The sequence below is a fragment of the Streptococcus infantis genome, from assembly GCF_000963255.1.
Taxonomy (GTDB): Bacteria; Bacillota; Bacilli; order Lactobacillales; family Streptococcaceae; genus Streptococcus; species Streptococcus nidrosiense.
This window is the reverse complement of record NZ_JYOV01000017.1, coordinates 1-57,671: the sequence shown is the minus strand read 5'-3', so window position 1 is coordinate 57,671 and position 57,671 is coordinate 1. Positions and strand designations below refer to the sequence as shown.

Genomic DNA, 57,671 nt, shown 5'->3' with positions numbered 1-57,671 from the left:
TACAATGATCTAGAAATTGCCATCATGCTTGAGGACATCGCTCTAACTGCTCAAGCAGGAAGCCAAGGCGTTGTCTTTGGTGCATTGACTGCTGATAAGAAGTTGGACAAGGCCAATCTTGAAAAATTGATTGCTGCATCTAAAGGTATGGAAATTGTTTTCCATATGGCATTTGATGAATTGAGCGACCAAGACCAGTTTGATGCTATTGATTGGCTCAGCCAAGCTGGAGTGACACGCATCCTGACTCGTGCTGGTGTATCTGGCGACTCGTTAGAGAAACGCTTTGCTCACTATCATAGAATTCTAGAACATGCTGCAGGAAAGATTGAAATTTTACCTGGTGGAGGGATTGACATGGACAACCGTCAAACCTTTATTGACCAACTGGGTGTGACACAATTACATGGAACTAAGGTCGTCTTTTAAAAAATAGAAAGGAACTGCTAGCTTTTGGTAGCAGTTTTCGCTTATGTTTGAAATTTTTAAAGCTTATCAGTTTAATAGTAAAAAGGCTAAAGGGTATGGATTTGTAGAAAATCAAGGCGTATGGAACCATAGTTCGACTATCTTGCACGGAGATTTTCTCATGATAGTTACAGTTGAGGATGGAGACTTAAGTTTTCAAGTTTATGACCAAGAAACTGGCGATCTTTATCCTCAAGTTCATATGGCAAGTATGAAAGGTACTTTTGTTGGAACTGTTCGAGAGGCTTGTTTAGAAGTTCTTTATGAAATCCGAAAGTCTTGTTTTGATGTGCAGGATTTTATTTGTCCTCAGACCAAGAGAATCATGGCACTCGTTCAAGAAAAGTATGGAAATCAATTGGAATATCTATGGGAGAAATCCCCTGATACAGCTGTTTTGCGCCATGAGGGCAATCAAAAGTGGTATGCTGTTTTGATGAAAATCTCTTGGGATAAGCTTGAAAAGGGGAGAGAAGGACTAGTGGAAGCAGTCAATCTCAAACATGATCAAGTATCTGATTTGTTGGTAAAAAAAGGGATTTATCCAGCCTTTCATATGAACAAGCGCTATTGGATAAGTGTGCCACTTGATGACAGTTTATCAGATGAAGAGGTGCTTGAATTGATCGAAAAAAGTTGGAACTTGACCTTGAAAAAGTAATTAGATTTACTTGATTTTTCAAATACTTTCAATTAGCAAAATATTCTTTACTGAAGAAATTTTCAGAAAATATTGGATTTTTTCTTGACATGTGTTTTTTCCTATGCTAAAATACTAAACAAGATATCAAACGAAGGAGAAAGTCAAACATGAAAACAGCTAAGTTTAATCAATTTGCTTTGTTGTTGAGGTACTCGGGCTAGTGCAAAAGCATTAGTCCTGTTTGGCTTACCAAGCGGGAGTAAATCAACATCTCGCTTGGAACTCCGAGCGAGATGTTTTTTTAAAACCGAATTTAGAAAAGGGGAAATCTTATGAGAACAGTTGAATTTCTAGATACTAGCCTTCGAGATGGTGAGCAGACACCAGGTGTTAATTTTTCGATCAAGGAAAAGATTGCCATTGCAAGACAACTGGAAAAATGGGGAATTTCGGCAATTGAAGCTGGTTTTCCAGCAGCTAGTCCAGACTCGTTTACTGCAGTTCAGGAAATCGCAAAAGTCTTGAAGAAAACAGCGGTGACTGGTTTAGCTCGCTCTGTTAAATCAGACATTGACGCTTGTTATGAAGCACTTAAGGATGCTAAGTATCCACAAATCCATGTTTTTATCGCTACTAGTCCTATTCATCGTGAATTTAAGTTGAATAAAAGCAAAGAGGAAATATTGGAAGCTATTAAAGAGCATGTTTCCTATGCACGGAGTAAATTTGAAGTGGTAGAATTCTCTCCTGAAGATGCGACTAGAACTGAGCTGGATTTCCTCTTACAAGTCGTTCAAACAGCGGTAGACGCAGGTGCGACTTATATCAATATTCCTGATACAGTTGGTTTTACCACACCAGAGGAATATGGGAATATCTTCAAGTATCTGATTGACAATGTTAAAACTGACCGTCAGATTATCTATTCGCCTCACTGTCACGATGACCTTGGAATGGCAGTTGCCAATAGCCTTGCTGCTGTTAAGAATGGTGCGGGGCGTGTTGAAGGAACCATTAACGGTATTGGAGAACGAGCTGGGAATGCTGCTTTAGAAGAAATAGCTGTGGCTCTCAATATTCGCCAAGATTACTACCAAGCAGAGACAAGTATCGTCCTAAACGAAACGATTAATACATCCGAAATGGTTTCTCGCTTCTCAGGGATTCCAGTTCCAAAAAATAAGGCGGTTGTTGGAGGAAATGCCTTCTCTCATGAATCAGGTATTCACCAAGACGGTGTTCTTAAAAATCCTCTCACTTATGAAATCATTACACCTGAATTGGTTGGTGTCAAGAGTAATAGTCTTCCGCTCGGTAAATTGTCTGGTCGTCATGCCTTTGTTGAGAAACTAAGAGATTTGGCTCTAGACTTTACAGACGAAGATATCAAGCCACTCTTTGCTAAGTTCAAGGCCTTGGCAGACAAGAAGCACGAAATCACAGATGCTGATATTCGAGCTCTGGTAGCTGGCACCATGGTTGAAAATCCAGAAGGCTTCCACTTTGATGACTTGCAACTTCAAACCCATTCTGAAAATGACATTGAAGCAACAGTTAGATTAGCTAATTTTGATGGTGAGAAAGTTGAATTTAATGCAGCAGGTCAAGGTTCTGTTGAAGCTATCTTCAATGCTATTGATAAATTCTTTAATCAATCTGTTCGCTTGGTATCCTATACGATTGATGCGGTAACTGATGGGATTGATGCTCAAGCACGTGTATTGGTAACTGTTGAAAACAGAGATACAGAGACTATCTTTAACGCAGCTGGACTTGATTTCGATGTGTTGAAGGCTTCGGCTATCGCTTATATCAATGCTAATACCTTTGTTCAAAAAGAGAATGCTGGTGAGATGGGAACAACAGTTTCCTATCGTGACATGCCTAGCGTGTAAAGGAGAAAGCTATGACAAAGAAAATAGTGGCCCTAACAGGTGATGGTATAGGCCCAGAAATCATGGAATCTGGTTTAGAAGTTTTGGAGGCTCTAGCTGAAAAAACAGGTTTTGACTATGAGATTGACAGACGACCTTTTGGAGGGGCGGGTATTGATGCTGCAGGACATCCCTTGCCAGACGAAACGCTCAAGGCTTCTAGAGAAGCGGATGCTATTCTACTCGCTGCAATCGGTAGTCCTCAGTATGATGATGCTCCAGTTCGACCTGAACAAGGGCTTCTGGCTCTCCGAAAGGAACTTAATCTCAATGCTAATATTCGTCCGGTTAAAATCTTTGAGAGTCTAAAGCATTTGTCACCACTCAAGCCAGAACTAATAACTGGTGTTGACTTTGTAGTAGTGCGTGAGTTGACAGGTGGGATTTACTTTGGAGATCATATCCTTGAAGAGAAATCGGCACGTGATATCAATGAATACAGCTATGAAGAAGTAGAGAGGATTATACGCAAGGCCTTTGAAATTGCAAGAAGTCGGAGAAAAGTTGTTACCAGTATCGATAAGCAAAATGTTTTGGCAACATCAAAACTATGGCGGAGAGTTGCTGATGAAGTCGCAAAAGATTTTCCAGATGTAACTTTGAAACACCAGTTGGTCGACTCAGCTGCCATGCTCATGATTACAAATCCAGCTAAGTTCGATGTTATCGTGACTGAGAATCTTTTCGGAGATATTTTATCTGATGAATCAAGCGTTTTATCTGGTACACTCGGGGTTATGCCATCAGCCAGCCACTCTGAAGATGGTCCGAGTCTCTATGAACCGATTCACGGTTCGGCACCTGATATTGCTGGACAAGGAATTGCAAATCCTATTTCCATGATTTTGTCAGTTGCCATGATGCTGAGAGACAGCTTTGGACGTTATGAGGATGCGCAGCGTATCGAACGTGCTGTTGAAGCTAGTTTAGCGGCTGGCATTTTAACAAGAGATATAGGAGGACAGGCTTCGACTAAAGAAATGACAGAAGCCATTATCGCAAGACTATGAAACTAAACGAAGGAATAACTTTTGCCCTCCTGATTTGGAATCTTATCATTTTCTCGATCTATGGCATTGACAAATTCAAGGCAAGAAGAGGTGCTTGGCGAATACCTGAAAAATATTTACTATCATTTGCATTCTTTTGTGGTGGTTTTGGGGCCTGGTTGGCAGGAATCACTTTTCATCACAAGACTAGAAAATGGTACTTTAAAACAGTTTGGTTCCTAGGAATAGTAACTACACTAGTGGCTTTGTATTTTGTATGGAGGTAATGAATGGCAGGAAAATCGATTTTTGATAAATTATGGGACCTCCATGTAATCACAGGAGAAGAGGGACAACCGCAACTCATGTATGTGGATCAACACTATATCCACGAAGTGACCAGTCCTCAGGCATTTCAAGGATTACGAGACACAGGACGCAGATTGAGACGACCAGACTTGACATTTGGTACCTTTGACCACAATGTTCCAACGGTTAATATTTACGATATTCGAGATGTAATCTCCAAAGCACAGATTGATAAGTTGGCAGAAAATGTTGAGGAATTTGGGATTGAATATGCGGCCCACGGTTCTGAAAAACAAGGCATCGTTCACATGGTTGGTCCAGAAACAGGACGAACACAACCAGGAAAATTCATCGTCTGTGGTGATAGCCATACAGCAACCCATGGGGCTTTTGGAGCGATTGCATTTGGAATTGGAACTAGTGAGGTTGAACATGTCTTTGCAACTCAAACCATTTGGCAGGTTAAACCCAAGAAAATGTTGGTAGAATTCACAGGAGTTCCTCAAAAAGGAGTCTATTCCAAGGACTTCATTTTAGCCTTGATTGCCAAGTACGGTGTTGCTTGTGGTGTTGGATACGTAGTGGAATATCGTGGCCAAGCGGTTGATGCACTTAGTATGGAAGAGCGAATGACCATCTGCAATATGTCCATCGAGTTTGGATCCAAGATGGGAATCATGAATCCAGATCAGACCACCTATGACTATCTTGAGGGACGTGAGTGTGTTCCCAAGGATTTTGATGCAGCAGTAGCTGATTGGAAAAGACTGGTTAGTGATGACGATGCCGTTTATGACAAGGTTATCCGTATGGATGTTTCAGAATTGGCTCCTATGGTGACTTGGGGAACCAATCCAGCTATGGGTGTTGATTTTGATAGTAGCTTCCCAGAAATAAAGGATATGAATGATGAACGGGCCTATCATTACATGGATTTACAACCAGGTCAGTCACCAGCAGATATCCAACTAGGCTATGTCTTTATCGGTTCTTGTACCAATGCTCGACTTAGCGATTTGCAACTGGCTGCTCGATTTGTCGAAGGGAAGAAAATTGCTCCCAACCTGACAGCAATCGTGGTACCTGGTTCTCGACCAGTCAAGCGAGCTGCTGAAAAGTTGGGATTGGATAAGATTTTCCAAGATGCTGGCTTTGAGTGGAGAGACCCAGGTTGCTCTATGTGTCTAGGGATGAATCCTGACAAGGTACCAGATGGTGTTCACTGCGCCTCAACTAGTAATCGTAACTTTGAAGATAGACAGGGATTTGGAGCGAAGACCCATCTTTGTAGTCCAGCAATGGCAGCTGCGGCAGCTATCGCAGGGCGTTTCGTAGATGTTCGGCAAATGCCAGAGGCCCAGTAAGGAGAGGATATGGAAAAATTTACAGTTTATACAGGAACAACGGTTCCTCTTATGAATGATAATATTGATACCGACCAAATCCTACCCAAGCAGTTTCTAAAGTTAGTTGATAAAAAAGGCTTTGGTAAGTACCTCATGTATGCTTGGCGTTATGTTGATGATCAGTATACTGAGGATCCAGACTTTGTCTTTAACCGACCTGAATATCGCAAAGCCAGTATTCTCATCACAGGAGATAATTTTGGCGCTGGTTCTTCGAGGGAACACGCCGCTTGGGCACTAGCAGATTACGGTTTTAAGGTCGTGATTGCAGGCTCTTTTGGAGATATTCATTACAATAATGAACTCAATAATGGTATGTTGCCTATTGTACAGCCTAGGGAGGTTAGAGAAAAGCTAGCCCAACTTAAACCGACCGACCAGGTAACTGTGGACTTGAAACAACAAACAATCATCACACCAGTCGGAGAATTCTCCTTTGAAATCGATAGCGAATGGAAACACAAGCTTTTAAATGGTTTGGATGATATCGGTATTACTTTGCAGTATGAAGACTTGATTGCTGCTTATGAAAAACAACGACCAGCCTACTGGCAGGATTAGAAAAAATAGAAAAGGAAATAGAACTATGACAAAACACATTCAATGGAACGGAACACTTTCACAAGAAGGCTATGATATTTTAAAAGGTGAGGGCGGATGTATTGTTTGCCCTACAAAAGTTGGTTACATTATCATGACTAGCGACAAGGCAGGACTTGAGCGCAAGTTTGAAGCCAAAGAACGTAATCGTAATAAACCAGGAGTAGTCCTCTGTGGTAGCATGGACGAGCTTCGCGCTTTAGCACAACTCAACCCAGAAATTGAAGCATTCTATCAAAAACATTGGGATGAAGACATTCTTCTTGGTTGTATCCTTCCATGGAAACCAGAAGCTTTTGAAAAATTGAAAGCATACGGTGATGGTCGTGAAGAACTTATGACCGATGTGCGTGGAACGAGCTGTTTCGTTATCAAGTTTGGGAAAGCTGGTGAACAATTAGCTGCCAAACTTTGGGAAGAAGGCAAGATGGTCTACGCTTCATCTGCAAACCCATCTGGAAAAGGAAATCGTGGTAAGGTTGAAGGTATCGGTGAACGTATCGAAGGAGCAGTGGACCTTGTCATTGAGGCAGACGACTACGTTGCTTCAATCCAGCCAGACAAAACAGTTGAAACACGCTACGAACAGGGCGTGATGGTGTCTATGGTCGATAAAGATGGCAAGCTTATCCCAGAACAAGGAGGAGCACGCTCAACTTCACCAGCGCCAGTTGTGATTCGTAAAGGGCTTGACATTGATAAGATTATGATGCACCTGTCAGATACCTTTAACTCATGGGATTACCGTCAGGGCGAGTATTATTAAGATTGAAAAGAAGTCTAGTGTTAAGAGCAGTTGAAGCTCCTAACGCTGGGCTTTTTCTTTAGAAATTCTTTTCATTTTTTATAGGATATGATATGCTAGATGCAGAATATATATTAATAGAATGTGGTTTTTTTCAAAGTAAAATATCTTACTTCGAACGAAACAAATATAATTTACGTCTAACAATAAATTTTTAATAAGTAAGGAAAACACAATGGTTTCAAAACAAACTTTCATTGACAGGATAAAAAAAGAATTCCCAGATGCAATTGAAAATCAAACAAAAAGTTATATTTCTTTTCAGGTTAAAAATAGGAAAGGAAAGTTACAAAATTTTATAGAGATTAATTTTCAGAATAAAGGAATAAAGATTGCTATTCTCTCCAAAAGTCTTCGTGATTCAGATTTTTTTATTTTTAATAAGAAGCCTGATTCATTTGGTTGGACACTTGATGCTGAGTATTTTATTAAGGACGAAAATTCATTAAATGAGATTTTACCTTTTATAAATAAATCTTATGAGTTTGTAAAAAGTGGAATTAACTCAGAGTGTTATAAAATTTTCAGAGAATTTTTGTCTAAATTTGTGAATCAAGCAAATATCTATAATTCGAAAGATATAGAAATGAAACGTTCTCAAAAATTAGATGGAGCTGAACATATTTATCCTGCTCTAACTATTGAAGGTATTCCATACAAAGTTGAAATGCTTAACACAGGTCATTTTGGTCCAAGGAGTGGTAATGGATATATAAAATCACCTTATTTTGGTTATCGGTTGAGTGTCATTGATAACTCATGGATAAATATAAGGTGTGGTTTTCATAGATTTAAAGTCACAGAATTTAAAATAGTAAAATGGTATAGTAATAATCAAGATGAAGATTTAGGGTACAAATACCTTGTCAAAGATTTAGAGCTAGAATCAACTGCTGAACCTAATGAAATTTTAATAGAGTTTTATGACAATTTTACTAGTTTTTATAGAGAAGCAGAAAAGGAAGATATAAACATGTCAGAAAATATCAACAAGTATAAAAATATTTTATTACAATCCCAAAACCTCATTCTCCGTGGTGCACCAGGTACTGGGAAAACTTACCTTGCTAAAGAAATTGCCTTAGAATTAACAAGTGGCAATGAAGATCAAATCGGTTTTGTACAGTTTCACCCTTCTTATGACTATACGGATTTTGTAGAGGGATTGAGACCGGTTTCAAATGGGGACGGAGCTATTAACTTTAAATTACAAGATGGTATTTTTAAGCAGTTTTGTCAGAAAGCTAAAGAAGCCCAGAAGACTGGAGGACAAGATAATTTTGAAGAAACGTGGACTAAGCTAACTAATGCTATCAATGAAAAACAGGGGCACTATATGTTCCCTCGTAGTTCTGTTCCAGCTAGCTTAAACAGTCAAGGAAATGTGAAATTTGATTCTCCTGTTGCTACTAAAGAGAAAGTTTATCTTTTATACAAGGGTGAAGAGACTAATCTAAAGTACGAAACTTATCAAAACATTGTTTTGGATCACATGAAAGAAAGTTACGGATTATGTGATTATGTTTCCCCAACAGATATTGACACAGATAAGAACTTCGTCTTCATCATCGATGAGATTAATCGTGGTGAGATTTCTAAGATTTTTGGCGAACTATTTTTCTCTATCGATCCTGGTTATCGTGGTGAGAAGGGGAGTGTTTCTACCCAGTATGCTAATTTACATGAGACTAATGACAAATTTTATATTCCTGAGAATGTTTACATCATTGGAACTATGAATGATATCGACCGTTCGGTGGACACCTTTGATTTTGCAATGCGCCGTCGTTTCCGTTTTGTTGAAGTTACTGCTGAAAGCCAATTAGGAATGCTGGATGATGTTCTTGGCGATAAAGCGGAAGAAGCTAAAATCCGCCTAAGAAATTTGAATACTGCCATCGAAAAGGTTCCGGAGCTAAACAGTCATTATCATATCGGACCAAGTTATTTTCTTAAGTTAGAGGAAGTGGATTATAATTATGAATTACTCTGGTCAGATTATCTGAAGCCACTCTTGGAAGATTACTTGTGGGGTTCTTACGAGGAAGCTGAAACTCTTGAAACATTGAAAAAAGCATTCGATCTGACAAAGAATGAACAAAAAGATCAGGCAGTAGCTGACGACAATGAAGGCGATAAAAATAATGATGCGGATAACTGATAATCAGCATGAAATTGCGAAAGAAGACTTTGTCGCAGAATTTCCCAAACTAAGCCAACTTCTCTTAGATAGAACATTAGGAAATCTTTCTCAAGAAGACAATATCTTTATTTTTCCAAATGACTTGCAGTATTCTCCTGACTTAGATAAGGATCAAAAAATCTTAGAAACTGTTAATCGGGAAATAAAGACAGGAAATGTCATTGGATTTCTTGTCTACGGTCAGGAGAGATTAACCATTTCTTCTCGTTTTTCAAACGAAAGTAATGACTATTTTTTACATTATCTATTGCAAAAGGTTCTTCATATCAATCTGACTAGTTTAGATGTTGCTTTATCGCGTGAAGATAAGCTCTATCAACTTTTGATGTATCTCTTTCCCAAGTATTTGCAAGCAGCTCTCCGAAAAGGTCTTTATAAGGAATACCAGAGATTTTCTCATAATGACAGCAATGTCAAGGGAGTGATTGATTTCGGAAATCATCTCAAGAAAAATCTTTCTTTCACGGGAAATATTGCCTACACAACTAGAGAGTTTACCTATGATAATCCTCTTATGCAGCTGATCCGTCATACAATTGAATACATGAAGAATCAGAAAAGTCTTGAGAGAGGAGTTCTTGATAATTTATTAACAAGTCGTGAAAATGTCTCTGAAATTATTCGTGTAACCCCATCTTATAAAATAGCTGATCGTGCTAAGATTATCCGACTAAATCAAACCAAGCCTCTTCGTCATGCATACTTTCGAGAGTATAGAAAATTGCAAGAGCTTTGTCTGATGATATTAAACAGAGAAAAGCACGGTTTAGGATACCAAGAGCAAAAAATCCATGGTATTCTTTTTGATGTTGCCTGGCTTTGGGAAGAGTATGTTAATACCGTGTTGCCAAAAGATTTCATCCACCCACGAAATAAGGATAAGACGGACGGTATTTCGGTATTTTCTGATCGTAAACGAAAAGTTTTCCCAGATTTTTATAATAGAGAACTAAGAACAGTTTTAGATGCTAAATATAAAAAACTAGAATTTACTGAAAAAGGAATTAACCATGAGGATTTGTTCCAGCTGATTTCTTATTCTTATATTTTAGAAGCTGAGCAGGCTGGTCTTGTTTTTCCGAGCGAGGACAAGGTTGTTGATAATGAGATAGGAAAGCTAGCAGGTTATGGAGCCCAGTTGAAAAAATGGTCTATCCAAATTCCTGGACAAGCCGAAAGTTATCAAGATTTTGTCAGGAGGATTGAGTCCTCTGAAAAAGTCTTTATCGAAAATCTAGGTAAGTGTTTGAAAGGTAAGACAAATACAGGGTGAATGTCTACTTATTATCTAAATCAAGAATTATAAACACGAACATTATTTGTTTTCGGTCATTACAATTGACAAAAAACGGACATTATTGTAAACTTGTTAGAGTAATTGTCTGGAAAAGACGCGGCTATTCCTAACTTTAGGAAGGTCTAAACAAGAGAAATGAGAGAAATATGTTAAACGAATTTCCGATCTTTGACTATGAAGATATTCAGCTAATCCCTAACAAGTGTGTTCTTAAAAGTCGTGCAGAGGCTGACACGCAGGTAACTTTAGGGAAGCATACCTTTAAATTACCAGTTGTTCCTTCCAATATGCAAACAATCCTAGATGAAAATGTTGCTGAACAACTTGCTAAGGGTGGATATTTCTATATTATGCATCGTTTTGATGAAGAAGGACGCATTCCTTTTGTTAAACGTATGCACGATCAGGGCTTGATTGCTTCAATCTCAGTAGGTGTTAAAGACTACGAGTATGATTTTGTGAGTCAATTAAAGGCTGATGCACCAGAGTACATCACCATTGATATTGCTCATGGTCATGCAGACAGCGTGATTTCAATGATTCAGCACATCAAGAAAGAATTACCTGATACTTTTGTTATCGCTGGTAATGTTGGCACTCCAGAAGCTGTGCGTGAACTTGAAAATGCTGGTGCAGATGCTACTAAGGTCGGAATCGGTCCAGGTAAAGTATGTATTACTAAGGTTAAAACTGGTTTTGGTACTGGTGGTTGGCAGTTAGCAGCCCTTCGCTGGTGTGCGAAAGCTGCGCGTAAACCAATTATTGCCGATGGTGGTATCCGTACACATGGTGATATCGCAAAGTCAATCCGTTTCGGTGCGAGCATGGTCATGATTGGTTCACTGTTCGCAGGGCATATCGAAAGTCCTGGTAAAACAGTTGAAGTGGACGGTAAACAATTCAAAGAATACTATGGTTCAGCTTCAGAATACCAAAAAGGTGCTTATAAGAATGTCGAAGGTAAGAAAATCCTTCTTCCTGCTAAAGGACATTTGCAAGATACCTTGACTGAGATGGAACAGGATTTGCAAAGTTCGATTTCTTATGCTGGAGGTCGTAAAGTAGCTGATCTTAGACATGTGGATTATGTGATTGTGAAGAACTCTATCTGGAATGGAGATGCTCACTAAAAAATATCATTACTTATTTATGCCACGAATTGGCGTGGCGTTTCTACAAGGTACCGTAAATACCTAACAATGAGTAAGCTGCAGAGATATAAGGATAGGTGTTAAATCTATTTCTTTGTTTCCTAGAGGCTTACTTGGTAAGTCTCTTTTTATTATGTGATTATTAGTCCGTCTCGCTCCGTGAGGTGCGAGACAAATAAACCACCCGTTAGACGGGTGGTTATGATTTCGGAGGTTATTGTGAAATTATTAGAAGAACGAATTTTAAAGGACGGAAACGTTCTTGGTGAGAATATTCTTAAGGTGGATTCCTTCTTGACCCACCAAGTTGATTATTCCTTGATGCGCGAGGTTGGTCGTACCTTTGCAGAGCATTTTAAAAATGCTGGTATTACCAAAGTCGTGACCATTGAAGCGTCAGGAATTGCCCCAGCCCTTTATGTGGCTGAACAGTTAGATGTTCCCATGATTTTTGCAAAAAAGGCAAAAAACATTACCATGAATGAAGGAATTTTAACTGCTGAGGTTTATTCTTTCACGAAACAAGTAACAAGTACCGTATCCATTGCAGGGAAGTTCTTATCTCCTCAAGATAAAGTATTGATTATTGATGATTTCTTGGCAAATGGTCAAGCAGCTAAAGGTTTGATTCAGATTATCGAGCAAGCTGGAGCTACAGTTGAAGCCATCGGAATTGTGATTGAAAAATCCTTCCAAGATGGCCGTCAACTGTTAGAAAAATCAGGTCATCAAGTTGTATCACTAGCGCGTTTAGAGCGTTTTGAAAATGGAAAAGTTATCTTCAAGGAGGCAGACATCTAATGAAACAACAAGAAAAACACTCACAGGCAGCCGTTCTTGGTTTGCAACACTTGCTAGCCATGTACTCAGGTTCAATCCTGGTACCAATCATGATTGCAAGTGCTTTGGGGTATTCAGCGCAACAGTTGACCTACCTTATCTCAACTGATATCTTTATGTGTGGGGTTGCAACTCTCTTACAATTGCAACTCAATAAACACTTCGGTGTTGGATTGCCAATCGTTCTTGGTGTAGCCTTCCAGTCTGTTGCTCCTCTTATCATGATTGGTCAGAGTCATGGTAGCGGTGCTATGTTCGGAGCTTTGATTGCTTCAGGGATTTATGTCATCCTGATTTCAGGTATCTTTTCTAAGGTTGCCAATCTTTTCCCTGCTATCGTAACTGGTTCTGTTATCACAACTATCGGATTGACCTTGATTCCAGTTGCCATCGGAAATATGGGAAATAACGTAGAAAAACCAACTGGTCAAAGTTTAGCCTTGGCAATGATTACAGTTCTCATTATTCTTTTAGTTAATATCTTTACAAAAGGATTTATCAAATCTATTTCCATTTTGATCGGTTTGATTGCCGGTACGATTATCGCTGCAACTATGGGCTTGGTTGACTTCTCTCCAGTAGCAGAAGCTCCACTCGTTCATATCCCAACTCCATTCTACTTCGGTGCTCCACAATTTGAGATTTCTTCTATTGTAATGATGTGTATCATCGCTACTGTATCTATGGTAGAATCAACTGGTGTGTATCTTGCCCTTTCTGATATTACTAAAGATCCAATCGATAGCACTCGTCTTCGTAATGGTTATCGCGCTGAAGGTCTTGCTGTCTTACTTGGTGGACTTTTCAATACCTTCCCTTATACAGGATTTTCACAAAACGTAGGTTTGGTGAAACTTTCAGGTATTCGTACTCGTTTACCAATCTACTACGCAGCTGGTTTCCTTATCTTGCTCGGTCTTTTGCCTAAGTTCGGTGCCTTGGCACAGATTATTCCTAGTCCTGTTCTAGGTGGAGCTATGCTCGTCATGTTCGGTTTCGTGTCTCTCCAAGGGATGCAAATCTTGGCGCGTGTAGACTTCGAACACAATGAACACAACTTCCTCATTGCAGCAGTTTCTATTTCTGCTGGGGTGGGATTAAACGGAAGCAATCTCTTCAATACTTTACCGACTGAATTACAAATGTTCTTCTCAAATGGTATTGTCATTGCAAGTACAGTAGCCATCGTCTTGAACGCTATTTTGAATCGTAAAAAATAACTAAAAGTGAGAAGCGATAGAAATATCCTTCTCATTTTCTTTTTTAGAGCTTGAGTATTGTTTATAGAGCCCTTTTTATGGTAAAATGGTTCTATGAATGAAAGAATGAAAGAGCTCGTTGAACTGCTTAATCGCTATGCGGCAGAGTATTATACAAGTGATAATCCATCTGTATCTGATAGTGAGTATGACCGTCTTTATCGTGAATTGGTAGAGTTAGAAAAAGCTCATCCTGACCAAGTTTTACCAGAAAGTCCGACACATCGTGTTGGTGGAAAGATTCTTGATGGGTTTGAGAAATATAGTCATCAGTATCCTCTTTATAGTTTGCAGGATGCTTTTTCACGTGAAGAACTCGACGCCTTTGATGCGCGTGTTCGTAAAGAATTGGATGATGTCACTTATATTTGTGAGTTGAAGATTGATGGTTTATCGATTTCCTTGACTTATGAGCAGGGAATTTTTGTTACTGGGGCAACTCGCGGTGATGGCTCCATCGGTGAAAACATCACTGAAAATCTTAAACGAGTGAAAGACATTCCTTTATCATTACCAGAAAAATTAGATATTACTGTTCGTGGTGAATGTTATATGCCGAGAGCTTCTTTTGAACAGGTCAATCAATCTCGTCAAGAAAATGGTGAGCCAGAATTTGCCAACCCAAGAAATGCGGCTGCAGGAACACTTCGTCAGTTAGATACAGCAGTAGTAGCCAAACGTAATCTTGCAACCTTCCTTTATCAGGAAGCTAGTCCTTCAACTCGGGATAGTCAAGAGAAGGTTTTGAAACATTTAGAGCAGTTAGGCTTTGTGGTTAATCAAAGACGTCTATTAGCTCATAGTATGGATGAGGTTTGGGCGTTTATTCAAGAAATTGGTCAAGAAAGAGATCAGTTGCCTTATGATATCGATGGAGTTGTGATTAAGGTCAATGATCTAGCTGGTCAGGAGCAACTAGGATTTACAGTCAAAGCACCTAAATGGGCAGTAGCATATAAATTCCCAGCAGAAGAAAAAGAAGCGAAACTTCTTTCTGTTGACTGGACTGTTGGCCGTACAGGAGTTGTGACTCCGACTGCTAATCTTACTCCAGTACAACTTGCAGGTACAACTGTAAGTCGTGCAACCCTTCATAATGTTGACTATATTGCTGAAAAGGATATCCGTAAGGATGACACCGTCATTGTCTATAAGGCAGGTGATATCATTCCAGCTGTTCTACGAGTGGTAGAATCCAAGCGAGTGTCAGAGGAAAGACTAGATATTCCAACAAACTGTCCAAGTTGTGACAGTAAGCTTTTGCATTTTGAAGATGAGGTTGCCCTTCGTTGTATCAATCCACGTTGTCCAGCTCAGATCAAGGAAGGCTTGACGCACTTCGCATCGCGTGATGCTATGAATATTTCTGGCCTTGGTCCATCTATCGTTGAGAAACTATTTGCTGCCAATTTGGTTAAGGATGTTGCAGATATTTATCGTTTGACTGTGGAAGATTTGCTCTTGCTGGATGGCGTCAAGGAAAAATCTGCTCAAAAGCTCTACCAGGCTGTTCAAGCATCCAAAGAAAATTCTGCTGAAAAACTCTTGTTTGGTTTGGGGATTCGTCATGTAGGAAGTAAGGCAAGTCAGTTGCTTTTACAAAACTTCCACTCAATCGAATCACTAGCACAAGCCAATCCTGAAGAAATTGCAAGTATCGAAAGTTTGGGAAGTGTCATTGCCCAAAGCCTACAAACCTATTTTGCTACAGAGGGTTCTGAAATCCTTTTAAGGGAATTGAAAGAATCAGGTGTTAATCTAGACTACAAAGGACAGACAGTTGCAGCAAATGCAGCCTTGTCTGGTCTAACTGTCGTATTGACAGGAAAGCTAGAGCGTCTTAATCGCTCAGAAGCTAAAAATAAATTAGAAAGTCTAGGAGCCAAGGTTACTGGTAGTGTGTCGAAAAAAACAGACCTTGTTGTAGCAGGAGCAGATGCAGGAAGCAAGCTCCAAAAAGCACAAGAACTGGGAATAGAGATTCGTGATGAAGCTTGGCTTGAGAGTTTGTAAGCTATGAAAGAAGAAAAAAAACGCGCACGTCTCATTTATAATCCGACATCAGGCCAGGAAATTATCAAGCAAAATATCGCAGAAGTCCTAGAAGTGTTAGAGAGCATGGGCTATGAAACCAGTGCTTTCCAAACCAAACCTGAACACCTGTCAGCCCAGAAAGAAGCAGAAAGAGCTGCAAAAGCTGGCTTTGATTTGGTTTTAGTAGCTGGTGGCGATGGCACCATCAATGAAGTGGTTAATGGAATTGCACCTCTGGAACAACGTCCAAAGATAGCCATCATTCCTACTGGGACTACCAATGACTATGCAAGATCATTGAAAATCCCTATGGGGGATCCAGTTGCTGCAGCGAAGATCATTGCCAAAAATGAAACCAAGAAAATTGATATTGGTCGTGCTTTTGGCGATAAGTATTTCATCAATATTGCTGCGGCAGGAGCTCTTACGGAGTTAACTTTTAGTGTTCCGAGTGAACTAAAGACGCGTCTGGGTTATCTGGCCTACGTTGCTAAAGGCATCGAGATGTTCCCAAAATCCAAAGCCCGTCCTGTTCGTATTTACCATGATTGGGGAATTTTTACAGGAGAAGTTTCTCTTGTCTTTGTTGCCTTGACCAATTCTATCGGTGGATTTGAGCAATTTGCACCTGATACCAAGCTGGATGATGGCAATTTTACGCTTATTCTAGTAAAGACAGATAAAATCCTAGATATGTTGAGTCTGCTAGTTCAAGCCATGAACGGAGGCCAACACGTATCAGATGTCAATGTTGAATATCTGAAAACTAGTAAACTCCGAATTGAAACTTTGGATCAGGAAGAGCCGTTTATGCTTAATCTTGATGGAGAATACGGTGGTGACACACCAGTAGATTTGGAAGTATGTCATAATCACATTGAGTTTTTTGTGAATTGTGAGGCGATTGATCAAGAAATTATTAGTAACATATAAAATCAAATTTAATTTAGAAATTAGGGAGAACCATGTACAATTATCCTGTACTTATTCATTACCATCGCAAGGATGAAGCCTACGAGGCTTGTAGTTTCAGTAAAAAAACAGTAGATTCAGTAGAGCTTATCAAAGAAGAAGAATATTTTGGTGCCAAATTTTCACTGACTCAATCGAGTGAAGTAGCCCTTGAGACCATGACTTTTACTGTTGAAAAAGATGGTGTCAGCAAAGAATATCCTATTCGCTTCAATTACTATCCACTTTTGACAGAGGTTTGGATTTTGGATGGAGATGATACAGTTTATTATTCTGAAAATCCAGCTATTGCCAGTCCCCACTATAAAGACCAAAATCCTTTTGCTTTTGACAAGGCAATCAATAGTGCGAGTTTCGATCACCATTGGGGTTATCAAGGAGAGTTGGGATGTCAAGTTTCTGAAAATGAAACAAGTTTTAGCTTATGGGCACCAACAGCTACTTCTGTCCAAGTAGTAGTCTATGAATCAGCGAAGAATGACGCTCCTATCCTTAAAATCTTTGAAATGGAGCGAGGAAATAGTTATTCCTATAGCCACAAGTATAATACCATTGGTGTTTGGAGTTTAACAGTTCCAGAAAACCTAGCAGGTCGTGCCTACCATTATCAAATTGACTTTCCTCATCACCAGTCATTAACTCGTGATCCATATACAATAGCGACAAGTCCTGATGGAAAACGTTCAGCCATCGTTTCAAACCAAGATCGTCAAGTTGAAGGCTTTGAGGTCAAGCATGGTACAGAAGCAACTTGGCGTTTGGAAAATCCTTGCCAAGCAGTCATTTATGAAATGCACATCCGTGATCTGACTAAGTCTGAAACATCTGGTGTTGCACCAGAATTAAGAGGAACCTTCTTAGGTGCAGCGCAAACTGGAACAGTTAACCAATATGGTCAGTCGACTGCATTTGATTACATTAAAGAACTTGGTGTCAACTATGTTCAGCTGCAACCAATTGCTGACCGTTATAAAGAATACGACGCAGATGGAAATGTAACTTATAACTGGGGATATGATCCACAAAACTACAATGCTCCAGAAACTAGCATGTCTACAAATCCAAATGATCCAGGTCAAGCTATCCGTGATTTGAAAGCTATGGTTCAAGCTTATCACGCTGCTGGTATCGGTGTTATTATGGATGTTGTTTACAATCACACCTTCTCAACGGTGGATGCGCCATTCCAAACAACGGTTCCCGATTATTATTATCGAATGAACCATGATGGAACTTACCAAAATGGAACAGGAGTCGGTAACGAAACTGCCAGTGAGCATGAAATGTTCCGTAAATATATGATTGATTCTCTTCTCTACTGGGTAAAAGAATTCAATATTGACGGTTTCCGCTTTGACTTGATGGGAATTCATGACATTAAAACCATGCAGATGATCCGATGGGCTATGGATGAAGTCGATCCTAAAATCATCCTTTATGGAGAAGGATGGGATATGGGAACTGGTCTTGCTCCTTATGATAAGGCTAAGAAAGATAATGCCTATCAATTGCCAAACATTGGATTCTTTAATGATAATCAACGTGATGCGGTTAAAGGTTGTGAAGTCTATGGTTCTATCAAATCTGGTTTTGTCAGTGGTGCAGGTACTGAGCCGATCGTCGCAAAGGCTATCCTTGGAAGCCGAGAACTGGGTTCTTACCTCAGCCCGAATCAGGTTCTTAACTATGTAGAAGCCCACGATAACTACAATTTGCATGATTTGCTTAAAACCCTTCATCCAACGGAGAGTGAAAAACGTATCATGAAGAAAGTAGAAACAGCGACAGCCATGAACCTTCTCATGCAAGGGATGGCCTTCATGGAGTTGGGGCAAGAGTTTGGCCGTACCAAGCTTGTAGCTACAGGAGAAAATGGCGAGTTGACTCACGCAGATCGTGAGAGAGCTATGAATAGTTACAATGCACCTGATAGCGTCAACCAAGTCAACTGGGATTTGATCAATGAGCGTCAAGATAGTATCGATTTTGTTCGTCAGATTATCCGACTTAAAACACAAAACAGTGCCTTTTCATACCCTACTTATGAAGAAGTCTACCGTCATGTATTTGTTCATACAGCCATTGAAAATAGTGGTTGGATTGTTTATGAGATTCATGGTGGCGAAGAGCACTTCTTGGTTGTATTCAATGCTAAAGGGGCTTCCTATTACTATGAAAATGCAGGAAACCTAGAAATGTTGGTAACCAATAGCCGTTCTAACCAAGAAAATGCCATTGACGATGTCAGTGTGGCAGTTATGAATGTTTTATCTTAAAAATTAACCAAAGACTCAAGATTTATGCTTGAGTTTTTTTATATTCCTAGACATAAAAATAAAAATGGAACTATTACTATAAATAGTTGAAAATTTCAGAAAATTTGGTAAAATTATATTAAAAGAGTTATCTACGAATATTATGTTATCGAAAAACAAAAACGTTCAGTTTTTAAGTGAGTTATTTTATATATAGATAATGAAAGTTATTTTTGTAACAGTAGCTGATAGAAAATTTCACTGCTTATCATCATTTATGAAAATTTTAGAAATGTTAAGATAAATATATGAAGATTTTCGAAAAAAATTTTTGTAGAATTCGGAAATTAGTTGAAAGTTTTCTTAAAAGATAGTATAATAGATACATAGAAAACGCTTACAATAAAAGGGGGATTCAATGGATAAATTTGAGGCTTTAAGAACTTTTACTAGTGGCGAAAATTTCCATCTTCAACACTATTTAGGTGCGCATCGTGAAGAAAGAGACGGTGAGTATGGCTATACATTCCGTGTCTGGGCGCCAAATGCGCAGGCTGTCCATCTAGTTGGTGATTTTACTAACTGGGTTGAAAATCAAATCCCCATGGTTCGTAATGAATCTGGAGTTTGGGAAGTTTTTACAACTTTAGCTCAAGAAGGACATATTTATAAATATCATATTACTCGTGCTAATGGTCATCAGCTTATGAAGATTGATCCCTTGGCAGTACGCTATGAAGCTCGTCCAGGAACAGGGGCAGTTTTAACAGAAATTCCTGAGAAAAAATGGAAGGACGGTCTCTGGTTAGCTCGCAGAAAACGTTGGGGATTTTTCGAAAGACCGGTCAATATCTATGAGGCACATGCAGGATCTTGGAAGAGAAATCCTGATGGAACACCTTATAGCTTTGCTCAACTCAAAGAAGAGCTCATTCCCTATCTCGTTGAGATGAACTATACTCACATCGAGTTTATGCCTCTGATGGCTCACCCTCTCGGTTTGAGTTGGGGCTATCAGCTCATGGGCTACTTCGCTTTAGAGCATGCCTATGGTCGTCCTGAAGAGTTTCAAGACTTCGTTGAGGAATGTCATATCAACAATATCGGTGTAATTGTGGACTGGGTGCCAGGTCACTTTACAATCAATGATGACGCTTTGGCATACTACGACGGTACACCAACTTTTGAATACCAAGATCATAATAAGGCTAACAACTACGGTTGGGGAGCACTCAACTTCGACCTTGGTAAAAATGAAGTCCAATCTTTCTTGATTTCTAGTATTAAGTTCTGGATTGATTTCTATCACCTAGATGGGATTCGTGTAGATGCCGTAAGTAATATTCTCTATCTAGATTATGACAATGCTCCATGGACACCAAATAAAGACGGTGGCAATCTCAACTATGAAGGATATTATTTCCTACAACGTTTGAACGATGTTATTAAGCTAGCTCATCCGGATGTTATGATGATTGCAGAGGAGTCTTCTTCAGGTACCAAGATTACTGGCATGAAGGAAATGGGTGGACTTGGATTTGACTACAAGTGGAACATGGGTTGGATGAATGATATCCTACGTTTCTACGAAGAAGATCCAATTTACCGCAAGTATGACTTTAATCTTGTGACCTTCAGCTTCATGTATGTCTTTAATGAAAATTATCTCCTACCATTCTCACATGATGAGGTTGTCCACGGTAAGAAGAGTATGATGCATAAGATGTGGGGTGATCGTTACAATCAATTTGCTGGTTTGAGAAACCTCTACACTTATCAAATTTGTCACCCTGGTAAGAAATTACTCTTCATGGGTAGCGAATTTGGTCAATTCTTAGAGTGGAAATCAGAAGAGCAATTAGAGTGGTCTAACCTAGAAGATCCAATGAATGCCAAGATGAAATACTTTACATCACAGTTGAATCAGCTTTATAAAGATCACCGTTGTCTTTGGGAAATTGATACAAGTTACGATGGTATTGAAATCATTGATGCGGATAACAGAGATCAGAGTGTTCTTTCCTTTATCCGTAAGGGCAAGAAAGGCGAGATGCTAGTCTGTGTCTTTAATATGGCACCAGTTGAACGTCCTGATTTTACAATTGGTCTTCCAGTTGCAGGGATTTATGAAGAAATTTGGAATACAGAGTTAGAACAATGGGGTGGTGTGTGGAAAGAGCATAACCAAACAGTTCAAACTCAAGAAGGATTGTGGAAGGATTATGAGCAGACTTTGACATTTACCTTGCCAGCTATGGGAGCAAGTATTTGGAAAATCAAACGTCGCATAAAACCTACTAAAAAAGTCGCTAATAAAACTCAAAAAGGAGTAGAAAATGAAGAATGAAATGCTAGCTTTAATCCTTGCTGGTGGGCAAGGAACTCGTCTCGGTAAACTCACTCAAAGCATTGCTAAACCTGCCGTGCAATTTGGTGGGCGCTACCGTATCATTGACTTCGCTCTTTCAAACTGTGCCAACTCTGGTATCCATAATGTTGGGGTTATTACACAGTATCAACCACTAGCTCTCAATAGCCACATTGGTAATGGTTCTAGTTGGGGTCTAGACGGTATTGACACAGGTGTTTCTATCCTTCAACCCTACTCTGCAAGTGAAGGAAATCGTTGGTTTGAAGGTACAAGTCATGCCATTTACCAAAACATCGACTATATCGACAGTATCAATCCTGAGTATGTTTTGATCCTTTCAGGTGACCATATCTACAAGATGGACTATGATGATATGCTCCAATCACACAAGGACAATAATGCCAGCTTGACAGTTGCTGTCTTGGATGTACCACTAAAAGAAGCTAGCCGTTTTGGTATCATGAATACAGATGCTAATAATCGTATTGTTGAGTTTGAAGAAAAACCAGCTGAACCAAAATCAACTAAGGCATCAATGGGTATCTATATCTTTGACTGGAAACGACTTCGTAATATGCTAGTTGCAGCTGAAAAGGCCAACCTAGATATGTCAGACTTCGGTAAAAATGTTATTCCAAATTATCTTGAAACAGGCGAGAGTGTCTATGCTTATGAATTCAATGGATACTGGAAGGACGTTGGTACTATCGAATCACTCTGGGAAGCAAATATGGAATACATCTCTCCAGAGAATGCTCTAGATAGCCGTAACCGTCAATGGAAGATTTATTCTCGTAACCTTATCGCTCCACCAAACTTTATTGGAGAACATGCTCATGTAGAAGATTCTCTAGTAGTAGATGGATGTTACGTAAATGGTACTGTGAAACATTCTATTCTTTCTACAGCTGCTCAAGTTCGTAAGGGAGCAGAAGTCGTTGATTCTGTCATTATGAGTGGAGCAGTTATCGGTAGAGGTGCTAAAATTACACGTGCTATCATCGGTGAAGGAGCAGTCATTGCCGATGGTGTAGAAATTGATGGTACAGAAGAAGTACAAGTAGTCGGATATAATGAAGTAGTGGGGGTAGCAACAGATGAAGATTGATAAATATTCAGCGATTTTAGGAAATACCGTTGGTTTCCATGATATGTCAACCTTGACAAGTAACCGTCCAGTGGCAACTTTACCATTTGGAGGAAAGTATCGTTTGATTGACTTCCCGCTTTCAAGTTTAGCTAATGCAGGCGTTCGTAGTATCTTTGGAATTTTCCAACAAGATAACATCAGCTCTGTATTTGACCATATTCGTTCAGGACGTGAGTGGGGCTTGAATACACTTCTTAGCCACTACTATCTTGGAATCTACAATACTCGTGTAGAGAGCAGTACTGTTGGAAAAGAGTACTATAAACAACTCTTAACTTACTTAAAACGTTCAGGTTCAGACCAAACAGTTTCCCTGAACTCTGATGTTTTGGTGAATATTGATCTCAATCAAGTTTTCCATTTGCATAATACAACAAAATCACCAATTACAGTTGTTTATAAGAAATTGCCTAAGAAGGTCATTTCAGAAGTAAATGCAATCCTTGATATTGATGAAACTGACCACGTACTTTCACACAAACTCTTTGATAAAAAATCAAACCAAGATTTTTACAACATGTCAACAGATATCTTCGTTGTAGATACTCAATGGTTGATTAAGCGTTTGGAAGAAGAAGCCCAAAAAGAATATCCAGAAAAATTACGGTATGTTCTTCGCGATTTGGCAGCCAAAGAAGGTGCTTTTGCATATGAATACACAGGATACCTAGCCAATATTCATTCAGTAGAAACATATTACCAAGCTAATTTAGATATGCTTGATCAGCATAAATTCTACTCTTTGTTCTCGCCAAATCAAAAGATTCACACTAAAGTTAAAAACGAAGAGCCTACTTACTATGCACCGGGTTCAAAAGTAAACACTTCTCAATTTGCTTCTGGTAGTATCGTTGAAGGCGAAGTGATTAAATCTGTTATTTCGCGTAATGTTCGTATCAATAAAGACAGCTTGGTTAAAGAATCTCTTATCTTCCCTCGCGTTGTCGTTGGAAAAGGTGCACAAGTTGAGTATGCAATTGTTGATAAGGGTGCTGAAATAGCTGAGGGAGTTGTCGTTCGAGGTACAGCAGAAAACCCTGTTATCATCAAAAAAGGCGAAAAAGTAACAGAGGATGTCCTTTCATGAAAATTTTATTTGTAGCAGCAGAGGGAGCTCCCTTTTCAAAAACAGGTGGATTGGGAGACGTTATCGGAGCACTTCCAAAATCATTAGTAAAAGCTGGGCATGAAGTTGCTGTTATCTTACCCTACTATGACATGGTTGAAGCCAAGTTTGGTGATCAAATTGAAGATGTCCTTCAATTTGAAGTCTATGTTGGTTGGCGCAGACAATTTTGTGGAATTAAGAAAACTGTTTTAAACGGTGTTACTTTCTACTTCATCGACAATCAATATTATTTCTTCCGTGGACATGTTTATGGAGATTTCGATGATGGTGAACGTTTTGCCTTCTTCCAACTTGCTGCCCTTGAAGCTATGGAGCGTATCGGATTTATCCCTGATGTCCTCCACGCTCATGACTACCATACAGCAATGATCCCGTTCTTGTTAAAAGAAAAATACAGATGGATTCAAGCTTACCAAGGGATCAAGACTGTTTTGACCATTCATAACTTAGAATTTCAGGGTCAATTTTCTGAGAGTATGCTTTGGGACTTGTTCAGGGTTGGATTTGAGCGCTACGCTGATGGAACAGTTCGTTGGAATGATTGTCTTAACTGGATGAAGGCTGGTATTCTTTATGCTGATCGTGTATCAACCGTGTCACCGAGCTATGCTTATGAGATCATGACTACAGAGTTTGGTTGCGGTATTGATCAGATTCTTCGTATGGAATCTGGTAAGGTTTCAGGTATTGTTAATGGTATTGATACAGATTTGTACAACCCAGAGACGGATGCTTTACTTGAGTATCATTTTAATAAAACTGATTTGTCAGGAAAAGCTCAAAATAAAGCGAAACTTCAAGAAAGAGTTGGTCTTCCAGTACGTCCTGATGTGCCAATGATTGGTATCGTGTCACGTTTGACTCGTCAGAAGGGCTTTGATGTGGTAGTTGAAAGCCTGCATCGTATGCTTCAAGAGGATATTCAAATTGTTCTCTTGGGAACTGGAGATCCAGGATTTGAACAAGCTTTCTCTTGGTTTAGTCAAGTATTCCCAGAAAAACTTTCTGCCAATATTACTTTCGACGTGAAATTAGCTCAAGAGATTTATGCAGCATGTGATATTTTCCTCATGCCAAGTCGTTTTGAACCGTGTGGACTTTCACAAATGATGGCCATGAGATATGGTACACTTCCTTTAGTAAACGAGGTGGGTGGACTTAGAGATACTGTTCAAGCCTTTAATCCAATTGAAGGAACAGGTACAGGCTTTAGCTTTAACAACCTAACTCCATACTGGCTCAACTGGGCATTGCAAACAGCTTTGGATGTTTATCACAACCATCCTGATGTTTGGAAAAATATGCAAGTTCAAGCTATGGAATGTGATTTCTCTTGGGATACAGCCTGCAAGTCATATCTTGATTTGTATCACAGTTTAGCAAACTAAATAGTTAAAATCGTATGATACCTTCATACGATTTTTTGAGATTCTGAAAGTAAGGCAATTATATGAAAAAAATTAAAGGACTCTGTGTACTGGATGTAGATGGGACACTGATAGAAGAAGAGGTTATTGATTTATTAGGGAAAGAGGCAGATTGTGAAGAAGAAGTAGCCCTTCTAACAGCTCAAGCTATGAGGGGAGAACTAGATTTTGAAGAAAGCTTGAGAAAACGAGCTTCTTTATTAAAAGGATTATCTGTAGATACTTTTGATAAGATTTATCATGAACTACATCTTAGTAAAAATGCTATGATATTTATTAACACTCTAAAAAAAAATCAGATAGAAGTGGGTTTAGTTTCGGGTGGATTTACACCTGTTGTTGAAAGAATAGCAAAAGATTTAGGGATTTCATTATTTGCTGCTAATCAACTGGAAATCAGAGATGGCCATTTAACTGGAAATCTTGTTGGTCCTATTATCAGCAGAGAAGTTAAAAAAGAAACCCTAGTAAGATGGGCTGATGAATTAGAGGTACCAATTGATAGAACAATTGCTATTGGAGATGGTGCTAATGATTTAGCGATGTTGAAGAGAGCTGGAATCGGCATTGGCTTCTGTGCCAAAGAAATCGTGAAAGAGGAAATTCCCCTTCAAATTGAAGATAGAGATTTAACAAAAGTATTGAATCTGATAGATTTCCTTTGATTAGAAAGATGAGTGTATGAAAATTGTTATAGCACCTGACTCTTTTAAGGAGAGTCTCCCTGCAAGTGAAGTAGCTAAAGCTATTAAACGAGGTTTTAAAAAGGTTCTACCTGAATCGAAATGTTTGCTCTTACCTGTTGGCGATGGAGGGGAAGGAACAGTAGATGCCATTAAAAATTCACTTGGTCTTGTAGAAAAAACTGCTTTAGTGACGGGTCCCTTTGGAGATGAAGTTCAAATGACTTATGTTCAAAAAGGAGAACTTGCTCTTTTCGAAGTGGCCGATTTAGTTGGGCTTGCTAAAATTCCTGTTGAAAAACGAAATCCACTAAAGATTCAAACAAAGGGGATTGGTCAACTGATCCTATATTTAATCGAACAAGGAATGAAAGAAATCTATATAGGAGTTGGTGGGACATCCAGTAACGATGGTGGGATTGGTATTGCTTCAGGACTTGGTTACCAGTTCTATGACAAAAATGGAGCTGAACTTCTAGCTATTGGTCAGTCTTTGTTTGAAATTACTGATATCTCAAAGGAGAAAGTTATATCTATTCCTTCTGATGTGCGTATCAAAATCTTAGCAGATGTGACCAATCCACTCTGTGGAACTCACGGTGCTACCTATACATTTGGAAAGCAAAAAGGATTAAATCCAGCTCAATTTCAAAAAGTTGATGATGCTATTGAAAACTTTTACCACAAAGTTGCACCTGAAATGTTAAAATTGGATGGTGCTGGAGCAGGTGGTGGTATTGCAGCTGGCTTGTGTGCCTTTGCTGGAGCAGAGATTGTATCTGGTATTCAAACCTGTCTAGATATAATCAATTTTGATAAAAATGTTGCAGATGCAGATCTAGTTATTGTTGGTGAAGGTAGGTTAGATTCTCAAAGTTTATCTGGTAAGGCGCCAATTGGAATAGCAAAAAGAACACCAGATGGTGTTCCAGTTATTGCTATTTGTGGTAGTTTAGCTGAGGATTTACCTCCTTTACCATTTGAGAATGTCATAGCTGCTTTTTCAATATTAGAGAAAAGCGAACCATTAGAAGATAGTTTAAAAAATGCAGCTATCTATTTAGAAGATACAGCTGCAAACATTGGTCAAATTTTAGCTTTGAAGAAAAATTAACCAAACCACTTTTTCCAAAGAGAAGTAGGAGCTTTTTTCATCTCTTTTTCCTGCCATAAGTCTGAAAAGGCCTTTCTGAGGTCTTTTTCACTTGTTTGAACAGGGGCATCGCTATGGATAACTAGGCCAAAAGGAGAAGAGTTATGATCTTCAGAAACGATGGTCGCTTGGCAGTCAGCATCTTTGGATTGTTTCAGATAAAAAACTTGTTTATCAAACTCTACCTGAGGAGAAATTTTGACAAATAGAGGTTGAGTCTCTTTTTTAAAGGTTTCTATAATTGTTAAAAAACCATTTTTAAATTTATCATCATCAGCTGTTTCAAGGTCCGCGTAGCCAAGGACACGTTCTTCAAATGTTCCGAGAAAACGTCTTTGTTCATCAGGATTTAGTTTAAGACCACCATTGGCCTTTTCTAGGATTTGTTTAGATACATCAGTCATAAAAATAGTATATCATAAAATAAAGGAGAAAACAGATGAAAGAAAGCGATTACTTTATAAACTTAAGGAAAATTTGCACAAAGATAACGTTTTTCCTTGAAAAAGGAGTCTTTTTAAGGTATCATAGAGGTGTAAAAAATTTAACTCAATAAGGAGAGTAAAAAATGTCAATTATTACTGATGTTTACGCTCGCGAAGTCCTAGACTCACGCGGTAACCCAACACTTGAAGTAGAAGTTTACACTGAATCAGGTGCTTTCGGACGTGGTATGGTTCCATCAGGAGCTTCTACTGGTGAACACGAAGCAGTTGAACTTCGTGATGGTGACAAATCTCGTTACGGTGGTCTTGGTACACAAAAAGCTGTTGACAACGTAAACAACATCATCGCTGAAGCAATCATCGGCTACGATGTACGTGACCAACAAGCTATCGACCGTGCTATGATCGCACTTGACGGAACTCCTAACAAAGGTAAATTGGGTGCTAACGCAATCCTTGGTGTGTCTATCGCTGTAGCTCGTGCTGCTGCTGACTACCTTGAAATCCCACTTTACAGCTACCTTGGTGGATTCAACACTAAAGTTCTTCCAACTCCAATGATGAACATCATCAACGGTGGTTCTCACTCAGATGCTCCAATCGCTTTCCAAGAATTCATGATCGTACCTGCTGGTGCACCAACATTCAAAGAAGCTCTTCGTTGGGGTGCTGAAATCTTCCACGCTCTTAAGAAAATCCTTAAATCTCGTGGTCTTGAAACAGCCGTAGGTGACGAAGGTGGATTCGCTCCTCGTTTCGAAGGAACTGAAGACGGTGTTGAAACTATCCTTGCTGCTATCGAAGCTGCTGGTTATGTTCCAGGTAAAGACGTATTTATCGGATTTGACTGTGCATCATCAGAATTCTACGATAAAGAACGTAAAGTTTACGACTACACTAAATTCGAAGGTGAAGGAGCAGCTGTTCGTACTTCTGCAGAACAAATCGACTACCTTGAAGAATTGGTAAACAAATACCCAATCATCACTATCGAAGATGGTATGGACGAAAACGACTGGGATGGATGGAAAGCTCTTACTGAACGTCTTGGTGGTAAAGTTCAATTGGTTGGTGATGACTTCTTCGTAACAAACACTGCTTACCTTGAAAGAGGTATCGCTGAAGGCGCTGCTAACTCAATCCTTATCAAAGTTAACCAAATCGGTACTCTTACTGAAACATTCGACGCTATCGAAATGGCTAAAGAAGCTGGTTACACTGCCGTTGTATCACACCGTTCAGGTGAAACTGAAGATTCAACAATCGCTGACATCGCAGTTGCAACTAACGCAGGACAAATCAAGACTGGTTCACTTTCACGTACTGACCGTATCGCTAAATACAACCAATTGCTTCGTATCGAAGATCAACTTGGTGAAGTAGCTGAATACCGTGGATTGAAATCATTCTACAACCTTAAGAAATAAAATAGTTCAGTGAACTATTTTATCCCGAACCTTGAAACTCAAAAGTTCGGCTCTTGATTAAACAAGTTTTAAGCCCATCGGATTTTATCCGAAGGGCTTTTTCTTTGTTCAGGGGGCAAAAAAGGGGCAAAACTTTTGCACAAACAAACTGTATTTTTGCCATTCTAAGTGGGAAATCAAGATTTTTAAGCATATTTTTGGTATAATAATACCCAGGAAAAACTAGAGAAAAGAAGGAGGTAGAGATGGAAAAGTATTTATCGGTTACAACTTTGACCAAGTATTTAAAAATGAAATTCGATAAAGACCCCTACTTGGAACGGGTCTATTTATCTGGTCAAGTCTCTAACTTCCGTAAGCGTCCAACCCATCAGTATTTTTCTCTTAAAGATGACCGAGCGGTTATTCAGGCAACCATTTGGTCAGGTATTTATCAGAAACTAGGTTTTGATTTGGAAGAAGGTATGAAGATCAATGTGGTTGGTCGTGTCCAACTCTATGAGCCAAGTGGAAGCTATTCGATTATTATTGAAAAAGCTGAACCTGATGGTGTTGGTGCCTTGGCTATCCAATTTGAACAACTTAAGAAGAAACTTGCAGAAGAAGGTTTGTTTCAAGAGCGATTTAAACAATCTTTACCACAATTTTCAAAAAAAATAGGTGTGGTAACTAGCCGTAGTGGAGCTGTTATCCAGGATATCATTACAACTGTAAGCAGACGCTTCCCTGGTGTGGAAATTGTCTTATATCCTACTAAAGTTCAAGGTGAGGGTGCTGCAAAGGAGATTGCTCGTAATATAACTCGAGCCAATGAACGTGAGGATTTAGATGTTCTGATTATCGGCCGTGGAGGAGGTTCCATTGAAGATCTTTGGGCCTTTAACGAAGAAATTGTAGTTCGAGCAATTTTTGAATCTCGTTTACCGATTATTTCGAGTGTAGGTCATGAAACAGATGTCACCTTGGCTGATTTTGTTGCTGATAAGAGAGCGGCAACGCCGACAGCTGCTGCTGAACTCGCTACACCAGTAACTAAGTTAGATCTTTTGACCTATCTTCAGAATCAAGAAAAACGCATGACTACAGCGGTTAAGCATAGTTTGTCAAAGAAACAAGAAGCTGTGAGAATCCTCAGTCAATCAGTTATCTTCAGACAACCAGAGCGTTTATATGACGGCTATCTACAACGCTTAGATCAGTTACAGCTGCGACTGAAGCAAGGACTGAATGCCGAATTGGTTCGTAATCAACAAAAGGTGCAAGAACAAGTCCACCGTTTGGAACAATTATCACCAATCATCAAAATCCAGCGTTATCAGGATCATATCCAGCAATTAAAGAAACTGCTGCGAAGCCAGATGGCTGTGACCTATGATGCAAAAGTAGCAGAAGTAAAACGCCTATCAGAAGCTCTCCTTATGCTAGATACTAGTAGAATTGTAGCCAGAGGTTATGCAATTGTCAAAAAAGGAGAAGTCGTAGTCGCTTCTGCGAAAGATTTGAAAGAAAATGACCAAGTATCACTGTTGATGCGAGACGGTCAAGTAGATTTAGAGGTAAGAGATGTCAAAACAAAAGAAATTTGAGGAAAATCTAGCAGAACTTGAAACGATTGTTCAAAGCTTAGAAAATGGTGAAATTGCTTTGGAAGATGCTATTTCTGCATTTCAAAAAGGAATGCTCTTATCCAAAGAATTGCAGGCAACACTTGATAAGGCTGAAAAGACCTTGGTCAAGGTGATGCAAGAAGATGGAACAGAAAGTGAACTGGTATGAACAAGCAGGAAAAACTAGCTTTGGTCGAGTCAGCTCTTGAAGACTTTTATGGCAACCAACAATTTGCGTCCAGTTTAAGAGAAGCTGTTCTTTATTCCATACATGCTGGAGGTAAACGGATTCGTCCATATTTACTTTTAGAAGTTTTGGACTCCTTGCAAGTGCCTATCACTCAGGAACATGCTCAAGTTGCAGCGGCACTAGAAATGATTCATACAGGAAGTTTGATCCATGATGATCTACCTGCTATGGATAATGATGATTATCGCCGAGGACGTTTGACCAATCATAAGGTGTATGGTGAAGCTCTAGCTATTTTAGCAGGGGATGCGCTTTTTTTGGATCCCTATGCTTTAATTGCTCAAGCTGATTTACCGAGTCAAACAAAGGTTGATTTAATAGCTAATTTATCACTTGCTTCTGGAAGTATGGGAATGGTAGCTGGTCAAGTGTTAGATATGGAAGGTGAAGGAAAACACTTGAATTTAGAGGGACTTCAGACTATCCATGCTAATAAGACCGGTAAACTATTAGCCTTTCCTTTCCAAGCTGCTGGTATCATTGCTGGATTGGATGAAAATCTTCAAAAACAGCTTAAAACAGTTGGCGAATTGATTGGCCTGGCTTTCCAAGTGAGAGATGATGTCCTTGATGTAACAGCAAGTTTTGAGGAAATAGGAAAGACACCCCAGAAAGATTTGCAAGCCGAGAAGTCAACATATCCTGCATTGTTGGGATTAGACCAGGCGATAGCGTTTTGCAATCAAACTTTGGATCAAGCTACTGCGAAACTAGAAGAGATTAGTCAAGTTGTGAGTTTTGATAAGGAGCCAATTGTGAAAATAGTAGAAAGTTTGAGAATCAATGGCTAAGGAAAGAGTAGATGTACTAGCTTACAAACAAGGTTTATTTGAAACGAGAGAACAAGCCAAACGAGGTGTTATGGCAGGTTTGGTAGTCGCTGTTTTAAATGGCGAACGATTTGATAAACCAGGAGAAAAAATTCCTGATGATACAGAGTTGAAACTCAAGGGTGAGAAACTTAAGTATGTCAGTCGTGGTGGCTTGAAACTTGAGAAGGCACTAGATATTTTTGATCTATCAGTTGAGGGACAAACGACCATTGATATCGGAGCTTCAACAGGTGGTTTTACTGACGTCATGTTGCAAAATGGTGCTAAACTAGTTTTTGCAGTTGATGTTGGTACTAACCAACTGGCATGGAAATTACGCCAAGACCCTCGTGTTGTCAGTATGGAGCAGTTTAATTTTCGTTATGCGGAAAAAATTGATTTTGAACAGGAACCAAGTTTCGCAAGTATCGATGTCAGTTTTATTTCCTTAGGCCTTATTTTGCCGGCTTTGCACCGTATTTTAGCTGATCAAGGTCAGGTTGTAGCTCTAGTTAAACCTCAATTTGAGGCTGGTCGAGAACAGATTGGTAAAAATGGAATTATCAGAGATGCCAAAGTTCACCAAAATGTTTTAGAATCAGTTACTAAAATGGCAGTTGATGAAGGATTTTCAGTCTTAGGATTGGATTATTCTCCTATTCAAGGTGGTCATGGGAATATCGAGTTTTTAGCCTATTTGCGAAAAGAAGATCACGCAATCAATCAGGTTACTTCTGAAATAGAAAAAATAGTGGAGAAAGCACATAGAGAATTTAAAGATGAATAAAAAAGAGAGACTTGAGAAGATTAGAAGATTTGTTACAGATTATCAAATCGGCACACAGGAAGAAATCGTTGAACACTTGAGAGAAGCAGGTATCTCTGCTACTCAAGCAACAGTCTCCCGAGATATTAAAGAATTAGGTATTGTAAAAATTCCATTGAAAGACAATACTTACATTTATGAATTACCAAAATCAATCGTTAGAAGCTTGCAATTGGCAGAAAACAATATTGTTCATGCTGAACGCATGGGAAATATGATCAATTTGCAAGTCATTCCAGGAAATACTATTTTCGTCAAGAGTCAGTTGATGACTGTTTTTTCTGACCAAATTTTTAGCTGTATTGCTGATGATAATTCCATCTTGATGGTATTGAGAAGTGAAGAAACAGCCAAAGATATTTTTGAGCAAGTTAAAAATTGGTAGGATTATATGTTACTGGAAATTTCGATTAAAAATTTTGCTATCATCGAATCAATTTCTTTGAACTTTGAACAAGGGATGACTGTTTTAACTGGTGAAACAGGTGCGGGTAAATCAATCATTATTGACGCTATGAATATGATGTTAGGAGCTCGAGCTACAACAGAAGTCATTCGTCATGGGGCACCAAAAGCGGAAATTGAAGGTCTTTTTTCAATTGAAAGTAATCGTGCGCTAGAAGAAATTTTTGATGAACAAGGATTAGAATTAAGTGATGAAATCATTATTCGTCGCGAAATTTTACAAAACGGTCGGAGCATCAGTCGTGTCAATGGACAGATGGTTAATCTTTCAGTATTAAGGACGATTGGTCAACAGCTAGTTGATATCCATGGTCAACATGACCAAGAGGAGTTAATGCGCCCACATCGACATATCCAGATGTTGGATGAGTTTGGGGATGCCTCTTTCTTTGAATTAAAAGAAGCCTATCAGACGAGCTTCGATAACTACCGCCGTATGCGCAAGCAAGTGCTTGACATCAAAAAAAATCAGCAGGAACACAAGGCTCGAATTGAAATGTTGGAATTTCAGATGGCTGAGATTGAAGCAGCTAATTTGAAAGCTGGTGAAGATATTGCCCTTAATCAAGAAAGAGACAAACTTCTTAACCATAAACATATCGCCGATACTTTAACAAATGCTTATAGTATGCTTGATAATGAAGAATTTTCAAGCCTTGCAAATGTTCGTTCGGCCATGAATGATATGGAAAGTCTTGAAGAGTTCGATCCAGAGTATCGTGAGATTTCAAACTCCCTTTCTGAATCCTATTATGTTCTAGAAGATATCACCAAGCGCTTGGAATCCATTATTGATGATTTAGATTTTGATGGTAATCGTTTGATGCAGGTTGAAAGCCGACTAGATTTAATTCACACCATTACCCGTAAGTATGGTGGTAGTGTGGATGATGTCCTTGAATACTTTGCCAAGATTACAGATGAATACAATCTTCTAACAGGAAATAATCTATCTTCTGAAGATATGGAAATCGAACTCAAGAAACTTGAAAAAAATCTTGTGGATCTAGCGGGTCAAGTTGCTCAAGCTCGCCATAAAATAGCGCAGGACTTAGAAGCTGAAATCAAGCAAGAATTGCAAGACCTATACATGGAGAAAGCACAATTTCAAGTTCGTTTTAGTCAAGGAAAATTCAGTCGCGAAGGTAATGAGAGTGTTGAATTTTACATTTCAACCAACCCTGGAGAAGATTTTAAACCATTAGTAAAAGTAGCTTCTGGAGGAGAGTTGTCTCGTTTGATGTTGGCTATCAAGTCTGCTTTTTCTCGTAAGGAAGGCAAGACCAGTATCGTCTTTGATGAGGTGGATACGGGAGTTTCAGGTCGTGTAGCTCAAGCCATTGCACAAAAGATTCACAAAATTGGTCAGAACGGACAAGTATTGGCGATTTCTCACCTTCCGCAAGTTATTGCGATTGCAGATTATCAGTTCTTCATCGAAAAGATTAGCAATGAATATTCAACCGTTTCAACAGTTCGCTTGTTGACAGTTGAAGAAAGGATTGAAGAAGTCGCTAAGATGTTGGCTGGAGAGAATGTAACAGAAGCAGCATTGACTCAAGCAAGAGAATTATTACAAAGTAAGGAGAAATAAATGACAGACTATTATGTAATTGGTGATGTCCACGGAAAAGCTGGAATGTTAGAAGATTTACTTAAAACATGGGATGGCAAGACTCAATTACTTTTTCTTGGAGATTTGATTGATAGAGGAGAAGATAGTCGCCGTGTTCTTGAAATGGTCAAGGATTTGGTAGATAACCAAGGAGCCATCTGCTTATCAGGGAACCACGAGTATATGTTTTTAACTTGGTTGGATAATCCTGAAGAAAGTTATGACCACTATCGTCGAAATGGTGGGGATACAACTATTAATTCTATTTTGGGACGCCCACTGGATGCACCAGTAGATGGAGTAGCAGATGCAAAGCGTGTTGAGACAGAAGCAGCAGACTTAGTGGAGTTTATCCGTCAGATGCCTTTTGTCATTGAAACGGAAAAGTATATCTTTGTTCATGCCGGTATTGATTTGACTTTGGAGGATTGGCACGATACTACTGACTATAAGAAGGTATGGCTCAGAAAACCATTCCACGAAGCAGCCAATCATACTGGAAAAACCATTGTCTTTGGACATACACCAGTCTATGGTTTGTTGGATCAAAAACCTGGTACATCTGAACTTTGGATGACAGAAGACGGTAAGATTGGAATGGATGGAGGAGCTGTTTACGGTGGTGTCCTTCACGGTATTGTCTTTACCGACCAAGGTATGACAGAACATTACTTCATTGAAAATGACGGCTTTGTTGCTGAAGATTAGTACTCCTAACAGGGTATGGTCTTGTCAAAATGTTAAAAACAATTTATAATTAATAGATACCCTGAAAGGAAGAGAATGATGAACTTAGAAGAATTGAAAAAACGACAGGAGAAGATTCGTAACTTCTCTATTATCGCCCATATTGACCATGGAAAGTCAACACTAGCAGACCGTATTTTGGAAAAGACAGAGACAGTTTCCAGTCGTGAAATGCAGGCCCAACTTCTTGATAGTATGGATTTAGAGCGTGAGCGTGGAATTACTATCAAGCTTAATGCTATCGAGCTTAATTATACGGCTAAAGATGGTGAGACTTATATCTTCCACTTGATTGACACACCTGGACACGTGGACTTTACCTATGAGGTTTCACGTTCCCTAGCTGCCTGTGAAGGTGCTATTTTGGTCGTTGATGCTGCCCAAGGGATTGAGGCTCAAACTCTAGCAAACGTTTACCTTGCCTTAGATAATGATTTGGAAATCCTTCCAGTTATCAATAAGATTGACCTACCAGCAGCAGATCCAGAGCGCGTGCGAACAGAAATCGAAGATGTCATTGGTCTAGATGCTAGCGAAGCAGTATTGGCTTCAGCTAAGGCGGGTATCGGTATCGAAGAAATTCTCGAGCAAATCGTAGAAAAAGTTCCATCACCAACTGGTGACGTGTCAGCACCATTGAAAGCTTTGATTTTTGACTCAGTTTATGATGCCTATCGTGGTGTTATCCTCCAAGTTCGTGTCATGGATGGAGTAGTCAAACCTGGTGATAAGATTCAGCTCATGAGCAATGGTAAGACCTTCGATGTTACTGAAGTCGGAATCTTCACACCTAAAGCTGTAGGACGAGACTTCCTTGCGACAGGTGACGTTGGTTATATCGCGGCTTCTATCAAGACTGTTCAGGACACACGTGTCGGTGATACAGTAACCTTGGCGACAAATCCAGCGACCGAACCACTTTCAGGATACAAGCAGATGAATCCAATGGTTTTCGCAGGTCTCTATCCAATCGAGTCAAATAAATACAATGACCTTCGTGAAGCTCTTGAAAAATTGCAACTCAACGATGCTAGTCTTCAGTTTGAACCTGAAACTTCTCAAGCTCTTGGATTTGGTTTCCGTTGTGGTTTCCTTGGACTTCTTCATATGGATGTTATTCAGGAACGTTTGGAACGTGAGTTTAACATCGACCTTATTATGACTGCACCATCAGTTATCTACAAGGTTAATCAGACTGATGGTGAGTCTATGGATGTGTCTAACCCATCCGAGTTCCCAGATCCTACAAAGATTGCAACTATCGAAGAACCTTATGTTAAGGCACAAATCATGGTACCGCAAGAATTCGTCGGAGCAGTAATGGAATTAGCTCAGCGCAAACGTGGTGACTTTGTGACCATGGATTATATTGATGACAATCGTGTTAATATTATCTATCAAATCCCACTAGCTGAAATTGTCTTTGACTTCTTCGATAAACTAAAATCTTCGACACGCGGTTATGCAAGCTTTGATTACGAATTGTCAGAGTATCGTCCATCTAAGCTGGTGAAAATGGATATCCTTCTTAATGGTGATAAGGTGGATGCTCTTAGCTTTATCGTTCACAAGGACTTTGCCTACGAACGTGGGAAACTCATCGTTGATAAGCTCAAGAAAATCATTCCTCGTCAACAATTTGAAGTTCCGATCCAAGCAGCTATTGGGCACAAGATTGTCGCGCGTACAGATATTAAAGCTCTTCGTAAAAATGTGCTTGCTAAATGTTACGGTGGTGACGTTTCTCGTAAACGTAAACTCCTTGAAAAACAAAAAGCTGGTAAGAAACGCATGAAAGCCATCGGTTCAGTAGAAGTCCCACAAGAAGCCTTTCTCAGCGTATTGAGCATGGATGAAGAATAGTCGCTATGTGAGAATAGCATAGATTGTAATAAATCGATCAGTTGATTTAGATTGAAGAAAAGTCCATTTTGGACAATTTTCTTCAATCTTTTTCTTTCTTTTGAATCACTCAATTGATTTTGTAAAGTGTCAAAATACAGTAATTTTTTGACACTTTTCTCTTCATACTTTAAAATAGAAGTGAAAGGAGAGTTATCATGAAAAAAATAATAACTTTATCTACACTTTTACTTTGTAGTCTTAGTCTAATTGCTTGTAGCAATTCAGAGAAGACAAATGAAGTAAAGACAGAAGCCTCTTCTAGTGTTCAAGAAGTTTCAAGTCAAGAGCCTAGTTCATCGCAAAAGCAGACGGAAGAAACTCAAATAGTTGGATCTGATGATTATGGATATGTGAAAATTCCTAAATCATGGGTTCATTTCAAAGAAATTGAAGGTGGAGATGACATTCAGTATTGTGATGGGACGGATGTCAATATTGTAACTCTCAATACCTTTAAACCAGAGCAGTTTGGTATTAGTGAAAGTGAGTACACTGCGCTTGAAACTGTTCAAATCTCAACTAGTATTTATGAATCTAAACAGAAAAGTCAAGACTTTTCCAAGGTATGGGGGTCAAAATCAACTATCGGTGGCTATGAGGCCTATGTAGTAAACTGTATTGCTAAAAATGGTAAATACTTAATTATCTGGGTATTTAAATCTGATGATGGTAAGTTTAGATATGTTTCTCTGGAAGGTGTTCCAGAGGTATTAAAAAATCTTCTTCCAATGGTGGAAGAAAGTTGGACCAATAAAAAGAGTTAACATCGTGAAAACAGGAGTACTTCCTGTTTTTTTGTTTTACTTATTAAGAAATTTATAAAAAATATGTTTGAAATCATTAAATGTTTAATTCGTAAACAAAAAAAATAAATATCAAACAAAATACAACAAAAAAACATTGACAACGGTTTCATATAGTGTTATACTTGTACCATAAAAGTTAAATATGAAGGGAGAAGGTCATGGGATTAGATCATTTCTTTGACAAAGACCTAGTCTTTTGCTTAGAAGCAGATAATCAAGAGCAACTTTTCGATCAAGTTGCAACCCTACTGGAAGAAAAGAAAGTTGTTACAGAGACCTATCGATCGGCCTTGATTGAACGTGAAAAATCGTTCCCAACTGGTTTGGATATGGAGTTTTTAGGGAAGGATTTGCCTAACGTAGCTATCCCTCATACTGATACAATTCATAATCTAACTGAAAATGTTGTCGTGGTTCGTCTGGAAAAACCAGTCACGTTCCACAATATGATTGCACCTGATAAGGAAGTAGAAGTATCATTACTCTTCTTTATCATCAACAATTCAAGTTCAAGTCAAACAAATATACTTGCACAGTTGATGGACTTCTTTACAGGCAATGGTCATCTTGAAGCGCTGTCTAAGATTACGGAACCTGAAGCTTTGTTCCAATACATCTCAGAAGCGACTGCTTAATTTGTTAATAATTTTTATATAAAAACGGAGGAAATCCAAATGATTAAAATTCTTGCTGCTTGTGGTGCAGGTGTTAACTCAAGCCACCAAATTAAAAGTGCTCTTGAAGAAGAACTTTCTAACCGTGGGTACGATGTTCAATGTGATGCTGTTATGGTAAAAGATGTCAATGAAGACTTGATTAAAGGTTATGATATCTTCACACCAATCGCTGCTACTGATTTAGGTTTTGAACCAGGTATTCCAGTCGTTGAAGCAGGACCAATCTTGTTCCGTATTCCAGCTATGAGCGCTCCAGTCTATGACAATATTGAAGCAGCTATCAAAGAACATGGTCTAAGTTAATTATTAATTTGTAAATATTCCATAAAAATAAAGGGAGGAAAATTATGGATATCATTATCGAACTAGCCAATAAGCTGTTCAAACCTATCTTGGAAATGGGTGGACCGATCATCATGCTGATCATTTTGACTTTATTGGCTCTACTTTTTGGAGTGAAATTCTCCAAAGCGCTTGAAGGTGGTATCAAACTTGCCATCGCTCTTACTGGTATCGGTGCTATCATCGGTATGTTAAATGGTGCTTTCTCAGCGTCTCTTGCAAAATTCGTTGAAAACACTGGTATTCAATTGAATATTACCGACGTTGGTTGGGCACCACTTGCTACAATCACTTGGGGTTCAGCTTGGACACTTTACTTCTTGCTTGTGATGTTGATCGTCAACATTGTAATGCTTGCAATGAAGAAAACTGATACACTTGACGTCGATATCTTTGATATCTGGCACTTGTCTATCACAGGTCTTTTGATCAAATGGTACGCTGACAACAATGGAGTTAGCCAAGGAGTTTCACTCTTCATCGCGACTGCAGCAGTTGTTCTTGTTGGGGTTCTTAAAATCATCAACTCTGACTTGATGAAACCAACATTTGATGACCTTCTTAACGCACCAAGTTCATCACCAATGACTTCAACTCACATGAACTACATGATGAACCCAGTTATCATGGTTTTGGATAAGATTTTTGATAAACTCTTCCCAGGTCTTGATAAATACGACTTTGACGCTGCTAAATTGAATAAACGAATCGGTTTCTGGGGATCTAAATTCTTCATCGGTTTCATCCTTGGTATCGTTATCGGTTTGATGGGAACTCCACATCCAGTTCCTGGTGTTGAAGGTGCTGATAAATGGGAACTTGTTATTAAAGGTTGGTTGTCACTTGGTTTGACTGCCGGTGTCTGCTTGGAGCTCTTCTCATTGATCGGTTCATGGTTCATCGCAGCCGTAGAACCACTTTCACAAGGTATTACAAACGTTGCTACTAAACGTCTTCAAGGACGTAAATTCAATATCGGTCTTGACTGGCCATTTATCGCTGGTCGTGCTGAAATCTGGGCTTGTGCTAACGTACTTGCACCAATCATGTTGGTTGAAGCAGTGCTTCTTTCAAATGTCGGAAATGGTATCTTGCCACTTGCTGGTATCATTGCAATGGGTGTAACTCCAGCTCTCTTGGTAGTTACTCGTGGTAAATTGCTTCGTATGATTATCTTCGGAACACTCTTGTTGCCACTCTTCCTTCTTTCAGGTACACTTATCGCACCATTTGCAACAGAACTTGCTAAAGGTGTAGGTGCCTTCCCAGAAGGTGTAAGCCAAACTCAATTGATTACTCACTCAACTCTTGAAGGACCAATCGAAAAACTATTTGGTTGGGCAATTGGTAACGCTACAACTGGTGATATCAAAGCTATCCTTGGCGCATTAGTATTCCTAGTATTCTACGTTGGTATCTTTGCATGGTACAGAAAACAAATGATCAAACGTAATGAAGAATACGCAGCAAACGCAAAATAATTCGCTCCTAAAAATGTAAATTGTAAAAACTAGGTTGTCAGTTTCCAAATCTGGAGTCGACAGCCTAGTTTTTTAGGCCTTAAATAAATGGAGGTAATTCTAATGATTGAATTAAAAACAGAACAGTTAAGTGTACAGTTTCAAACTTTTGGTGGTGCACTTTCTTCGATAAAAGACAAAGATGGAATTGAATATTTGTGGCAAGGTGATCCAACTTACTGGAGTGGACAAGCACCTGTTCTATTTCCAATTTGTGGATCCGTTAGAAATGATACTGTCTTGTATGATCAAGAAGATGATAGTCAAGTAAAAGGTAAAATTCCACGTCATGGTTTGGTTCGAAAAAAAGAATTTGAATTAGTAGAACAAACAGAGAATTCTGTCACCTTTGCTATCGAAGATGACCAAGACATGTATGAGAATTATCCCTATCATTTTCGTCTAGAAATAACTTATACTGTTACTGGAAAGACTATTCGAACACAGTATCAAGTTACCAATAAGGAAACAGATAAGAAAATGCCATATTTTATTGGTGGACATCCAGGCTTTAACTGTCCTTTATTTGATGATGAAGCTTATGAAGACTACTATCTTGAATTTGAAAAGCCAGAAACTTGTACAGTTCCCAAACCATTCCCAGAAACAGGGATGTTAGATTTTCAAGATAGAAGTAGCTGGTTAAAAGAGCAAAAAGAATTGGATCTAAACTATGATTTCTTTAGCTATGATGCTGTGACGTTAGATGAATTAACCTCGCGCTCTGTTTCCTTACGGTCACGTAAGCATGATAAGGGATTAAAACTGGACTTTGAAGAGTTTCCAAACCTCATCGTTTGGTCAACGCTTAATAAAGGTCCTTTCCTTGCTCTGGAACCTTGGTCAGGTTTGTCAACTTCACTCGAAGAGGGCGATCATCTAGAAGATAAGAAAAATGTTCGAATCTTAAATCCAGGTCAAAGTGATCAAATTGGTTTTGATATAGAAATTTTCTAAAAAATAAACAAAAACAAACATAAACTGTTGACTTTTTTAAACAATAGTAGTATATTATGTTTAGAAAGAACAATTTGTGTTTGTTTTGACAAGTTATTCTTCCAATTTCTCCAAGGAGAAGTTACTAAGAGTGAATAGATGATTCATTCTTAATCTAAAATAGTCAACAAAACTACTAGTAACTATTTGGTGATGGTCATTTTCTTTCCAGAACCAAAATTTTTACTGGTCTATTATAAAAAAGGAGTATACAATATGTCTATTGTTATTGGTGCAGATGCTGCAGGTTTGAGATTGAAAGAAGTCGTTAAAGATTTCTTGGAAAAAGAAAACTTCCACGTTGTGGATGTTACAGCTGAAGGTCAAGACTTCGTTGATGTAACTCTTGCAGTTGCTGAAGAAGTTAAAAAAGAAGAACAAAACCTTGGTATTGTCATTGATGCTTATGGTGCAGGTCCATTTATGGTTGCAACTAAAATCAAAGGAATGGTTGCTGCAGAAGTGTCTGACGAACGTTCAGCTTATATGACTCGCGGTCATAACAACTCACGTATGATTACTATGGGTGCTCAACTTGTTGGTGACGAATTGGCTAAGAACATCGCTAAAGGCTTTGTAAATGGTAAGTATGACGGCGGTCGTCACCAAATCAGGGTCGACATGTTGAACAAAATGTGCTAATACTCTTCAAAAATCAAGATAATCTGTCGTCAGCTCACTTTAGCTAACCTCAGTTATGCTCGCAGCTCGCTTCCTAAGCTAATCTTGATTTTTCTTGAGTAAAGATAAATGATATTAGATTTATATAATTAATCGGAGGGAATAACTAATGAGAATTGCAATTGGATGTGACCACATCGTAACAAATGAAAAAATGGCGGTTTCAGAATTTTTGAAATCAAAAGGACATGAAGTCATCGACTTTGGTACTTATGACCACGCTCGTACACACTACCCAATCTTTGGTAAAAAAGTTGGTGAAGCAGTAGTTAGTGGCCAAGCTGATCTTGGTGTATGTATCTGTGGTACTGGAGTAGGTATCAATAATGCTGTTAACAAAGTTCCAGGTGTTCGTTCTGCTTTGGTTCGTGATATGACAACAGCTCTTTACGCAAAAGAACAATTGAATGCCAACGTTATCGGATTTGGTGGTAAAATCACTGGTGAGTTGCTCATGTGTGATATCATTGAAGCTTTCATCAATGCTGAATACAAACCATCTGAAGAAAACAAAAAACTGATCGCTAAAATTCAACACGTTGAAACTCATAACGATCATCAAACTGATGCCAACTTCTTTACAGAGTTCCTTGAAAAATGGGATCGTGGTGAATACCACGACTAAGAGGTGACTTATGATTTTAACAGTCACAATGAACCCATCCATTGATATTTCCTATCCTTTGGATGAATTAAAAATTGACACTGTCAACCGTGTTGTAGATGTTACGAAAACGGCTGGTGGTAAAGGTCTTAACGTTACTCGTGTCCTATCAGAATTTGGTGACTCTGTAGTCGCGACCGGGCTTGTCGGTGGTAAACTTGGTGATTTTTTAGTAGAAAATATTGATGATAAAGTAAGCAAACGTTTCTTCTCTATTCAAGGTGAAACCCGTAACTGTATCGCAATTCTACATGGAGAAAACCAAACAGAAATCCTAGAAAAAGGTCCTGAAGTTCAAGAAAAAGAAGGTCAAGATTTCTTGGCTCATTTCAAAGAACTTTTAGAGACTGTAGAGGTAGTAGCCATTTCAGGTAGTCTTCCAGCAGGACTTCCAGTGGATTATTATGCTAGTCTGGTTGAACTTGCTAACCAAGCTGGTATACCTGTTGTCTTGGACTGTTCAGGAGCTTCACTTCAGGCGGTTCTTGAATCTCCACATAAGCCAACAGTTATCAAACCAAATAATGAAGAATTGTCTCAACTTTTAGGAAGAGAAATTTCTAAAGATTTGAATGAATTAAAAGAGGTTCTTGAAGAACCCCTATTTGAAGGAATTGAGTGGATCATCGTTTCTTTAGGTGCTAATGGTGCCTTTGCTAAGCACGGGGACACTTTCTATAAAGTAGATATTCCAAGAATCCAAGTTGTAAACCCAGTTGGATCTGGTGATTCTACAGTAGCAGGTATTGCTTCAGGATTGTTCCATAAAGAATCTGATCAAGAATTACTGACTAAGGCGAATGTCCTTGGTATGCTAAATGCTCAAGAAAAAATAACTGGTCATGTCAATATGGCAAATTATCAAGGCCTATATGACCAACTAGTAGTGAAAGAGGTATAAAATGGTTTTAACAGAAAATAAACGCGCTTGTATGCAAAAACTCTCTAATGAGAATGGTATCATCTCAGCTCTTGCTTTTGACCAACGTGGTGCTTTGAAACGCCTTATGGCTCAATACCAAACAGAAGAGCCAACAGTAGCTCAAATGGAAGAACTTAAAGTCTTGGTAGCGGATGAATTGACAAAATACGCTTCATCTATGCTTCTTGACCCTGAATACGGACTTCCTGCAACAAAAGCTTTGGATAAAGAAGCTGGTCTTCTTCTTGCATATGAAAAAACAGGATATGATACTTCAAGTACAAAACGTTTGCCTGACTGTTTAGATGTTTGGTCTGCAAAACGTATCAAAGAACAAGGTGCAGATGCAGTTAAATTCTTGCTTTACTACGATGTAGATAGTTCAGATGAATTGAACCAACAAAAACAAGCTTACATCGAACGTGTTGGTTCTGAATGTGTTGCCGAAGATATTCCTTTCTTCTTGGAAATCTTGGCTTACGATGAAAAGATTGCTGATGCAGGTTCTGTAGAATATGCGAAAGTAAAACCTCGTAAAGTTATCGAAGCTATGAAAGTATTCTCAGATCCACGTTTCAACATCGACGTATTGAAAGTTGAAGTTCCAGTAAACGTGAAATATGTTGAAGGATTTGGTGATGGAGAAGTCGTTTACAGCCGTGAAGAAGCAGCAGCATTCTTCAAAGCTCAAGACGAAGCTACTAACTTGCCATACATCTACTTGAGTGCAGGTGTATCAGCTAAATTATTCCAAGAAACACTTGTGTTTGCTCATGATTCAGGTGCTCGTTTCAACGGTGTACTTTGTGGTCGTGCTACTTGGGCGGGTTCAGTTGAACCTTATATCAAAGAAGGTGAAGTAGCAGCTCGCGAATGGCTTCGTACAACTGGATTTGAAAACATTGATGAACTCAATAAAGTACTTCAAACAACAGCTACTTCATGGACTGAACGTGTCTAAATTTCCCCCCTTTTATGTCCTAAAACCTAGCTAAAAAACTTTTAAAAAAAGTTGTATGTAAAGGTTTACAAAATAAAAATCTTGTGCTATACTTAAATCACAAGTTAATACAAAGTGAGTGTTACTAAGTAATATTAGGCATGATCACAGATGACTCAGATGTATATTTTTTGAGTTCATTTGTGGTCATTTTTTATGCTCACAAAACTTAAATAATAGGGCAAGGAGGTTGCCATGTATCGGATATTAAATCCAATGAATAACAATGTTTCTCTCGTGCGGAATAGCAAGGGAGAGGAGTTGATCGTAATTGGTAAGGGTATTTCGTTCGGTAAGAAGAAAGGAGATTTGATTTCTGAGGATCAGGTTGAAAAAGTTTTTCGGATGAAAACAGAAGAGTCGCGAGAAAACTTTATGGCTCTTCTAAAGGATGTACCGCTTGATTTTATTACGGTCACTTATGAGATTATTGATAATCTTTCTAAAAAATATCAATATCCTGTCCAAGAGTATCTATACGTCACTCTGACAGACCATATCTATTGTTCTTATCAGGCTATTAGCCAAGGACGCTATAAGGATAGTAACTTGCCTGACATTTCTGCCAAATATCCTATCGCTTTTCAAATTGCACAAGAAGCTTTTGAAATTTATCGTCAAAAACTGACAGAAAATTTTCCTGAAGACGAAATCATTCGTATCGCTTATCATTTCATCAATGCCGAAGGTGAGAGTGAAGTCGAAGTTGTTGAGTCGATTGATAAGAGAAAGGAAATTTTAAAGAGGGTCGAAAGCGTTTTGAAGAGTTATAAAATCCAGCGAACATCTGAAAATAATAATTTCTACGACCGCTTTATGATTCATCTAAATTATTTCTTGGATTATCTGGATCGTAGTCGCGATGATAATCAATCCTTGCTCGATATGGAAGAACATATAAAGAATACCTATCCAGAAGCATTCGAGATTGGTAGCAAAATTTATGAGGTCATTGCTCAGGAAACTGGTCTTGACCTCTACAAGAGTGAACGAGTTTATCTTGTTCTACACATTCAACGTTTATTGTCATAACATCTATTAAAAAATATAAGGAGTATTCTATCATGAATAGAGAAGAAGTAACATTGTTAGGTTTTGAAATCGTAGCCTATGCTGGCGATGCTCGTTCAAAATTATTGGAAGCTTTGAAGGCTGCTGAAGCTGGTGATTTTGCGAAAGCGGATAGCTTAGTTGAGGAAGCTGGTAGCTGTATCGCTGAAGCACACCACGCACAAACGAGTCTTTTAACCAAGGAAGCTGCAGGTGATGATTTGGCTTATAGTGTGACCATGATGCACGGTCAAGATCACTTGATGACAACTATCTTGCTAAAAGATTTGATGCATCATTTAATTGAACTTTATAAAAGAGGAGCTAAATAATGAATAAGTTAATTGCCTATATCGAGAAAGGGAAGCCTTTCTTTGAAAAGCTATCTCGAAATATCTATCTTCGTGCTATTCGTGATGGATTTATCGCTGGAATGCCAGTCATTCTCTTCTCAAGTATTTTTATCTTGATTGCCTTTGTTCCAAACTCTTGGGGCTTTAAATGGTCTGATGAAGTTGTAGCACTTTTGATGAAACCTTACAGCTACTCAATGGGAATTCTAGCACTTTTGGTAGCTGGAACCACTGCTAAATCTTTAACAGACTCCGTCAATCGTAGTATGGAAAAAACCAACCAAATCAACTATATGTCAACGCTATTGGCGGCTATTGTTGGTTTATTGATCTTGGCGGCTGATCCAATCGAGGGTGGCTTTGCAACTGGTTTTCTTGGAACAAAAGGTTTGCTTTCTGCCTTTCTTGCAGCATTTGTAACTGTAGCTATCTATAAGGTTTGTGTCAAGAACAACGTTACTATTCGCATGCCTGACGAAGTTCCACCCAATATCTCACAAGTCTTTAAAGATGTTATTCCATTTACGCTTTCAGTAGTTTCACTTTATGCTCTTGATTTACTAGCTCGTCAGTTTGTCGGTGCAAGTGTAGCAGAATCAATCGGTAAGTTCTTTGCACCTCTTTTCTCAGCAGCAGACGGTTATCTTGGTATTACTATTATCTTTGGTGCTTTTGCCTTCTTCTGGTTTGTCGGTATTCACGGCCCATCTATCGTTGAACCTGCCATTGCAGCGATTACTTATGCAAATGCTGAAGTCAACTTGAACCTTCTTCAACAAGGTATGCACGCTGATAAGATCCTTACATCTGGTACACAAATGTTTATCGTCACTATGGGTGGTACAGGAGCAACTCTTGTAGTTCCATTCATGTTTATGTGGTTGTGTAAGTCTAAGCGTAATCGTGCCATCGGACGTGCTTCAGTAGTTCCTACATTCTTCGGTGTAAATGAACCAATCTTGTTTGGTGCTCCACTTGTATTGAACCCTATCTTCTTTATTCCATTTATCTTTGCACCTATTGCAAACGTATGGATCTTTAAGTTCTTTATCGAAACTCTCGGCATGAATTCATTTACTGCCAACCTTCCATGGACTACGCCTGGGCCTCTAGGTATTGTTCTTGGTACAAACTTCCAGTTCTTGTCATTTGCTCTTGCAGCATTGTTAATTGTAGTGGATATTGCAATCTACTATCCATTCCTTAAAGTTTATGACGAACAAATTCTTGAAGAAGAACGTTCTGGTAAAGCCAACGATGAATTAAAAGAAAAAGTAGCCGCAAACTTCAATACTGCTAAAGCTGATGCTATCCTTGAAAAAGCTGGAGTAGAATCAGCACAAAATACAATTACAGAAGAAACCAACGTACTTGTTCTCTGTGCAGGTGGTGGAACAAGTGGACTTCTTGCAAATGCTTTGAATAAAGCTGCTGCAGAATACAATGTTCCTGTGAAGGCCGCTGCTGGTGGTTACGGTGCTCACCGTGAAATGTTGCCAGAATTTGACCTTGTTATCCTTGCTCCTCAAGTAGCATCAAACTATGAGGACATGAAGGCTGAAACAGATAAACTTGGAATCAAATTGGCTAAGACTGAAGGAGCTCAATACATCAAGTTGACTCGTGATGGTAAAGGTGCTCTTGCCTTTGTTCAAGCGCAATTCGATTGATGATAGGGACTGTAAAACAGTCTCCTATCATCACGGAAATCGCTATGGCAAATTTCCTAATCGCCTTGTTAATTCGTCGGTAAAAAAATATCGTTTTTACCTCCTCATGTCACAATTCGACTAACCTTAGGGACTGTGAAACAGTTTCCTATCATAACGGAAATCGCTATGGCGAATTTCCTAATCGCCTTGTTAATTCATCCGTAAAATATTGTTTTTACCTCCTTGAGTCACAATTCGACTGACCTTGGGGACTGTAAAATAGTTTCCGGATTATATATTTGTTTTTCCCCTTTATGTCACTATTTGGTGACTTTGTACAAGAAGTGAGACGGAGATGGATAGCTTACTAGCTCCTCTCCGCTCGCTTTTCATTTTATCCAATCAAGAAATAGGTGAAAAAATGACAAAAACACTTCCTAAAGATTTTATTTTCGGTGGCGCAACAGCAGCTTATCAAGCAGAAGGTGCTACACATACAGATGGTAAAGGTCCTGTTGCATGGGACAAATACCTAGCAGATAACTATTGGTACACAGCTGAACCAGCTAGTGATTTTTACCATAAATATCCAGTAGATTTGCAGTTGGCAGAGGAATACGGGGTCAACGGTATCCGTATTTCCATTGCTTGGTCACGTATTTTCCCAACTGGTTATGGTGAAGTAAATCCGAAAGGGGTAGAATTCTATCATAACTTATTTGCTGAATGTCATAAACGTCATGTAGAACCGTTCGTTACTCTTCATCACTTTGATACACCTGAAGCTCTTCACTCAAACGGAGACTTTTTAAATCGTGAGAATATCGAACACTTCGTAGATTATGCTGCCTTCTGTTTTGAAGAATTCCCAGAAGTAAACTACTGGACAACCTTTAATGAAATCGGCCCTATTGGAGATGGTCAGTATTTGGTTGGGAAATTTCCTCCAGGTATCCAGTATGACCTTGCCAAAGTCTTCCAATCCCACCACAATATGATGGTTTCTCATGCTCGTGCTGTGAAATTGTACAAAGACAAAGGCTATAAAGGTGAAATCGGGGTTGTTCACGCCCTTCCAACTAAGTATCCATTGGATTCTAAAAATCCTGCAGACGTTCGTGCTGCTGAGTTGGAAGATATCATCCACAACAAATTTATCTTGGATGCTACATACCTTGGACACTATTCAGATGCAACAATGGAAGGTGTAAACCACATCTTATCAGTAAATGGTGGTAGCTTGGATCTTCGTGAGGAAGACTTTGCAGCACTTGAAGCAGCGAAAGATTTGAACGACTTCCTTGGAATTAACTACTACATGAGTGACTGGATGGAAGCCTTTGATGGTGAAACTGAGATCATCCACAATGGTAAAGGAGAAAAAGGAAGCTCTAGATACCAAATCAAAGGTGTTGGACGTCGTGTAGCTCCTGACTATGTACCTCGTACTGACTGGGACTGGATCATCTACCCTCAAGGTTTGTATGATCAAATCATGCGTGTCAAGAAAGATTATCCAAACTACAAGAAGATCTACATCACTGAAAACGGACTTGGATACAAAGATGAATTTGTGGACAAAACTGTTTACGATGATGGCCGTATTGATTATGTGAAACAACACTTGGAAGTATTGTCTGATGCGATTGCAGAAGGTGCAAACGTCAAAGGATACTTCATCTGGTCATTGATGGACGTCTTCTCATGGTCTAATGGTTATGAAAAACGTTACGGACTTTTCTATGTTGATTTCGATACACAAGAACGTTATCCTAAGAAATCTGCACATTGGTACAAAAAACTAGCTGAGACGCAGATTATTGAATAAGCTAATCAAAGAATAAAAATAGCTTACCGTTACTAATATACATAATATGGGATTTAGTTTTGCATAGAGCATGACTAAATCCTTTTTATCTAGATTTTACCTGAAAGTCAAAAAAATTCTTGACAGATTTATGTGATAGGAGTAAAATCTTAACTAGTTAAATAACTGGTTAAGTATATAGGGAACTAACTCAATCACTCAAATCTTGTTTGATAAATAGAAGGAGGAGTTTTAAAAGTGAGTAATTTTTCTAAATAGATATTTAACCAGTTAAGTAAGTTCTTTAGGAAAAAGTGTAGTACTTCTTTAACGAATAAATGAAATAGAAAGTGTATTAAGATGAAAATCAATAAAAAATATGTACTTGGTTCAGTAGCTCTTTTGGCTTTAAGCCTTTCAAGTTATGAATTGGGGCGTTACCAAGCAGTACAGACTAGCAAAGAGTCTAATCGTGTGTCTTATATAGAAGGAAATCAGGCTAGTGCTAAGACTGAAAATCTGACACCAGATGAGGTTAGTCAGCGAGAGGGAATCAATGCTGAGCAGATCGTCGTTAAAATTACCGATCAAGGTTACGTGACTTCACATGGGGACCATTATCATTACTTTAATGGCAAGGTTCCTTATGATGCTATTATCAGCGAGGAACTCTTGATGAAGGATCCGAATTATCAACTTCGAAATGAGGATATTGTCAGCGAAGTTAAGGGTGGTTATGTCATTAGGGTTGATGGTCGCTATTATGTATACCTCAAGGATGCTTCCCAAACAGAAAATATTCGTAGTAAGGATGAAATCAATCGTCAAAAGCAAGAACATGGTCATGATGGTGGAAAAATTAGTAATGAAGTCGCTCTAGCAAGGGCTCAGGGACGTTATACGACGGATGACGGGTATGTTTTTAATGCAAGTGATATTATCGAGGACACTGGTGATGCTTACATCGTTCCACATGGCAATCACTTCCACTATATTCCTAAGAGTGATTTGTCCGCCAGTGAATTAGCTGCTGCCCAGGCTTTCTTATCTGGAAAAGGTGGCCAATTAAGTACCGTTGAATATCGTTCAAGCAGAGGAGAAACAAAATCTAGTGTGAGAACGAGTCAAACTGAGACACCTCAAAATCCTGCAACAGATTCTGAAAGTCAAAGTGAGGATTTAGCTAGTTTCCTTCAAGAATTGTACGCTTTGCCACTTAGCCAACGTCATGTGGAATCTGATGGATTAGTATTTGACCCAGCACAGATTACAAAACGTACTGCAAATGGTGTGGCAGTTCCTCACGGGGATCATTTCCATTTCATTCCGTATTCGCAAATGTCTGCTTTGGAAGAAAAATTGGCTCGAAATTTGCCAATTGGAGGTCAGCCAATTCAAAGTCATGCTGATAATCCGAAACCAAGCAGTTCTGAGAAACCATGTTCAACCATTAAACCAAACTTTAATCTCAATACGCCGGCACCGAATCGAGGAACTGGAGGAGCCTATACAACGGATGATGGGTATGTCTTTAGTCCGACAGATGTGATTGAAGATACAGGAGACGCTTTTGTTGTACCGCACGGCAATCATTTCCACTATATCCCTAAGAGTGATTTGTCAGCAGGAGAATTGGCTGCTGCCCAAGCTTATTGGAATGGTAAACAAGGCGCACATTCCTCTATAAGTTCAAGTAAACCAAGTAGTGATAATTCTAAGCCAGCTCAACCAAGTTTGACAGAGACTCCAAATCTGACTGTCACACCAAGTTATCATCAAAATCAAGGGGAAGACATTTCAACACTTTTAAGTGAATTGTATGCAAAACCTTTATCAGAACGCCATGTGGAATCGGATGGTCTAGTCTTTGATCCGGCACAAATCATCAAACGTACTGCAAATGGTGTCGCAGTGCCTCACGGAGACCATTATCACTTTATTCCTTATTCACAAATGTCTGATTTAGAGCAGAAGATTGCAAGAATGATTCCGTTAAAAGGGCAAAATGGATTAAACGAAATTGTTACAGATATTAAACCTTTAGCATCAAAAGAAGTAGTTCATAAGTTCTTAGGACAATCAATCAAAGCTTATGGAAAAGGTTTAGATGGTAAACCTTATGATACGAGCGATGGATATATATTTACCAAAGATTCCATCGATTCTGTTGATAAATCAGGTGTTATTGCCAAACACGGAGATCATTTCCATTATATGGGATATGGTGAATTAGAACAATTCGAATTGAATGAAGTTGCCAAATGGATTCAAGAAACTGGTAAAAATCCAGATTCCATCGTTTCTTCAGTACACTCAGATGAGGAGGAAAGACCAAAGTTTGATTATAAAAAAGTAACTAATAAAATTTCTAGAAATAGTAAAGTTGGTTATATAATTAATGAAGGTGGTAAAGATTATTTTTATTCACGTGAAGAACTCGATCTTACTCAAATAGCTTTTTCTGAGCAGGAACTAATGCTTAAAGATAAAGATAATTATCGTTATGATATTGTAGAAACAGAAATTAAACCAAGATTAGCTGTTGATGTATCTAGCTTGCCTATGCATGCAGCCAATACTACGTATGATACTGGAACTTCCTTCATTATTCCGCATATCGACCACATTCACGTCGTACCTTATTCTTGGTTAAATAGTGAGCAAATAGCAACTATAAAATATGTAATGCAACATCCTGATGTGCGTCCTGAAGTTTGGTCAAAACCAGGTCATGATGATGCTGGATCTGTTATTGCTAATGTGACTCCTCTTGAAAAACGCGCTGGAATGCAGAATTGGCAAATTATCCATTCTGCTGAAGAAGTTCAGAAAGCTCTTGCAGAAGGTCGATTTGCAACTCCAGATGGTTATATTTTTGATCCGAAAGATGTATTGGCAAAAGAAACTTTTGTATGGGAAGACAAATCATTTAGTATTCCAAGAGCGGGAGGTGGTTCATTGAGAAGTATCACTAAATCCGACTTGTCAGAAGTAGAATGGAAAGAAGCACAAGACTTAATAGCAAAAAGAATAAAAGAAAAAGAATCCAAAACTGAAACGTCTACATATCCTAATAAAGAATTAAAACCTGATTCAAACAATACTGAAAATAGTGATAAGAATAATACTGCTGTAGATAAAAATGAGGAGCAACCGAAGAAAAATACAGGGGAGAATAAGACTGGTACAACCAACGAAATTCCTTCAGAAAATAAAGAGAATTCCAAAGAAGAAAATGATGATGATTTACCAGACTATGGGTTAAATAAAGTAACTTTAAATGAACATATAGAAAAGTTAGCGAAAATTGCCCAAATTGATCCTAAGTTTCTAATCTTTCAACCAGATGGGGTTCAGTTTTACAATAAAAACGGTGAATTAGTGATGTATGACATTAAGACACTAAAACAAATAAAACCTTAAAAGATTTTTATTAGTTATAATCTATTCGAAAGGATATTATTCGATTTTTGATTGAATAATGTCCTTTTCTTTGTTAAACACTGAAATTTGCTGTCTTAAAAAATGAATCAAGGAGTTCTAAAACAATTAAAAGTCAAATGATAAAAATGACTAGTGAGAAAAAAGAATGAAATCTAGTTCTCACTTTTTTCATGAAAATGCAAAAAAATATTGACATTTTAAATTTTAAGGAGTAAAATGTTTACTAGTTAATTAAATGGTTAAATACTAGTTAAGGAGTTGTTATGAAAAAAAGAAGTATCCTATGGCTCATGCTGGCCTTCTTTGCTCTCGTTTTAGGAGCTTGTGGACAAAAGACCAGTCAAGACAAGAGTGATGAAACAAAGGGGATGAAGATTGTGACTAGTTTTTATCCTGTCTATGCTATGGTCAAAGAAGTTTCAGGTAATCTAAATGATGTTCGGATGATTCAGTCTAGTTCTGGTATCCATTCCTTCGAACCTTCAGCAAATGATATTGCAGCCATCTATGATGCCGATGTTTTTGTTTATCATTCTCATACATTAGAGTCATGGGCGGGAAGTTTGGATCCAAGCCTACAAAAGTCCAAGGTAAAGGTGTTGGAAGCATCTGAAGGTATGACCTTAGAGCGCGTGCCTGGCTTAGAAGATATGCAGGCTGGAGATGGGATTGATGAGAAGACCTTGTATGATCCTCACACATGGTTAGATCCTGAAAAGGTTGCAGAAGAAGCACAGATAATTGCTGATAAGTTATCCGAATTAGACAGTGCCAACAAGGATACCTATCAGAAAAATGCACAGAACTTTAGTGCTAAAGCTCATGACTTAACCAAGAAATACCACCCCATCTTTGAAAGAGCTAATCAAAAGACCTTTGTAACTCAACACACAGCCTTTTCATATTTGGCAAAACGATTTGGACTCAATCAGCTTGGGATTGCAGGAATATCTCCTGATCAAGAACCAAGCCCAAGACAATTGACTGAGATCCAAGAATTTGTAAAGACTTATAAGGTCAAAACTATCTTTACAGAGAGTAACGCTTCATCAAAGGTAGCTGATACACTTGTCAAATCAACAGGTGTGAGTCTGAAAACCCTCAATCCTTTAGAGGCCGACCCACAAAATGACAAGTCCTACTTAGAAAACCTAGAAGAAAATATGGCTATCTTAGCTGAAGAATTGAAATGAGGAGATTATGAAGATTAATAAAAAATATCTAGCAGGATCTGCAGTGGTCCTTGCTTTAAGTGTCTGCGTTTATGCTTTGAATCAACATCAAGCACCTGAGAAAAAAGATGATAATCGTGTATCCTATGTTGACGGTAAAGGATCTGAAGCTAAGAAGAATGAATCTCTGACACCAGATCAAGTTAGCAAGAAGGAAGGAATAGAAGCTGAACAGATTGTTACCAAGATTACTGATCAAGGTTATGTGACTTCCCACGGCGACCATTTCCATTACTATAATGGTAAGGTACCTTATGATGCAATCTTTAGTGAAGAACTGGTCATGAAAGATCCGAACTATCAGTTGCGTGATCAAGATATTGTCAATGAGATTAAAGGTGGCTATATCATCAAAGTGGACGGTAAATACTATGTCTATCTAAAAGATGCGAGTCACGCTGATAATATTCGCACCAAAGAACAAATCGAGCAGCAAAAACTAGAACACACATCAGATAGTGGTAGTGCAAGTGAGGAAGTTCTTGCTGCCAGAGCACAAGGTCGATATACAACGGATGATGGTTATGTCTTTAATGCTGCAGATATTATTGAAGATACAGGGGATGCTTATATCGTTCCTCACGGTGGGCATTATCACTACGTTCCAAAGAGTGCCCTATCTTCAAGTGAATTAGCAGCAGCTCAAGCCTATCTAGCTGGAAGAGGAAGTCAACCAAGTCTAACGGATTATAAACCAAATCCAAGTGATACACCAAGTTCTCAAGCCGATAGCCCAGCAACAAGCATCCCAGTAGATCAAGAGGATAGCCTCCAAAGTCTTCTCGCTCAGTTATATGCTTTACCAGTTAGTCAACGCTATCAAGAATCTGATGGTTTGGTATTTGACCCAGCTAAAATTACCAGTCGAACACCATCAGGAGTTGCGATTCCACACGGCAATCACTACCATTTCATTCCTTATAGTAGTATGTCTGCTTTGGAGCAAAAAATTGCTCGTTTGATACCACTTGGCGGTGCCCTAACACTAACAAAGCCGTTAGAAAATCAAAATAAACCAACAGTTCAGCGTGATCATGAAAATGTAAGTCATAAGAACCATCATGAGGATGAACATGATCATGGCTTTGCCGCTGAGCGTGTAATTAGAGAAGATGAGCAAGGTTTTGTAGTTTCACATGGGGACCATGCCCACTATTTCTTCAAAAAAGATTTGTCAGCAGAGCAGATAAAGGCAGCGCAAGAGCATTTGCATGGACATGGCCGAACAGAAGTTCCAAAAGATAATCAAAACACTCATAAAGAGAATGAAGTGAAACACGAGCATCATGAAGATGAACATGATCACGGCTTTGCCGCTGAGAGAGTGATTAGTGAGGATGAGCAAGGTTTTGTGGTTTCACATGGAGACCATGCTCACTATTTCTTTAAAAAAGATTTGTCAGCAGAGCAGATTAAGGCAGCGCAAGAGCATTTGCATGGGCACCATCAGGTAGAGCCTGTAAAACCTCTTGCCAAGACTGTAGAAAGTTTCTCTCGAGATGCCAGAGATGAAGAAAAGATAGCTTATATCTCTAAAACCTATGGTGTTCCGCTTGAAGCGATTCGTATTTCAAATGGATTCTTTGTATTTGGAAATCCAGACCAGGCTTACGACCCAACTCACATTCACCCTTATGCAGTTCGAAAAGAACACGTTCGTATTCCGCTTCAAACAGGCGATGCAGAACTTGATTTCCTAAACGAACTCTATACAACTGCACTTCGGGATGGTGTCTCTCCATATAGTTTGCAGGTGGAAAATGGCAGCTTCGTCATTCCTCACGGAGACCATAATCACTACATTAAAGTGCAGACTAAAGGTTATGAAGTGGCTTTGAAACATAAGATTCCTGCCTTACAATCCAACTATCAACCAGGTGCCTTTGATGAATCTACTGTTCAAAATAAGGTTGATCAACTTTTAGCAGAAAGTCGCGAAGTTTACAAGGATAAACCAATTTTACAAAGACAAATTGAGCTTGCCTTGGGACAATTCTCTGAAAATATGAAGAAGCTCTCAACAAACTCTACAGCTGGTTATCTGGCTGCTTTAGATCTCTTTGACAAGCAGTATATTCACGTTGATTCTAGTGTAAAACCAACAGAAATCAGTCCATTAGACAAGAAATATCAAGCTTTAGTAGATAAGATTAATACCTTGGATACGGATGCTTATGGACTTCCTAAAAAGGATCTCTTGGCTCAACTCCAAGAAAATAAATTGGCTCAAGATGAGGCTGGTTTAGATGCAGTTGAAGCTAAACTAGAAGCACTGCAGGACTTTAATGATCGTACTGGAGTTACAACAGTCGAGTACATTAAGTATTTCTATCAACATTTATCTGATAATCACTTAAATGACACTCTTAGAAATAAAGTTGCCAACTTAACTTGGACCCTTTATCAGTCACAATCCTTCCTTAAGGCGACTGACTTAAACAAACTCTTCCCTGAAATCTATCAAACAAAATTAGAGGTAGAAGAAGCAGTGAAGAAGGAATCAGTTGCTCATAAACCTTCTGAAACGATTTTAGATACTGAAAAAGTGGATGGTCATAGTGCTAAAACGGCAGTCTATGAATTTTTGAAAGGTTTGTATGATGATATTAAGCCTGAGGAACAAAGCAATCATGTTCGAAAAGGTCAAGTAGAAGAACTCTTAACAAAAGCTGAAGAGTTAGTGGCTCAAGTTAAAGAAGAAGGAGTGAAAGCTTCACTTGCTGACGAAGTGAAAAATCTGAAAGCTGCTCTAGATAAAGAGGACGCAGACCTTGATGAACTAAACACGCAAGTTCAAGATCTTCTGAAGCGTATTTCTCAAACCATTCAGACTGAACGTGAGAATGCCAATCAAGACCCAGAGGTTTTAGTTCTTTACCAAAAACTATACAACGGAGTTATTGCCCTTCATACTTATTTGGAAATGAATAATGGTTCTGATGCGGACTTTGAAAAAGTGGATGCTTTGTTCGATAAATTGTCAGCTGCGAGCAAAGACAAACAAGCTCTTCTAGCACTTGCGCAAGAAATTGTCTCATTAAACCAAGAACTTCAATCCAAAGCTAAGCCGAATGAAGCAAGTTCTGAAACAACTAGCAAACAAGTAAGCGACAAACAGACTGAATCAAGCAATCCAACGACTAGTTCTCCTGAAACAAGCGAGAAAGAAGTCAACTAAAAAAGAAGTAGCTTTGCTACCAATGTCATTAAGTTAGTAATCTAACTATTTGAATAGGAGATAGGATTGAGATCATCAAAGTGATTCTCTATCCTATCTTCTATTTTTTTTGCATAACAAATAAAGGTTTTTTCACCCTATTTTTTGAGATTTATGTTACTCTATAGAT

48 protein-coding genes and 1 riboswitch (1 of these 49 running past the window's edge) are annotated in these 57,671 nt (G+C 38.8%); of the genes, 47 read left to right on the top strand and 1 reads right to left on the bottom strand.

Annotation, left to right across the window (positions count from 1 at the left end; genetic code table 11):
• The 22 genes from TZ96_RS06755 to TZ96_RS06650 form a co-directional block, all read left to right on the top strand.
• Positions 1-429: the 3' portion of a copper homeostasis protein CutC gene (locus TZ96_RS06755; RefSeq protein ID WP_045763426.1), read on the top strand. 204 nt of this gene lie to the left of the window's left edge; only the last 429 of its 633 coding nucleotides appear in the window; the start codon falls outside the window, past its left edge; its stop codon occupies positions 427-429.
• 43 nt (positions 430-472) lie between these two features.
• Positions 473-1,129 (top strand): MmcQ/YjbR family DNA-binding protein, encoded by a 657-nt coding sequence (locus TZ96_RS06750; RefSeq protein ID WP_045763425.1) that lies wholly within the window; start codon positions 473-475, stop codon positions 1,127-1,129.
• A gap of 314 nt (positions 1,130-1,443) precedes the next feature.
• Positions 1,444-3,006: a 2-isopropylmalate synthase gene (locus TZ96_RS06745; RefSeq protein ID WP_045763424.1), complete on the top strand. Its 1,563-nt coding sequence runs from the start codon at positions 1,444-1,446 to the stop codon at positions 3,004-3,006.
• An 11-nt stretch (positions 3,007-3,017) separates the two neighbouring features.
• Positions 3,018-4,055: a 3-isopropylmalate dehydrogenase gene (gene leuB / locus TZ96_RS06740; RefSeq protein ID WP_045763423.1), complete on the top strand. Its 1,038-nt coding sequence runs from the start codon at positions 3,018-3,020 to the stop codon at positions 4,053-4,055.
• A complete protein-coding gene (locus tag TZ96_RS06735; RefSeq protein WP_045763422.1) occupies positions 4,052-4,321 on the top strand; it encodes a DUF1294 domain-containing protein in 270 nt (89 codons plus the stop codon). The genes leuB and TZ96_RS06735 overlap by 4 nt, the downstream gene beginning before the upstream one ends.
• A gap of 3 nt (positions 4,322-4,324) precedes the next feature.
• Positions 4,325-5,707: a 3-isopropylmalate dehydratase large subunit gene (gene leuC / locus TZ96_RS06730; RefSeq protein WP_045763421.1), complete on the top strand. Its 1,383-nt coding sequence runs from the start codon at positions 4,325-4,327 to the stop codon at positions 5,705-5,707.
• Between the two features lie 9 nt (positions 5,708-5,716).
• A complete protein-coding gene (gene leuD, locus TZ96_RS06725; RefSeq protein ID WP_045763420.1) occupies positions 5,717-6,310 on the top strand; it encodes a 3-isopropylmalate dehydratase small subunit in 594 nt (197 codons plus the stop codon).
• Positions 6,311-6,335: 25 nt separating this feature from the next.
• Complete coding sequence (locus TZ96_RS06720) at positions 6,336-7,115, top strand: L-threonylcarbamoyladenylate synthase (protein ID WP_045763419.1); 780 nt, start codon at positions 6,336-6,338, stop codon at positions 7,113-7,115.
• A gap of 214 nt (positions 7,116-7,329) precedes the next feature.
• On the top strand, positions 7,330-9,315 hold the full coding sequence (locus TZ96_RS06715) for an McrB family protein (RefSeq protein ID WP_045763418.1): 1,986 nt from the start codon (positions 7,330-7,332) through the stop codon (positions 9,313-9,315).
• Positions 9,299-10,630 (top strand): McrC family protein, encoded by a 1,332-nt coding sequence (locus TZ96_RS06710; RefSeq protein WP_075230472.1) that lies wholly within the window; start codon positions 9,299-9,301, stop codon positions 10,628-10,630. Before TZ96_RS06715 ends, TZ96_RS06710 begins: the two co-directional genes overlap by 17 nt.
• Positions 10,631-10,800: 170 nt before the next feature.
• Positions 10,801-11,784 carry a GMP reductase gene (gene guaC, locus TZ96_RS06705; RefSeq protein WP_000931194.1) on the top strand — a complete coding sequence of 328 codons (984 nt, stop codon included), beginning with the start codon at positions 10,801-10,803 and terminating at the stop codon, positions 11,782-11,784.
• Positions 11,778-11,874: riboswitch (purine riboswitch) on the top strand. Its footprint overlaps the gene before it by 7 nt.
• Positions 11,875-12,024: 150 nt before the next feature.
• Positions 12,025-12,606 carry a xanthine phosphoribosyltransferase gene (locus tag TZ96_RS06700; protein ID WP_045763468.1) on the top strand — a complete coding sequence of 194 codons (582 nt, stop codon included), beginning with the start codon at positions 12,025-12,027 and terminating at the stop codon, positions 12,604-12,606.
• Entirely contained in the window at positions 12,606-13,865 is a 1,260-nt protein-coding gene (locus tag TZ96_RS06695) for a nucleobase:cation symporter-2 family protein (RefSeq protein WP_045763417.1), read from the top strand. The genes TZ96_RS06700 and TZ96_RS06695 overlap by 1 nt, the downstream gene beginning before the upstream one ends.
• Positions 13,866-13,958: 93 nt before the next feature.
• Positions 13,959-15,917: an NAD-dependent DNA ligase LigA gene (gene ligA / locus TZ96_RS06690; RefSeq protein ID WP_045763416.1), complete on the top strand. Its 1,959-nt coding sequence runs from the start codon at positions 13,959-13,961 to the stop codon at positions 15,915-15,917.
• 3 nt (positions 15,918-15,920) lie between these two features.
• Positions 15,921-16,871: a diacylglycerol kinase family lipid kinase gene (locus TZ96_RS06685; protein ID WP_045763415.1), complete on the top strand. Its 951-nt coding sequence runs from the start codon at positions 15,921-15,923 to the stop codon at positions 16,869-16,871.
• Between the two features lie 32 nt (positions 16,872-16,903).
• Entirely contained in the window at positions 16,904-19,186 is a 2,283-nt protein-coding gene (pulA, locus tag TZ96_RS06680) for a type I pullulanase (protein ID WP_045763414.1), read from the top strand.
• Between the two features lie 397 nt (positions 19,187-19,583).
• Entirely contained in the window at positions 19,584-21,512 is a 1,929-nt protein-coding gene (gene glgB, locus TZ96_RS06675; protein WP_045763413.1) for a 1,4-alpha-glucan branching protein GlgB, read from the top strand.
• Complete coding sequence (locus tag TZ96_RS06670; RefSeq protein ID WP_006151163.1) at positions 21,502-22,644, top strand: glucose-1-phosphate adenylyltransferase; 1,143 nt, start codon at positions 21,502-21,504, stop codon at positions 22,642-22,644. Before glgB ends, TZ96_RS06670 begins: the two co-directional genes overlap by 11 nt.
• On the top strand, positions 22,634-23,773 hold the full coding sequence (glgD, locus tag TZ96_RS06665) for a glucose-1-phosphate adenylyltransferase subunit GlgD (RefSeq protein WP_045763412.1): 1,140 nt from the start codon (positions 22,634-22,636) through the stop codon (positions 23,771-23,773). The genes TZ96_RS06670 and glgD overlap by 11 nt, the downstream gene beginning before the upstream one ends.
• Positions 23,770-25,203: a glycogen synthase GlgA gene (gene glgA, locus TZ96_RS06660; protein ID WP_045763411.1), complete on the top strand. Its 1,434-nt coding sequence runs from the start codon at positions 23,770-23,772 to the stop codon at positions 25,201-25,203. Before glgD ends, glgA begins: the two co-directional genes overlap by 4 nt.
• 62 nt (positions 25,204-25,265) lie before the next feature.
• Positions 25,266-25,907: a phosphoserine phosphatase SerB gene (serB, locus tag TZ96_RS06655; protein WP_045763410.1), complete on the top strand. Its 642-nt coding sequence runs from the start codon at positions 25,266-25,268 to the stop codon at positions 25,905-25,907.
• Between the two features lie 16 nt (positions 25,908-25,923).
• The gene (locus tag TZ96_RS06650) at positions 25,924-27,039 is read left to right on the top strand and encodes a glycerate kinase (protein WP_045763409.1); all 1,116 of its coding nucleotides are present in this window, start codon (positions 25,924-25,926) and stop codon (positions 27,037-27,039) included.
• Here TZ96_RS06650 and TZ96_RS06645 read toward each other — a convergent pair.
• The gene (locus tag TZ96_RS06645; RefSeq protein ID WP_045763408.1) at positions 27,036-27,482 is read right to left on the bottom strand and encodes a DUF1694 domain-containing protein; all 447 of its coding nucleotides are present in this window, start codon (positions 27,480-27,482) and stop codon (positions 27,036-27,038) included. The genes TZ96_RS06650 and TZ96_RS06645 overlap by 4 nt on opposite strands.
• A 164-nt stretch (positions 27,483-27,646) precedes the next feature.
• Between TZ96_RS06645 and eno the strand changes: the two genes are divergently transcribed.
• From eno to TZ96_RS06520, 25 genes are all read left to right on the top strand, one after another.
• The gene (gene eno, locus TZ96_RS06640; protein ID WP_000022825.1) at positions 27,647-28,951 is read left to right on the top strand and encodes a surface-displayed alpha-enolase; all 1,305 of its coding nucleotides are present in this window, start codon (positions 27,647-27,649) and stop codon (positions 28,949-28,951) included.
• Between the two features lie 245 nt (positions 28,952-29,196).
• Positions 29,197-30,537, top strand: coding sequence for an exodeoxyribonuclease VII large subunit (xseA, locus tag TZ96_RS06635; RefSeq protein WP_045763407.1), 1,341 nt, complete (start codon positions 29,197-29,199; stop codon positions 30,535-30,537).
• Positions 30,515-30,727: an exodeoxyribonuclease VII small subunit gene (locus TZ96_RS06630; RefSeq protein WP_000043228.1), complete on the top strand. Its 213-nt coding sequence runs from the start codon at positions 30,515-30,517 to the stop codon at positions 30,725-30,727. Before xseA ends, TZ96_RS06630 begins: the two co-directional genes overlap by 23 nt.
• Positions 30,724-31,599: a polyprenyl synthetase family protein gene (locus tag TZ96_RS06625; protein WP_045763406.1), complete on the top strand. Its 876-nt coding sequence runs from the start codon at positions 30,724-30,726 to the stop codon at positions 31,597-31,599. Before TZ96_RS06630 ends, TZ96_RS06625 begins: the two co-directional genes overlap by 4 nt.
• Entirely contained in the window at positions 31,592-32,407 is an 816-nt protein-coding gene (locus tag TZ96_RS06620) for a TlyA family RNA methyltransferase (RefSeq protein WP_045763405.1), read from the top strand. The genes TZ96_RS06625 and TZ96_RS06620 overlap by 8 nt, the downstream gene beginning before the upstream one ends.
• Positions 32,400-32,831, top strand: a complete 432-nt coding sequence (locus TZ96_RS06615) for an arginine repressor (protein ID WP_045763404.1) — start codon at positions 32,400-32,402, stop codon at positions 32,829-32,831. Before TZ96_RS06620 ends, TZ96_RS06615 begins: the two co-directional genes overlap by 8 nt.
• Positions 32,832-32,837: 6 nt before the next feature.
• Positions 32,838-34,505 (top strand): DNA repair protein RecN, encoded by a 1,668-nt coding sequence (recN, locus tag TZ96_RS06610; RefSeq protein WP_045763403.1) that lies wholly within the window; start codon positions 32,838-32,840, stop codon positions 34,503-34,505.
• Positions 34,506-35,234 (top strand): metallophosphoesterase family protein, encoded by a 729-nt coding sequence (locus TZ96_RS06605; RefSeq protein WP_045763402.1) that lies wholly within the window; start codon positions 34,506-34,508, stop codon positions 35,232-35,234.
• 78 nt (positions 35,235-35,312) lie between these two features.
• Positions 35,313-37,136 (top strand): translation elongation factor 4, encoded by a 1,824-nt coding sequence (lepA, locus tag TZ96_RS06600; protein ID WP_045763401.1) that lies wholly within the window; start codon positions 35,313-35,315, stop codon positions 37,134-37,136.
• A gap of 197 nt (positions 37,137-37,333) precedes the next feature.
• Entirely contained in the window at positions 37,334-37,942 is a 609-nt protein-coding gene (locus tag TZ96_RS06595; protein WP_045763400.1) for a hypothetical protein, read from the top strand.
• 200 nt (positions 37,943-38,142) lie between these two features.
• Complete coding sequence (locus TZ96_RS06590) at positions 38,143-38,619, top strand: PTS sugar transporter subunit IIA (RefSeq protein ID WP_000521965.1); 477 nt, start codon at positions 38,143-38,145, stop codon at positions 38,617-38,619.
• 39 nt (positions 38,620-38,658) lie between these two features.
• Positions 38,659-38,964: a PTS sugar transporter subunit IIB gene (locus TZ96_RS06585; protein ID WP_000590576.1), complete on the top strand. Its 306-nt coding sequence runs from the start codon at positions 38,659-38,661 to the stop codon at positions 38,962-38,964.
• Between the two features lie 44 nt (positions 38,965-39,008).
• Positions 39,009-40,484, top strand: a complete 1,476-nt coding sequence (locus TZ96_RS06580) for a PTS galactitol transporter subunit IIC (RefSeq protein ID WP_045763399.1) — start codon at positions 39,009-39,011, stop codon at positions 40,482-40,484.
• A gap of 102 nt (positions 40,485-40,586) precedes the next feature.
• Positions 40,587-41,480: an aldose 1-epimerase family protein gene (locus tag TZ96_RS10240; protein WP_075228560.1), complete on the top strand. Its 894-nt coding sequence runs from the start codon at positions 40,587-40,589 to the stop codon at positions 41,478-41,480.
• A gap of 255 nt (positions 41,481-41,735) precedes the next feature.
• Positions 41,736-42,161, top strand: coding sequence for a galactose-6-phosphate isomerase subunit LacA (gene lacA / locus TZ96_RS06570; protein WP_000029280.1), 426 nt, complete (start codon positions 41,736-41,738; stop codon positions 42,159-42,161).
• Between the two features lie 148 nt (positions 42,162-42,309).
• The gene (lacB, locus tag TZ96_RS06565) at positions 42,310-42,825 is read left to right on the top strand and encodes a galactose-6-phosphate isomerase subunit LacB (RefSeq protein ID WP_001216925.1); all 516 of its coding nucleotides are present in this window, start codon (positions 42,310-42,312) and stop codon (positions 42,823-42,825) included.
• Between the two features lie 10 nt (positions 42,826-42,835).
• Entirely contained in the window at positions 42,836-43,765 is a 930-nt protein-coding gene (locus TZ96_RS06560; RefSeq protein ID WP_045763398.1) for a tagatose-6-phosphate kinase, read from the top strand.
• Between the two features lies 1 nt (position 43,766).
• A complete protein-coding gene (gene lacD, locus TZ96_RS06555; protein WP_045763397.1) occupies positions 43,767-44,747 on the top strand; it encodes a tagatose-bisphosphate aldolase in 981 nt (326 codons plus the stop codon).
• A gap of 234 nt (positions 44,748-44,981) precedes the next feature.
• Positions 44,982-45,818 (top strand): PRD domain-containing protein, encoded by an 837-nt coding sequence (locus TZ96_RS06550; RefSeq protein WP_045763396.1) that lies wholly within the window; start codon positions 44,982-44,984, stop codon positions 45,816-45,818.
• 32 nt (positions 45,819-45,850) lie between these two features.
• Positions 45,851-46,168, top strand: a complete 318-nt coding sequence (locus TZ96_RS06545) for a PTS lactose/cellobiose transporter subunit IIA (RefSeq protein ID WP_045763395.1) — start codon at positions 45,851-45,853, stop codon at positions 46,166-46,168.
• A complete protein-coding gene (locus TZ96_RS06540; RefSeq protein ID WP_045763394.1) occupies positions 46,168-47,859 on the top strand; it encodes a lactose-specific PTS transporter subunit EIIC in 1,692 nt (563 codons plus the stop codon). Before TZ96_RS06545 ends, TZ96_RS06540 begins: the two co-directional genes overlap by 1 nt.
• A 403-nt stretch (positions 47,860-48,262) precedes the next feature.
• On the top strand, positions 48,263-49,669 hold the full coding sequence (gene lacG / locus TZ96_RS06535; RefSeq protein ID WP_045763466.1) for a 6-phospho-beta-galactosidase: 1,407 nt from the start codon (positions 48,263-48,265) through the stop codon (positions 49,667-49,669).
• A 339-nt stretch (positions 49,670-50,008) separates the two neighbouring features.
• Positions 50,009-53,071, top strand: a complete 3,063-nt coding sequence (locus TZ96_RS06530) for a pneumococcal-type histidine triad protein (RefSeq protein WP_045763393.1) — start codon at positions 50,009-50,011, stop codon at positions 53,069-53,071.
• A gap of 284 nt (positions 53,072-53,355) precedes the next feature.
• Positions 53,356-54,285 (top strand): metal ABC transporter solute-binding protein, Zn/Mn family, encoded by a 930-nt coding sequence (locus TZ96_RS06525; RefSeq protein WP_045763392.1) that lies wholly within the window; start codon positions 53,356-53,358, stop codon positions 54,283-54,285.
• A gap of 7 nt (positions 54,286-54,292) precedes the next feature.
• Positions 54,293-57,502, top strand: a complete 3,210-nt coding sequence (locus TZ96_RS06520) for a pneumococcal-type histidine triad protein (protein WP_045763391.1) — start codon at positions 54,293-54,295, stop codon at positions 57,500-57,502.
• Positions 57,503-57,671: the final 169 nt, after the last annotated feature.

Bases quoted from the DNA above. Each gene is read 5' to 3' on its own strand.
- TZ96_RS06595 (WP_045763400.1), top strand. From the start codon at position 37,334: ATGAAAAAAATAATAACTTTATCTACACTTTTACTTTGTAGTCTTAGT.
- TZ96_RS06605 (WP_045763402.1), top strand. From the start codon at position 34,506: ATGACAGACTATTATGTAATTGGTGATGTCCACGGAAAAGCTGGAATG.
- TZ96_RS06750 (WP_045763425.1), top strand. From the start codon at position 473: ATGTTTGAAATTTTTAAAGCTTATCAGTTTAATAGTAAAAAGGCTAAA.
- TZ96_RS06615 (WP_045763404.1), top strand. From the start codon at position 32,400: ATGAATAAAAAAGAGAGACTTGAGAAGATTAGAAGATTTGTTACAGAT.
- TZ96_RS06695 (WP_045763417.1), top strand. From the start codon at position 12,606: ATGAAACAACAAGAAAAACACTCACAGGCAGCCGTTCTTGGTTTGCAA.
- TZ96_RS06645 (WP_045763408.1), bottom strand. From the start codon at position 27,482: ATGACTGATGTATCTAAACAAATCCTAGAAAAGGCCAATGGTGGTCTT.
- TZ96_RS06745 (WP_045763424.1), top strand. From the start codon at position 1,444: ATGAGAACAGTTGAATTTCTAGATACTAGCCTTCGAGATGGTGAGCAG.
- TZ96_RS06685 (WP_045763415.1), top strand. From the start codon at position 15,921: ATGAAAGAAGAAAAAAAACGCGCACGTCTCATTTATAATCCGACATCA.
- TZ96_RS06580 (WP_045763399.1), top strand. From the start codon at position 39,009: ATGGATATCATTATCGAACTAGCCAATAAGCTGTTCAAACCTATCTTG.
- TZ96_RS06540 (WP_045763394.1), top strand. From the start codon at position 46,168: ATGAATAAGTTAATTGCCTATATCGAGAAAGGGAAGCCTTTCTTTGAA.
- lacA (WP_000029280.1), top strand. From the start codon at position 41,736: ATGTCTATTGTTATTGGTGCAGATGCTGCAGGTTTGAGATTGAAAGAA.
- TZ96_RS06620 (WP_045763405.1), top strand. From the start codon at position 31,592: ATGGCTAAGGAAAGAGTAGATGTACTAGCTTACAAACAAGGTTTATTT.
- eno (WP_000022825.1), top strand. From the start codon at position 27,647: ATGTCAATTATTACTGATGTTTACGCTCGCGAAGTCCTAGACTCACGC.
- leuB (WP_045763423.1), top strand. From the start codon at position 3,018: ATGACAAAGAAAATAGTGGCCCTAACAGGTGATGGTATAGGCCCAGAA.
- guaC (WP_000931194.1), top strand. From the start codon at position 10,801: ATGTTAAACGAATTTCCGATCTTTGACTATGAAGATATTCAGCTAATC.
- lacD (WP_045763397.1), top strand. From the start codon at position 43,767: ATGGTTTTAACAGAAAATAAACGCGCTTGTATGCAAAAACTCTCTAAT.
- lacB (WP_001216925.1), top strand. From the start codon at position 42,310: ATGAGAATTGCAATTGGATGTGACCACATCGTAACAAATGAAAAAATG.
- glgA (WP_045763411.1), top strand. From the start codon at position 23,770: ATGAAAATTTTATTTGTAGCAGCAGAGGGAGCTCCCTTTTCAAAAACA.
- TZ96_RS06715 (WP_045763418.1), top strand. From the start codon at position 7,330: ATGGTTTCAAAACAAACTTTCATTGACAGGATAAAAAAAGAATTCCCA.
- TZ96_RS06585 (WP_000590576.1), top strand. From the start codon at position 38,659: ATGATTAAAATTCTTGCTGCTTGTGGTGCAGGTGTTAACTCAAGCCAC.
- TZ96_RS06720 (WP_045763419.1), top strand. From the start codon at position 6,336: ATGACAAAACACATTCAATGGAACGGAACACTTTCACAAGAAGGCTAT.
- glgD (WP_045763412.1), top strand. From the start codon at position 22,634: ATGAAGATTGATAAATATTCAGCGATTTTAGGAAATACCGTTGGTTTC.
- ligA (WP_045763416.1), top strand. From the start codon at position 13,959: ATGAATGAAAGAATGAAAGAGCTCGTTGAACTGCTTAATCGCTATGCG.
- TZ96_RS06525 (WP_045763392.1), top strand. From the start codon at position 53,356: ATGAAAAAAAGAAGTATCCTATGGCTCATGCTGGCCTTCTTTGCTCTC.
- TZ96_RS06650 (WP_045763409.1), top strand. From the start codon at position 25,924: ATGAAAATTGTTATAGCACCTGACTCTTTTAAGGAGAGTCTCCCTGCA.
- lepA (WP_045763401.1), top strand. From the start codon at position 35,313: ATGAACTTAGAAGAATTGAAAAAACGACAGGAGAAGATTCGTAACTTC.
- TZ96_RS06735 (WP_045763422.1), top strand. From the start codon at position 4,052: ATGAAACTAAACGAAGGAATAACTTTTGCCCTCCTGATTTGGAATCTT.
- leuC (WP_045763421.1), top strand. From the start codon at position 4,325: ATGGCAGGAAAATCGATTTTTGATAAATTATGGGACCTCCATGTAATC.
- TZ96_RS06625 (WP_045763406.1), top strand. From the start codon at position 30,724: ATGAACAAGCAGGAAAAACTAGCTTTGGTCGAGTCAGCTCTTGAAGAC.
- xseA (WP_045763407.1), top strand. From the start codon at position 29,197: ATGGAAAAGTATTTATCGGTTACAACTTTGACCAAGTATTTAAAAATG.
- TZ96_RS06520 (WP_045763391.1), top strand. From the start codon at position 54,293: ATGAAGATTAATAAAAAATATCTAGCAGGATCTGCAGTGGTCCTTGCT.
- TZ96_RS06590 (WP_000521965.1), top strand. From the start codon at position 38,143: ATGGGATTAGATCATTTCTTTGACAAAGACCTAGTCTTTTGCTTAGAA.
- leuD (WP_045763420.1), top strand. From the start codon at position 5,717: ATGGAAAAATTTACAGTTTATACAGGAACAACGGTTCCTCTTATGAAT.
- TZ96_RS06530 (WP_045763393.1), top strand. From the start codon at position 50,009: ATGAAAATCAATAAAAAATATGTACTTGGTTCAGTAGCTCTTTTGGCT.
- TZ96_RS10240 (WP_075228560.1), top strand. From the start codon at position 40,587: ATGATTGAATTAAAAACAGAACAGTTAAGTGTACAGTTTCAAACTTTT.
- glgB (WP_045763413.1), top strand. From the start codon at position 19,584: ATGGATAAATTTGAGGCTTTAAGAACTTTTACTAGTGGCGAAAATTTC.
- TZ96_RS06710 (WP_075230472.1), top strand. From the start codon at position 9,299: ATGATGCGGATAACTGATAATCAGCATGAAATTGCGAAAGAAGACTTT.
- TZ96_RS06545 (WP_045763395.1), top strand. From the start codon at position 45,851: ATGAATAGAGAAGAAGTAACATTGTTAGGTTTTGAAATCGTAGCCTAT.
- pulA (WP_045763414.1), top strand. From the start codon at position 16,904: ATGTACAATTATCCTGTACTTATTCATTACCATCGCAAGGATGAAGCC.
- TZ96_RS06630 (WP_000043228.1), top strand. From the start codon at position 30,515: ATGTCAAAACAAAAGAAATTTGAGGAAAATCTAGCAGAACTTGAAACG.
- serB (WP_045763410.1), top strand. From the start codon at position 25,266: ATGAAAAAAATTAAAGGACTCTGTGTACTGGATGTAGATGGGACACTG.
- TZ96_RS06550 (WP_045763396.1), top strand. From the start codon at position 44,982: ATGTATCGGATATTAAATCCAATGAATAACAATGTTTCTCTCGTGCGG.
- recN (WP_045763403.1), top strand. From the start codon at position 32,838: ATGTTACTGGAAATTTCGATTAAAAATTTTGCTATCATCGAATCAATT.
- TZ96_RS06670 (WP_006151163.1), top strand. From the start codon at position 21,502: ATGAAGAATGAAATGCTAGCTTTAATCCTTGCTGGTGGGCAAGGAACT.
- TZ96_RS06560 (WP_045763398.1), top strand. From the start codon at position 42,836: ATGATTTTAACAGTCACAATGAACCCATCCATTGATATTTCCTATCCT.
- lacG (WP_045763466.1), top strand. From the start codon at position 48,263: ATGACAAAAACACTTCCTAAAGATTTTATTTTCGGTGGCGCAACAGCA.